The organism is Psychrobacter sp. ASPA161_6 (assembly GCF_051970285.1).
GTDB classification, from domain to species: domain Bacteria; phylum Pseudomonadota; class Gammaproteobacteria; order Pseudomonadales; family Moraxellaceae; genus Psychrobacter; species Psychrobacter glaciei.
Genome location: NZ_JBEFNJ010000005.1, coordinates 1 through 57,671, shown reverse-complemented (window position 1 = coordinate 57,671; position 57,671 = coordinate 1). Strand labels below are relative to the sequence as shown.

The window sequence follows — 57,671 nt, the reverse complement described above, 5'->3', positions numbered from 1 at the left end:
CATTAACCGAGCAGCTAAGTGAGCCAGTACTGTGGTCAAAGACCATGCAAGAGCTGGCTGATAAGCAAATTAATATTTTAATCGAGTGTGGCAGTGGCAATGTATTGAGTAATTTGGCCAAGCGTCAAGCGCAACCAATTGCCAGCTATCCTACTGACAAGCCCACCCGTCTTGATAAATTAATGGAGGTATTATCATGAGCCGTACGATTACCCTAGTGACTGGTGCCAGTCGCGGTATTGGCAAGGCAGTCGCCAAACGTTTTGCAAAGGAAGGACATTTCGTGATTGGGACAGCCACCACAGAAAAAGGTGCTGAACTTGTTGATGGTTATCTACATGATAGTGGTGGTATTGGCCGTGTATTAGACGTACGCGATACGGCACAAATCGATAAGTTATTTGAAGAGATTGAAAGCGTCTATGGCGCGGTGCAAGTGCTGGTTAACAATGCTGGTATTACCCAAGACGGTCTATTGATGCGCATGAAAGATGAAGATTGGGAGAACGTGGTTGATACCAATTTGACATCGGTTTATCGCATGAGCAAACGTGCGGTACGCGGTATGATGAAGGCGCGTCGTGGTCGTATCATTAATATTACCTCTGTCGTTGCTCAAATGGGCAATGCTGGTCAGTCTAATTACGCAGCGACTAAAGCGGGCGTAGAAGGTTTCAGCCGTACACTCGCACGTGAAATCGGCTCACGCCAAGTCACGATCAACTGTGTGGCACCCGGTTTAATTGAGACGGATATGACGGATGAGCTTGACGAGCGCCTACTAAATTCGATGCTAGATGCCGTGCCTATTAGTCGTCTTGGGCAGCCAGAAGACATTGCAGCTGCCGTACATTTCTTAGCTAGTGACGAAGCCAGCTACATCACAGGTGCTGTTATTCCTGTCAATGGTGGCATGTATATGTAAGTGACGCACAAGTGTTACATACTTATAATAAAAAACTGTGTGAACGAGTGTAAACTATAATAAAGGGTGCTATAATGACGAATACTTTTACGTCAAAGCCCTGTATGATAGCAGGGCTTTACTAGACATTAGACAGAACGTATAACGTGTCATAGAGTACTCAGACGGCAATGCTGATCTGGCAAATTCCATTTTATATACTAGGCGATAACGTTTAACTATCGCGCTATCGCAGTTTATTAAAAATAATAGATGATAAAGGAGCAATCTACATGAGTAATGATACCGAGCTAAGAGTAAAGGCGGCAGTAGCTGAGCAATTAGGTATGAACGTTGAAGACATCAACAATGATGCTTCATTTATGGAAGATTTAGGCGCTGATTCATTGGATCTAGTCGAATTGGTTATGTCATTCGAAAGCGATTTTGGCATCACTATTCCTGATGAAGATTCAGCTGAATTGACGACGGTTCAAAAAGCAATCGACTACGTACAAGCCCAGCTATAACTCGCTATTTGCTTAGCAAGTCTTACAATGCCGCTTATCTATACAGCATAGATAAGCGGTTTTTTTATGTTCGTTATTTATTCTAAGAGTCTATCCCAGTCATTTATGCTCATCTAGTCTAGTGATTCATTTCATTAACATAAGCTACGCCAAATCAACATTACTCAACATACTATTACTATTCATCATATATGTCTTTGCCTATACTAATAATGGTAAACAAGAAATAATAGTAATTACTAGATATAATTACCATTAAAAGAATAACGATTAATAATAAATAATAGTATTTCAAGGAGCAGTTATATGGGTATGTTTAGTTTTGCAAAAGACATCGGTGATAAGATTTTTAACCGTGACGACGAAAAGCATGACGCTAAATCAGAAACCAAAGCAGACGCTAGTACGCCTGTCGCCAGCGGTGAGCCTTCAGCACAATCGGTTGCCAACATTTTGCTACGTCGCATCCAGCAGCAGAACCTCAATATCAGTAACCTAAAAATCAAATATAACGGTTCGACGGATACCGCTGAAATCAGTGGTAACGCCAAAACACAGGCTGACCGTGAAAAAGCCATTATCGCTATTGGTAATGTCCAAAACGTCGCTAAAGTCATTGATAACATTGATATCGAAGAAGACGCGCCTGAATCTACGATGTATACCGTAAAATCTGGTGACAGCCTATCTAAGATTGCTAAAGATGTTTATGGTTCATCTGGTGATTATACAAAAATCTTTGAAGCCAACAAGCCTATGCTGTCTGATCCAGACAAAATTTATCCTGGTCAAGTATTGCGCATTCCAAAGCCGTAATTTCTAATCCATAACTTCTAAGCTTAATTAGCATTAGAATGTCTAATAGAATAAAAAATGCCTCTTTAGTAAGAGGCGTTTTTGTGTCTAAAAGGCATAGGTTTATCGATTATTGATATTTAATTTTTCAGTTTGTTCCGTAAGCGCCCAATTAATATGTTCGTCCAGCATGTCGTTATGCAAGCCTAACTTAGATCGTAGATGAGTGACGATTTCTATACTGGGATTAGCGTTGCCAAGTCCAATGGCGATATTGCGCAAAAAGTTCACATAGCCTGTGCGCCTGAGCGGACTGCCTTCAGTTTTTTTCATAAACTCTGCTTCTTGCCATTGCCACAGCTCAAGCAAACTGCTGTTGTCAAGCTGATGCCGTGGCGTGAAATCTTCTACGGTTGTAAGGTTGGCGTAGCGATTCCACGGACAAATAAGTTGACAGTCATCACAACCGAAGACGCGGTTGCCAATCGCCCGTCGATATTTGGTATCAATGATGCCATCATGCTCAATCGTTAAATAAGAAATACAGGCAGAAGCATTGAGCTCGTAGGGTGCGACAATCGCTTGGGTTGGGCAGATATCAATACAGGCACTGCAACTGCCGCAGTGCTCTTTTACTGGTTCATCATCCGGCAACTCAAGGCTCATAAACAACTCACCCAGCACAAAGAATGAGCCCGCTTGTTTGTTTAGCAGTAGCGTATGCTTTCCCGTCCAGCCAAGTCCTGCTGCATCTGCAATAGGACGCTCAAAGATAGGGGCAGAGTCACTAAAAGGTCTAAAAATAAATTCTGCCTCAGCTCCAATATCTAGATGCTGCCATTCAGCAAGCATCGCTTCTATCTTTAAGGCTAATTGTTTTAAGCGGCTGCGCATCGTCTTATGATAATCGCGGCCTCTGGCATAACGCGCAATGATACCTTGATTGGGATGATCATCATCAGTGACCGCACGCGGGGTAGGTGTCTGAGTGAGGTAATCCATACGCACGCTGATGATGGTTTTTGCCCCTTCTACCAGTTGGGCAGGATGCGCACGTAGGTGGTGATTGTTATGCATAAACTGCAATTGGCCTTCATAGCCTTTATCCAGCCACCGTTGCAATTGTTCAATTTGTTGAGTAAATAAAGGATGATGCACGGATAAGAAACCACAGTCGGCAAACCCTAAAGACTGTGCTTGAGCCTTGATCCATTGCTTTACCTCTGCGGTGGTGGCAAACGTTGGGCTATTACTCACAGTAATCTTTTTTTCGTGCCCAGGGTTAGGCTCAGGAGAAATTTTCTGAGCTGATATCTGCTGAGTTGAAGAGTTAGATAAGTTTACTTTAGAAGGATTATTCATTTGTGATAGCAGGCAATAGAGTGAATACCGATATGATAAGCCAGTGAGCTAAGAGCGCAAGTATAAAAGCAAATAATCTCACATTTCATATTGATACATAAGTCAAAGTGAGCTTTTGCTAAGCTTAGACAAGCGAGTAACCAGCAAGTTTTGATATGATAAAAAACCAATAAAAATAATCGAGGAACGGTATGCAAACTCAATCCAATGTATTTTCATCAGACACAACGAAACCGATAGCCCTATATAGCAGCGAGCAAGTCTACGCTATGGAGCAAGCATGGTTTGCAGAAGGTCATGATAGCTTTGGGTTAATGAAGCAAGCTGCTTGGCAAATGGCGCAGCATATAGAACAGCTCTATGAACAAAAGTATCTGAAAGCTCGTGCCTCAGCTGATCATAAAGTTTATCGACGTAATAGTTGTCGGCAACGAGCGAGTATTTGGGTAGGAAAGGGGAACAATGGCGGTGATGGTTGGCTTATTGCCTACTATCTGCAGCAGGCAGGCTGGCAGGTAAAAGTAATCACAGTCGGCTATGCTACCGAGGATCTGGAGACAGACAATCAAGTAAAAATTGCTAACAAAGTAGACAAACACAACGTTGTATCCGATGCTAAGCAAGCGCAACAAATAGCGCTATCTGCTAAGGTAAATTATCAACGCTTTGAGGATAGTAGTGCCAATCAAAGTGAGATAAGAGGAGTAAACTGGCAAGCTGATATTTATATCGATGCATTATTTGGTATAGGATTGGACCGTGCACCTGAAGGGGTTTACGAGCAGGCTATTAGCGTCTTTAACAAGGTAGCGCAATCCAAGAATGCTTTGGCAATTGCTGTTGATATCCCGAGTGGCTTAGTGGCTTCTACTGGTCAAGTATTTGAGCGCATTGCCATACAAGCTGACGTGACGTTGTGTTTGATTGCCCGCAAATTTGGTTTACATACCAAAGATGGCATGGACTATAGCGGGAGCGTGATTGATATACCGTTAATACCGACTCAGTCAAACAACTCAGCCGCCACTCTAGTGACTGTAGCGCACGCTTTAAATGCTCGTCGACAGAACAGCTACAAAGGCAGCTATGGTCACGTCTTGGTCATTGGTGGTAATCGAATTGATGGCTCGCAAGGTATGGGCGGGGCAGCCATACTATCTGCCAGTAGTGTCATGGCGACAGGTGCGGGTAAAATTACTGTGGCTTGTCACGATGCCTTTCATGGGGCTTTATTAACGTCATTACCGGATGCGATGACGATTGATTTGCACGATAAAGAAGGGGTGAAGGCATTAATTAAAGAAGCTAGCGTCGTTACCATTGGCATGGGATTGGGGCGTGATAAAAAGGCGCAAGCATTATTCATCAGTTATGTTCAGGCTGCTATAACAGAGAAGAAGCCACTGGTCATTGATGCAGATGGTCTTTATCATTTGGCATCATTGCAGATGGAGAGTCGTGAGCATCCTCATAAACACGAACTCATCGCTCAGCTGCGACAACACAGTATGGATCATCAGGTTTGTTTGACGCCGCATAGTGGTGAAGCGGCTAGATTGCTTGATAAGAAAATTAGTGTAGTAGAAAATGATCGATTAGCAGCTATAAAACAGTGTGCTAAAACTTATGGCGGTGACTGGGTGCTAAAAGGCGCTGGTTCATTGGTACTGGAGCAAAGGATATTAGAGCAGAAGGGTTCGCAAGCGCATATTTATGTTTGCGGCGTAGGTAATGCTGGCATGGCCACCGCTGGCATGGGCGATGTATTGTCTGGGGTGATTGCTGGGCTGTTGGCACAACAAGATCTAGAAGACGAAGCGCGCTGCTTGCACCAAGCGGTTCTGCTGCATGCGTTAGCAGGAGACGCCTTGATGAATGATACTGACCATTACCAACATAATAGCTCGCTACTGATTGGACAGCGCGGGCTACAAGCGCAAGATATGCCAGTAGCCATTCGTCATGTCATGCAATTGATTACCAATAAAAATTAAGTAGGGTAGTGCACCGTATTAAATAAAAACTAGGTCGTAGAGCCATTACAATACTGAGTGATGGCTTGTTGCACGCGCTCACGCTTAAGCTCGATTTCGCGACCATCTAAGTATTCACGTTTGCCATCACTATCCATCTCATAGATACGCCCGCCAACGTTTAGATTGGTCAGGTTATTACGCAGTGATTGGCAGCGCTGTGCATTAGCCTGCGCTTCTTGATCTTTGATACGTGCTTCTAGCTGGGCAACGCGCTGTTCTTCTGCACTTTGAGTAGGTATGTTTTGGTTAGCCTCTGTTTTACCCGCTAGCTGACCTGCGTTATTCTGTCTACCATCGCTACGAAATTCGATCACTTCAATATTTCTACCCTCTTGCGGCGCATGCTGGCTGTACTTCACTTCACCGTGCGTACCAATCGATTTATACACTTGGATAGCATGACTGGCATTCATTGACAGCATTATCATACACGCAGTACTGATACTGATGAGCAGCTTGGCAGGGGTATGTATGGTAGACGTGTATGCCATAGTAGCGGTCCTCTTAAGGGGGTAAAAAATGAAGGTAGATATTTATTTAAAGGCGGTATTTACATTGATAAATAACAATATGAATACAGTAGCGTTTGATTTTAGCAAATAATGCTTATGAATGTACATTATTTAATAACTAATAGTTAGGGGTGGGTTTTAGAAGTTTTTCTTGACAATAGGACTCAAACCATTGAATATAATAGCAGTTGATTGGTCAGTGAGCGGCTTTTATGATATTGCCGTGGCACTTGAGAATGAGAACTACGGGTTACTTATCGGTAGCTTACGTCGTTTTATTTTCTTTGTGATAATGATATGGCAAAAATGATGATCATAGCGATTATTGTTAATGACTGTATATGTTGTCTCCGGACTTATCTGTCTACAATGACTAAGATAAACTTATTATTTGAAATACGCTAAGTGTGGATTTTTGCGGTTGTATTGCTTGCATTAAATGCAAAACAATATTTGGTTATGATGTTTTTTATTAGCCTATTATAAGATCAGATGATCTTATGACGTAGTATTGGCTATTAGAATTATTTTATGACTTTAGCTATAGCAGCGCCTCTTCTACAAACACTATCGCTCATAAGTAATAAGCCTCTTTTATAGGTGCATTCGCATCTTGTCATGGTATATCGATAAACTCCTGTCACAAAACTGACCCCAAATACATTGCTGTGTTTGAGTATTATCTTGCGTTGTACGACGCGATTGCTTAAATATAGTGGGCACACATTCTTGATATGGACAAGGATTGGCAATCATTTTTATAAGATTTAAAATAACGCCCAAACGTGGTTGTTTTCTTTTATAAAATAACGCAAATTCTCGCCGCAAAAAAAGGTGATGACAGTGACGCAAACCACGCAAAGTCCGAATATGACGGGACATACCCAAACAGGTAATGCCGCCAAAAATTTTGAAGAAAAGCAACAACGTCTTGCTGAAGGTAGCAAGCAGCCTGTGATGCTATCTGGTGCTGAGATGCTGGTGCAATCGCTGACGGATGAGGGTGTCAAATATATCTTTGGCTATCCAGGCGGCGCAGTGCTGCACATTTATGACGCGTTGTTTCAGCAAGAAAACATCGAACATATTTTAGTGCGTCATGAGCAAGCAGCCGGCCATATGGCTGATGCTTATTCGCGAGTAACTGGTAACACAGGTGTCGTGCTGGCCACGTCAGGTCCTGGTGCTACCAATACAGTAACTGCGATTGCCACCGCATTCATGGACTCAGTTCCGATGGTGGTGATTTCAGGTCAGGTGCCAAGCAGCCTAATCGGTGAAGATGCGTTCCAAGAAACCGATATGATCGGGGTCTCTCGTCCTATCGTGAAGCATAGCTTTCAAGTACGCCATGCTAGCGAAATTCCAATGATTGTCAAAAAAGCCTTTTTTATTGCGCAGTCTGGTCGTCCAGGTCCTGTCGTCATTGACGTACCAAAAGATATGACCGCGCCTAGCGAAAAATATGCCTATGAATACCCAGAAGAGGTGTTTATACGCTCGTATCAGCCTTCAGTGAAAGGGCATGGCGGCCAAATTAAAAAAGCGGTTGAAACCTTATTATCAGCGCAGCGTCCTGTTATCTATGCTGGCGGTGGCGTGATTTGGAGTAAAGCCCATAAAGAGCTGACCGAACTTGCACATCGTCTAAACTTGCCAGTGACCAATACGCTAATGGGTTTGGGAACATTCCCTGGTTCTGATCGTCAGTTCTTGGGTATGCTCGGTATGCACGGTACTTATGAAGCCAACATGAGCATGCATCATGCAGATGTTATTTTGGCGGTTGGTGCGCGTTTTGATGACCGTGTCACCAATAATGTCAAAAAATTCTGCCCGAATGCGACTATTATTCATATCGATATCGATCCAGCTTCTATCTCCAAGACTATTCTTGCCCACATTCCTATCGTTGGTGACGTAAAATCGGTTCTTACGGATATGTTAGAGATCATCGGTGAAGATAAAGAATTGGAGCAGCATGCCCTATTAGATTGGTGGTCACAGATTAATGAATGGCGTAAGCGTCATGGTCTGCGTTATGACACCAGTACCGAAAACGGCATCAAGCCACAAAGTGTCGTACAAGCACTAGACAGAGTGACCAACAGCAACGCCATTATCACCAGTGACGTCGGTCAGCATCAGATGTTTGCCGCGCTTTACTATACTTATCTAGAGCCGGGTCAGTGGCTCAATTCGGGTGGTTTAGGTACGATGGGTGTTGGCTTACCGTATGCAATGGCAGCCAAGCTTGCTAATCCAGATCGTGATGTGGTCTGTATTACTGGCGAAGGCTCTATTCAGATGAATATTCAAGAGCTATCGACATGCCTGCAATATAATCTACCGGTCAAAATCTTGAACCTAAATAACGCTCAGTTAGGTATGGTAAAACAGTGGCAAGACATGCTGTATGAAGGTCGTCATGCGTCATCTTATATGAATTCATTACCAGACTTTGTCAAGCTAGCTGAAAGTTATGGTCATGTTGGTATTAAGATTACTGATCCTGCCACCATGGAAGCACAAATTGCAGAAGCCATGGCAATGAAAGACAAGCTGGTATTTATTGACGTTTATGTCGATCGTAATGAGCATGTGTATCCAATGCAAATCGCTGGACAGACGATGCGTGATATGTGGTTAACCAAAGGGGAGCGTACCTAATGCAACAACAACATCTGATTTCGGTATTGATGGAAAACGAAGCGGGTTCGTTGTCGCGGTTAGTCGGCTTGTTCTCACAACGTGGTTATAATATCGAAACCTTAAACGTCGCCCCAACGGAAGATCCGAGTATTTCGCGTCTGACAGTGACGACGATTACTTCTCCTGAAAGAATTGAGCAGATCACCAAGCAATTGCATAAATTGATTGAAGTGGTTAAAGTGCTTAATCTATCAGACACCGTTCACGTTGAGCGCGAGTTAATGCTAGTCAAAGTTCGCGCAACGGGTAGCGTACGTGAAGAGATCAAACGCAGCGCAGATATTTTCCGTGCACAAATTGTTGACGTCAATGCCAACCTCTATACGATTCAGATCGTTGGTGATACGGCTAAGCTAGATGGTTTTATCGATACTATCGGTCGAGAACGTGTCTTAGAAGTGGTACGTTCGGGTGTGATTGGTATTGCACGTGGAGAAAAAACACTGAGTATTTAATACGCTTAGTGGCTGAGCAACTGAATAGTTAATCAAAATCATTTTAGTTATAATCTATCTATTTACCATTAACATAACGCTTATGTTAGTGACCATTTTACGATAATGGCTACTGCATAGGCGTTTACTATCCATGGCACGCCATGATTGAGGAAAAGGACTCTATTTATGAACGTTTATTATGATAAAGATTGCGATCTATCGATTATCCAAGGCAAAAAAGTTGCGATTATTGGTTACGGTTCACAAGGCCATGCACACGCACTTAACCTACAAGATTCAGACGTCGATGTGACTGTTGGTCTACGTGCAAACTCAAGCTCATGGAAAAAAGCGGAAAACGCTGGTCTAAAGGTTGCTGAAGTTGCTGATGCAGTTAAAGCTGCTGACGTGGTTATGATTTTGACCCCTGATGAGTTCCAAAAAGAGCTTTATAACAATGAGATTGAGCCTAACATCAAAGAAGGGGCTACGTTAGCTTTCGCTCATGGTTTCGCGATTCATTATAACCAAGTCGTTCCTCGCAGCGATCTTAATGTCATCATGGTTGCCCCGAAAGCACCTGGTCACACAGTTCGTAACGAATTCACCAAAGGTGGCGGTATTCCAGATTTGATCGCTATCTATCAAGACGCCTCAGGTCAAGCCAAGCAATTAGCTTTGTCTTACGCAGCTGGTGTTGGTGGTGGTCGTTCAGGCATCATCGAAACCACGTTCAAAGATGAAACTGAAACTGATCTATTTGGCGAGCAGGCCGTACTTTGTGGCGGTGCTGTTGAGCTAGTAAAAATGGGTTTTGAAACGCTAACAGAAGCGGGCTATGCGCCAGAAATGGCTTACTTTGAGTGTTTGCATGAGCTTAAGCTTATCGTTGACCTCATGTATGAAGGCGGTATCGCTGACATGAACTACTCAATCAGTAATAACGCTGAATACGGCGAATATGTCACTGGTAATGAAGTTATCAATGAGCAATCACGCGAAGCCATGCGTAACGCGCTAAAACGCATCCAGTCTGGCGAATACGCAAAAATGTTCATCAGTGAAGGTGCTACCAACTATCCATCAATGACGGCTCGTCGTCGTAACAATGCTGAGCATCCAATTGAAATCACTGGTGCTAAGCTACGCGGTATGATGCCATGGATTGGTGGTAATAAAATCATTGATAAAGACAAAAACTAAGTCAATATTTTATGATAATAAGGCTTAAGAAGTCTTAACAAACCCCGTGTTGTCGAGTGATAGCACGGGGTTTTTATTGATATCAATACAAAGATGGTTTTGAAATTGTCTCAATAGTAACGGTTGAAAACTAGCAATAGCACCCAATATAAGCAAGCGTCGTCGGTTCAGTTAGATGACTATGTCGGCGGTTATTTCTCTTCTTATTTTTTCCATAGATTACAGGTTGTATGTTGTGCAAATATCTTTTCCAGACTGGTTAACGCCGCAATTCGTGTATATTACTCTTAGTGCTGTCGTGGCTGTTTTGATTTGGATCGAAGGTGAGATGCTCAAAGGCACCGATGGCAAGCTGCCACAATCTAAATTTTTTCAAATCAGCTCGCTGCTAGACACCTCATGGTTTTTTATCTCTGTGGTGATGTTGTACGTGATCGATCTAACGCCGTTAGCGGTTGCAGTACCTGCGGCATACGGGATTTATACGGTGTTTGGTTGGGTTTACGGCACCAGATTATTAAAGCGTAAAGGTATCCCAGACTCACCCAAAGATTTGGTCATACCAGCTAAGTATATTGCTTATAGCCAATCGTTTTCTTTAATATTTTTTGCCCTTTGCTTACTGGTGTTGACCTCACCATGGCTACCTATAGCACAGTAAATGTATGCAAAAAATGGTGAAATCTAATTTTTATTATTGAATATATATAACAATAATATTGAAATTGACAGTAATAAAAGGTTCTAGAGGAGATAACGAGCCATTAAAGTACGGTGCTAAATGGTGATTAAAGGCTTCTTATATTGTTTACAAAACTCTGTAATTTAATATGTTGCAGTCAAAAAAAACTGTTATAATCAAGCTGTACTCAATGGATTTGAGGCAAAAACCATAAGATATCTCTTTGATATATTATGAGTTTAAGCCGTCGCATTCAGCAAAGAATCTAGGGTATATATCAATTAATCGGTGATGACACACGTCTCGCCAACAGTTAAAGAGTCAGGAAAATTTATGTCAGATAAAGTTGAAGGCACTGTAAAGTGGTTTAATGAAGCTAAAGGTTTTGGTTTTATCGCTCAAGACAATGGCGGACAAGACGTATTCGCTCACTACAGCGCTATCCAAGGTGGCGGTTTCAAAACCCTAGCTGAAGGCCAAAAAGTATCTTTCATCTTAGGTGATGGCAAAAAAGGCCCACAAGCTGAGCAAATCGAAGCCATCTAATTTTAACAAGATGTATAGATTTCTTTGTTTGTTAAAACAATAAAAATACTGTTTAGACTTTAAAGAAAAGCAACCTCTCATCAGGTTGCTTTTTTTATGTTTAAGTTATTGATTTTATTAGTTGTTTATAAATGGTGCTAATATTTGGTAGCCGTTTTGGTAGCCAGTAGCTTTATTTTTTGGTTATCGGTAGCCATAGGGTAGGGTAATTATTTAGCTGTTACCTGTCAGGTTTGCGAGCGTTCTTAACATTAACAATTATTTGTACGGGCTGTGGCTCGTTGTGCTGTTCGCTGTCTGCTTTATCAAGTCCTAGTAGTTTAGCCTTAGCTAGTATTGATGCCACCATAGCAGACGCTTGGCCATTCTCTTTGGCTGTCTGTCTTGCATCGTCTAATTCTTTTATTAAGTCATTAATCGTTACTTTCATAAGTTACCGCCCTTGTAGTTTCATCGTCTGCTAGTTCGTCCATTAAGTCACTCATTGACTGCACAGCATCGGCATTGACATCTCTAATCACTGGCTTATCTAATCCTAGTAGCTTTGCTTGGCTAATGGTTGCCATGATTAATGCGTTGGGGTTTCTATCCTCAATCGCTATCTGCTTTGCGAGCTGTAAATCTTGGATCAAGTCGTTCATGTCAGGCAGACGCATTTGTAACCTCATCTTGTGCAATTTAATTTATCAAGCGTTGATTGCCATACCTTAGCTGTTAGCTGCTCATGCTCATTCACCAGCTTGTCATACGTGCTGCGGTGCATTCCTTTAGGACGTTCACCAATACCGTGGGCAATCCCTGCTTGCCAGCCTAAACGCTGTCTAATCGTATGTAAGCGACTGAACAATCTATCAATGGGTTGCTGTAGCTGTGAATGATAATTAGCACCTATGCAATGTCTGCAAACGTAAGTAGCAGCAAAATATAAAACGCTTGTACGCTTTGAGCATGACGGGCATATAAACCAATGACGATAGCCGCCATAGTTGCATGGGGTCTTTGATACTTGAATAGAGTAGTCATAAGCCTTGCCACGGTATGAGTAATTAAGGTCTAAAAAGGGTTCGGCTGCTTGTTTTAGCTGATTGCGATATGTTGAAATATTAATCTTTGAGTAGTCGCTAAGACTGCGAGTAGTGGCAATGGCTGGCATGATGATCTCTAATTGTTATCCAAATCATTAGGTAAATTCATCTTTATCATAACATAGTGAGTATTTTTAACCTTATGTTTTCTATACTTAGATAATAGTTATATCTGCAATATCACTTTATACCCTATAAAAAGCTGCTTAAGTTGCTTAAATTGGCTGTAACGTATGAATGGTAAGCAATTGGCTTAAGATAGTCGTTTGCTTAAGTCTGCTTAAGTTGATCTTAAGTAAGGCTGTTTTAAGTTCAGTTTAAGCAAGCTTAAGATTTGGCTGTCTTAACAAAAAGCCCCTAACCATAAAGGATAGAGGCTAGTTAAGCAGTTTAAGCAAGGTTTCTTAGGTATCAAACATTACTTATAGAGTTTAGGATTAACATAGATCACTTTCATGCGGCCCTCTAATTCTTGTTTGATATGTCCAGCGGCTTCTAACTTATCAAGCTCATTTTGCAATAACTTAGTATTCTTACGCATCGGACTAGGTGCGTTATTTGATATGTAAGTCCTACCTAGTTTATGCGGTGTTTTACCCCTTGCTTTATCCACTAGCCAGCTGCTTAACTTCTCGCTGTCGTTCTGTTCACCTGTAGGCATTGCATCAAGATAGCGTAAGCGTTCGGTTGTTGAGTATTCCACCAACATAAAGGCGCGTTTTATATCATCAGTGGTAACGGTCTTACGGCCATCAAAGAATGCCATTAGTGAGGCTATGCGCGTGGCATTTTCTGCCATACGTGAGGCGTAAGCTTTGAGATACTCTAAAACCTGTCCGTTTGCTTGGCGGTTCTCTATCGCTTGCATACCGTCCTCAAAGGCTTGTAATGCTTCATTGCCTGCCCATTGCATTTTAATGCGCTTCGGTGTGCCTGTGCTGTCACTAGGTAGATTTGCTGGTAGTGGGTCAAGTAAGCTTTGACAGCGTGACCAGTAGTCTATTAAGTAAGGATTATCATGTGGCCTGTCATTCCTACGCTTTGGATCATTCCATACTCTTTTGCCTCGTAAGTCCTCAGGGCAAGCAATCATTGCTCTTGCTAAAAATCCTTGTCCGCTCATTAATGGGTCGGTTAATGCTTTCTCTAAGACTACGCGCTGTCCTTGTAGTAAGAAAGTCATACGCACATCATAAGCTTTGGTTCTTGGATTAGCGTAAGCGTTCTTTTGCGAGCGTGTGCGCCCTGCTATGCCACTGCTATAAAGCTTGGTTATCGCGCCTAACGCACTGCCTGCGGTGTCACTTTTCATGGTGTGACCATTAAAAAATTGGCCTGCTTCATCAGTGGATAAACTGGCGTTATACATCTCACCATCAACAAAACGATCAATAAGCGGCTCAATCGTTGCATCATCAAACATAGTAACGGGATTAGGCGGCTTTGGGTTTTCATCTAAAAAAGCGGCTCTGTCTTTACCTTTTAGGCTTAATAAATTATTTTCCCATGATGATACGTCACTTAAATAATTAGAATATAGCTGCTTCTCATGCTGCTCTATCTTAAAGTGACTTAGGCCCATTACTTGTGTTTTGCCTGTACCGCTTTCGCCCTCTGTAATAATAATAAGGCTCGTTGGCTTGTGTTCGCTGCCCATCGGTGCATCAATATGCGCTTGCCCTATATGCGCTATTGCACCTAAGACGGCTTGCCCTGACATCGCTAACGGTACTTGAGTATAGTAAGCAATGGCTTCTATTGGCTTTCGTAGTATCGGCGGCCATGCTTCGATTGGATAGCGTGTCGGTTTGCTTGGGTCGCTTGATAATGGTTCAGGTGTGGGCCATGCCACGGCTTTAAGGTCGATTATCTTTGTATCATCAAGGGCTAATATATCGGCATAACTTAAGCCGCCATATTCTAAGTGCTCTAATACTGTTCTGTCACTGGTCACTACTACCTTTACGTTATGACCTGCCAGCGGCTTGCTTACTTCGTCTGCCTTGTCTAATGTCGTAAAGACAGTAACGGGCCTATCTTGTGATAAGTGCTTAACGGTGTCATTAAAAAGCCACTCATTAGGACTGATAGCCATTGTTACATGGTCAACTTTTAAGCATTCAGCTAACGCCATACCATCATCAAGGTTGCTTACTGCGATAAGCTCGCTATCATTGCTTGATGGGCCAATAAAGTAAGCAGACGGCTGGCTAGTATCGGTTATGATCGGTTTGGTATGGTCATCAGCATATAAGCATAATAGGCTTACCGCCTCATAATCTTTGTTATGCAAAACTAGCCCTATAGTGCCTACTGTGTCTAGCTTTTCGCCTGCATATTCGCCTTTGACTGGTGTTACTTTGTCATCAATAACTATTAAGCTTTTAGGGTTCAATAACGGGTAGTTTTGGGCTAAAATATTAAAGCCTGATAGTGCTTCAATATTTACTATTGGATAGTCACCTAAAATGCCAGATAAGCCCACCTTGCCGTGGGTTTTTTCTTGGCTGTCTGTTTGTAGTGTGATGGTCATCTATTACCCCCTGCTTTTGACTGGTTAGGCTTGCGCTGCTCTCTATACTTCTTGTAGTAGCTTTTGCGCTTGGCATATTTACGGCTTTGCTTTGGTGGGTAGGTTTTCACTGGCTGCCCTCCTTGCCGTAACGAGTCATTGCTAGGGTTTTCTTGATTGAACCTAACTGGCTTTGTAGCAGTTCGTGCCATGTTTCAGTGGTGTCATGCGTTAATCGCGCCATTGATATAGCAACATGAGGTTCTATTTTTTCATAGTGAATGAGTGCTAATAGCTTGCCAATGTCACTTATCACAACGGCCGCGCTCTCTATATCACAAGCAATATCTGATAACTCAAAAGACGACATGATAATAACTTCGTTATCGTCTGCCTCTGTTACGTCTATTACTGTGCGTTGGTTGGTTTGGTTGCCACTGTATAACGTGGCTATCGCTTGGCGGTTGGCTGGCGTGTCAAAGAATAGTGACGGGGCTTGGTCATCACGACTTACCTTTCCATCATCACGATAGTGGTATGTCTTGCCGTTGAGGGTAAAGCCCAAACAACCGTATTCTTTATCATTGAATAGCCTGTAAGCAGCATTACTCACAGATGGGCACAGAACGCTATCACCTGCTTTGAATGTGGCTGGTGTGCTGTTTGAGTTACGCATGATTATCTACCTTTGATTTTGTGATTGTTTGGACGTTGACGGGCTGGCATGAGGCGATCAATAGCAGTATTAACAAGCAAGCCATGATTGATAAAAAACCGATAGGGTTACGCTTATTTCGTTTGGGTTGCTGGTTGCCACTGTGCTGCCCATGGTCGGCTTTTAGATTGGTTCTGTTATCGTTGCTCATTTCTTACGTCCTCCACGTTAAAGGCGATTTCTGCTATGCGTTTGGATAGCTCTTTTAGTGACTCCACTTGTCGGCTGCCTGTTGGTATTGCACAGCGTAAAGCTAGCATCTGATTTTCTACTTCTACTATTTCTATCAGGCTATTAATGGCGGTCACATTGGCGTGTAAGGTAATGATTAACTGGTCGATAAATTCATCAGTTATCATTAGCATGCCTTTGTCTTTTAACCTGCCCATTACCTCATTTATGAAAGCGTCATCACTCATAGTCATTCGCCTTGATTTCAGGTAATAAGATAAGCCCGTCCATCTGTTCGCTTAAGATGGTTGCTAGTTCACTGTTAGCGAGTAAGGCAGACCTTACAGCGACTATTACGCCACGGCTGGTGTCATCATCGGTATGGATAGCACTAAGTGCCATTGCTAGGCTCTCAGCATCGTTTGATAGGTCGTGTATGCGGTCATTAATGACAGACAAGTAATAACTATCTACTGGTACTAGGCGCGGTTCTAATATGTCGTTTGATTGGCTCATGGGTTCACCTCACTGTTAGATAACTCACTTTCAAGTAATGTCTGCTCATCGAGCCAATAGACCGAAAAACGCTTGTCATTGTGTATGACTATCTCGCTTTGAATGGTTAGCCCTGCGGTTCTTAGGTCATGTATGCGCTGTGCTAGGCATGTGATTTGATAAAGGCGGTATGCGTCCCATGTGGTGATCGTTGCCCCTGTCATCAGGTGCGCTCTAACAGTGTCAATCTGTGTCTTAGGTGCTGGCTGGTCGGTCACTGGGGCTGTGCTGGTGGCTGTGGTCATCATAATTAAACCCCCTCGCTAACTGATTGCTGATTTTCAATAAAGCGCAAAATATCGCTATTCCTAAACATAGGAATACCGTTTATATTAATTGGCTTAGGGAATTTATCCGCTTTCCACCAGCGTCTTAGTGTTTGGTGGTGAAGTCCGATTAGTTCGGCTGTAGGCTGAATGCGTGAATAGCCTTGAGGGTTTAGCGGTGTCGACTGTTCAGTAGTGGTAGGTTGGCTGTTATTGATGGTTGGATTAGTATGGGTCATAAGATCACCTGTTAGTTAATGATTAGTAACAGGTGTCATATTAGGATTATGATAGATAAGGCGGTAGATGGGCATTCTAGCAATCAGGGGGTAATTCTAGAATTTAAGGGATATTAATTACAAACTTTCACAAGTAAAGGGGCTTAACTCGCTACGTATTCTTAATAATAGTTGTTTACGTAATTTATTTTCAGGTGTTGAGTTGCCATAATCTATATTTTTGTACCTTTCTAAAATAGCTGGCGGTACTTTATCGGATTTTTTAAGCCAGTTATCTACTTGATTAACTGTTAAGTTTAGATCAGGTAGGAATTCAACTATTAACCCAGCTACTTGCTTACGCAATAATAAATTATCTTGCTTATCGTAACTCCATATCTTTTCTGCTAGAGGTAATACTATTTTTTTCTTCTCGTTAGTATGCTTTTGTATAGGTGCAGATGTCCGTTCTTCTAGCTCCTCATAAGATACATAACTATGATTTGCTAAAACCACTCCTAGTGCGTTGCTAGATGATAAGAGATATTTCATGAAAATATCTTGCTGGTCAAAGCTTAAGTATATTTCAGTAAACGCTAATAAAATTGTTGTAAATGTTAATTGTTTTGAGCCTAATCCTAAATTTTTGAAATGCTCATTTATAAGCTTGCTTTTAATTTCTGCAAGCAATTCTGTATCACTATCAATACTAGGGTACAGCTTCGAAAATAATATAAATATATTTGTCCGCAATTCTATTAGTTCATTAGATGTCGCTTTTACACATAGTTTTTTATCTTTTGCCATATCGTATAAGTGCCAGCCAAAAGTATCTGATACACCATCAAAGTATTTAACTTGCTCGTTATCGCTATAAGGTCTATGGATTAAATTCTTAAACTGTCCGCTACACTCTATAACTTCATGCAATATTTTTATATTTTCTCTTTTACTACCCACTTTGCACCCCAGCACACCCTTAAATAAAATAAGAAGCAAGGCAGTGATAGCTTAAGGGTGCAGTTGCTATCGTTCGGGTAATTAGTCCTAGCCTTGCAATTCGGTCTAATGGTTATTAACCATGTTTTTGTTGATCGGCTTTCTTAAAATCTGCATGGATAACATTATCAAGCTTGCCAGCCTTTATATCGTCTAGGTGGTTAGCCCATTTGGTCATCATGCGCGTTCTATCATCTATTGCTGTCATGCGGTTATATGCTTTGCCGTACTTATTCAGCATTGCGTGGCCTAGTGCTAGTTCGGTTATCAATTCATCATAGCCTAGTCGTTCCATTAGCATAGTCTTGGCACTGGCTCTAAAACCATGTGGGCTGTGAATATGCTTGTAGCCTTTACCGTCATTCATTAGATCACTGTTTAATACTTTGTTTACTTCCTGCATGTGGTGGTAGGGTGCTGCCTTGCGTCTAGGGTTATGAAATACATAGTCACTATCACCTGTCAGTGGCTGCATACGCTCTAATATGGCAATAGATTGCGGTGCTAGTGGTATAACGATACTAGCCACCATGTCGCCCCGTCCTTTGCCTTTTTGCGGTTCTAAATGCCATTGCTTGGCGTTTAGGTCAATGTCTGCCCACTGCATAGCACAAGCATCACCAATGCGAACAAACGTAAGGGCTAATAGCTGTAATATACTTTTGTTATATAGCTGGCTTGCATCGTCTAGCTGGTCAATATCTTTTAGCAGTTTGGCAAAAGCGGTAACGTCATTACTTAATGCTGGGCGGTGTTTGACCTTATGGTTTTTAAGCGTTCCTTGTAGGTCACTTGCTGGGTTGTACTCAATAATCATATGAGCCTTAGCAATCTGTAAGATGCTTTTTAGTAGTGTTCTTACTCTTAACCCTTTGTAAGTGTGCTTTTTTTGAATACCATTAACAAACTTAATAACGGTACTAGGGGTTATATCTGTAACTCTCATATGCCCTAGCTGGGTTTCAATCGGTTTTAGCAGCTCTTTATTTTTGCTAATAGTACCTGCAGATAGATTTTTGCTGGCTTGAATATCACGCCATTCATTAATGAAGTGCTGTAAGGTGTTTTGGCGGTCTGTTATGTCTTTTTGCTTGGTATCGGTTCTATGCTCTATTGGGTCTATGTCTTTAGCTAATAGCTGCATGTTGTCGTTGTGATATTGACGGGCATCGGCAAGGCTTAACGCTGGGTACTGTCCTAGCGTCATGTAAGGGCGTTTGCCAGTGATGGGGTGGGTGTAACGGTGTCTAAAGTCTGTGGTAGCGTCTTGGCTGTCTTTGTGCGGTCTTATGCGTACTTCTAAGCCTTTATAGCCAGCTATAGCATAACTAGCTGCTTTGCCACTGCTAATAGTATCTTTGATTGTTCGTTTGATTTGGGTATCGGTTGTTAAGTCTGTTTTGATCGTCATCATATCACCTGCAAACTGGTAGCCATTTTGGTAGCCATTTAATTGGCTTTTTCACACTTGTACTAACGTTATCACAAGTGACATATTAGCACTAAAGGCATGTGAAATAAAGGCTTTGAGCTTATCAGGTTTTATCAGGCTTTATCAAAAGATGACCTATCATCAGGTTGCTTTTTTTGTGCCATTTATTTCACATTGAAAATAACTGTCGTTAAATACTAGTGGTTTGAACGGTCGATGATTCCAGATAATGTAACGTATTTACGTAATAAAAATGTAGGAAAGAGGGTGTTTTATGAAGTGGCAGACATGGTTTTCAATTGAATGGCAGCAAGTATTGGGTATTTCATTATCAGCGCTTGGGTTTTATTTAGGACTCATGTTATTTACGCGATTGATGGGGCTACGAAGTTTTTCTAAGCTCTCGAGCCATGATTTTGCCATGACAGTTGGTATTGGTAGCATACTGGCATCAACAGTGTTGTCCGATAGCCCGTCTTTGTTACAAGGCTTATTCGCCGTTGCTGTGCTATTTATGATTCAAGGTGTTATCTCAGTTATCAGACGTAAAGTCAAACCCTTGAAATCCTTGATTGATAATCAGGCCATCATACTAATGGCGCATGGTGAATATTTTTTGGATAACCTAAAAGAAGCGAATTTGAGTACCAGTGATGTGCAAGAAGTACTACGCAAAAATGGGCTCAAATCCAAGAGCGAAGTTTTTGCAGTTATTATGGAAACCACAGGGGACATGAGTGTCATTAAAAATGATAACACCACTCCCGACTGGTCATTGTTTGATGATATTCGTGATAGCGATTTATTGATTAAGCCTGATAAAAGCACTTTATAAAGTGTTTTAAGCGCATAAAAAGCTTTGAGGTGATAAATAATAACAAAACGTTAAGTAAGTAAGGCGATGATAATGCTATAAAGGGCAAAAGGTTAAGCCCCTTATTAGAACGAAACCGTAAATAATAGGTCTATAAACTATTTTTTTAATAATAGTGACAAATTTATGACGCATTATTCACGGCACTGCCTTGACCTTAAGGCGCTGCTCGCGCAAGATAGATAGGTCTGATAATAACGGTTGGCTTAGCTTTAACAGATTTGATGAGTAGGGAATAGTAGACCGATACCCTTTGGTATTGTTTTGGCATTTCTGACTATTAATTTGCTGTTGAGGCAGTAACGACCTTAAGTAGCACTTTGAACGACAGTTTAAAAGATGAACCTTTGGTTCTTAACTGACAATTTTTTAATTCATAACATTAATAAACGAGGAACGTATGAAAGCATTAGTAGCGGTCAAGCGTGTCATTGATTATAACGTAAAAGTTCGTGTAAAAGCTGATAACTCTGGCGTAGATCTATCTAACACTAAGATGTCAATCAACCCTTTTGATGAAATTGCAGTAGAAGAAGCCGTTCGTCTAAAAGAAGCGGGTGTGATTGACGAAATCATTGTGGCATCAATTGGTCCAAAAGAGTCACAAGAGCAAATCCGTGCAGCGCTAGCATTGGGTGCCGATCGTGGTGTTTTAGTATTGACTGATGCCAAGCCTTATCCACTGCAAATCGCTAAGATTCTGAAAAGCATTGCTGAGTCTGAATCTACAGATATCATCCTATTGGGTAAGCAAGCGATTGATGATGACAATAACCAAACTGGTCAGATGCTAGCCGCATTGATGGGCATTGGTCAGGGTACGTTTGCTTCAGAAGTGAAAGTTGAAGGTGATAAAGTTAACGTTACACGTGAAATCGATGGTGGTTTACAAACGCTTGCGCTTGACTTGCCAGCGGTGATTACGACTGATTTGCGCTTGAATGAGCCACGTTATGCCAAACTGCCTAACATCATGAAAGCGAAGAAAAAGCCACTTGATGAAAAAACGCCAGCTGATTTTGGTGTTGATATGGCTTCTAAGCAAGAGATTATTAAAGTTGTGCCACCTGCTGAACGTAAAGCTGGTATTACAGTGAAGTCAGTTGATGAATTGGTCGATAAGCTAAGAAACGAAGCAAAAGTAATCTAGTACTTTGTTATAGCGTATTCTGTGTAAAATTATCATAACGCTGCTCGTGTATTTTAAAGCTAAGCGTACGAATAATTTTATGAACAGATGACCACATGAATAGATGATACGAACAAATAAAGGATAAAAACAATGGCAATTTTGGTATATGCAGAACATGACAATGCCAGTCTAAAAAAGGCAACTTTAAACACTATCGCTGCTGCTAAACAAATGGGTAGTGATGTCCATGTATTGGTCGCCGGTAGTGGCGCGCAAGCAGTGGCTGATGAAGCAGCAAAAGCTGAAGGCGTGGCTAAAGTATTATTGGCTGATAATGCAGCTTATGAGCATCAATTGGCTGGCAACATAGCGCTATTGGTGGCTGATATTGCTGGTGATTACAGCCATATCATTGCACCTGCTACAACGACTGGCAAAAACTTTATGCCACGTGTTGCGGCATTACTTGATGTGAGCATGTTGTCAGAAATCTCTGCTGTCGTAGATGCGCAAACTTTTGAGCGTCCTATCTATGCAGGCAACGCAACAGCGACTGTTAAAACATCAGAAGATAAAGTGGTATTGACTGTACGTACGACCGCATTTGATCCAGTCGCGAGCGAAGGTAGTTCAGCCACAGTTGAAGCAATCGATAACGTACAAGAAACAGGTAAATCAAGCTTTGTTAACGAAGAGATGGCGAAATCTGACCGTCCTGAATTGACCTCAGCTGGTATTGTTGTCTCTGGTGGTCGTGCATTGGCCAATGGTGAGAACTTCACTAAGTACATCGAGCCATTAGCCGACAAATTAGGCGCAGCGGTTGGTGCATCACGTGCTGCTGTTGATGCAGGCTATGTACCAAACGATATGCAGGTCGGTCAAACGGGTAAAATCGTTGCACCGGACTTATATATCGCTGCTGGTATCTCAGGTGCTATTCAGCATCTAGCTGGTATGAAAGATTCTAAAGTCATCGTTGCTATCAACAATGACCCAGAAGCGCCTATCGCTAGCGTTGCGGATTACTTCTTAGAAGCTGATTTGTTTGAAGCATTGCCTGAGCTAACCAGCAAGGTGTAAGCTTGAACGATTAAGTGTCTGATATCGCTTCAATCTATGATAAATCGTAAAGCCTCTGATTCAATGAATCGGGGGCTTTTTTATGGGATATTTTAGATGCTGATATTTTCTATGCCACTTTTTATATCGCTGTAATTTTGCTTATTTTTATTACTATTCTCAAAGTGATAATACGCCTTAGAATTTATCTCGATTTTATAAGACCTATCAAAATGAGTGCACACGCTAGTCAAATCGATAAATGTCAGCTACTATATTGATACTATCATTTGATTTGTATGTTTTTTGGATTGATCTGACTATAGATGACTAATGATAGACCAATTAATTAGTACGTTAAGGGATTAGGAGATACTAATGGAGGCAGGATTAAACATGTCAGAACGCTTACCTCAGGAATGGAATGATTGGGTAGCAACGAATATGATGCGCGGTGTTCAAACAGAGACAATCGTTCAAACACTAAAGGATAATCGCTTTTCAGACGCTCAAATAAAAGTCGCACTGAGTGATGATTTTAAGGTAGCAGCAAACGACAGTAAACAACCGATTCGTAGGCTACCAAATAACTGGAAAGAATGGGTCGCTACCAATTTTCTTGAAGGCACGAGTAAAAACAGTATTGCGAACGTATTGACGCAGCAAGGGTTTAGTCATGCGGAGATATTACTAGAAATAGAGACGGCTTCTAAAAGTCCTTACCTACAAGCAGGTATTAAAGCCGCTAAGCTCCTAAAAAAACGAGAATGGCTGCTTAGCACCTGCGATGACTTGGCCAAGTTAGATCCTGGTTATAATCAGAAAATTGATGTGATCGATACGCCACCGTTTGAGGTGTTTATTAAAGATTACTATAGTAAACATAAGCCTGTGGTACTGAAAAAAGGTATTGACCATTGGCCAGCACTAAAAAAATGGAGCCCACAGTATTTTGCAGATACGTTGGGAGATGCAGAAATTCAGGTGCAGTTCAACCGTGAGAATGATGCGCTTTTTGAACGTCATTCTGATAAGTATCGTAAATCAATGCTGATGTCTGAATTTGTCAATATGATAGAAAATGACGGTGAAAGTAACAACTATTATATGACTGCTAATAACACGCAACAAAACGTTGAAACCATTAAACCGGCACTTGATGACATCGGTGATTTTGGTAAAGGTTATCGACAGCTTTTAGACAATGATGCGGCCTTTAGTACGTATTTTTGGATGGGACCTAAAGGAACCTTTACACCGCTACACCACGATTTGACCAATAATATGCTGGTTCAAGTATATGGTGCTAAGAAAGTAACATTGATTCCAGCATGGCAAGTACCTTGGTTATACAATGATTTGCACGTATACAGTGAAGTGGATTTTCCTACTTTCGATCTGAAGAACCATCCTTTGATGCGGCATGTGACCCCAGTTGAAATCACTATTGAAGCTGGCGATGCGTTATTCATTCCTATCGGGTGGTGGCATTGTGTGAATGGACTGGAAAAATCTATTAGTATTAGTTTTACTAACTTTAATGCACCGAACAACTATTCTGCAAGCTTTATGGAAGCACAAAACTGATGTGTATGTAGAGTTGAGTGAATCAGATCTAAATAAAAAAAAGACTGAATAAATATATTTATTCAGTCTTTTTTTATCAATCTTTTATCTGTACTACATAAATGACAGTGCGCTTTAAGAGTAGCTTCTTTGACGTAGCGTTTCATATAAGCATAATGAGCCTGCAATGGCGACATTGAGGCTTTCTTGACCATTGGGCTGTGGTAGAGCGATAGGGGTGGCGCACTGCATCAGTTCATCGCAAACGCCTTGACCTTCATGTCCCATAATCCAAGCGATTGGCTCTTTTAAGTCATGTTGATAAATAATCGTATCGGTATGTGAACTGGTCGCTAAAAGTGGTACTTGGACATAATTTAAGATGTCTTGCACACTTAGACCTTCATAGATAGTTAGGGCAAACTGCGCACCCATACCTGCTCTTAGCGTCTTAGGAGACCATGCTTGTGCTGTGGCATCGGTACAGAGTATGTTCTTGATGCCAACTGCTGCTGCGGTGCGTAGTAATGTACCAACATTACCACTGTCTTGAACATCATTCAGAATCAGGCAGTCATCATTAATTATCGCTAAGCTAGGCGTCGGTATATTGATAAGCGCCATAATATCGATACCTGTACCCAAGCTACGAATACTCTCATATAGCGAGTCTGATAGCGTTAGAATAGGCGTATAGGTTGGCAGACGAGTTAAAACCTGCTGTACCTCAGAATGGTTATGGGCGGATTCTGCTAGCAATATTTGGGTAAATGGGTAGTCGCTACGCAGAGCTGCATCGATGAGATGAATCCCTTCGATGACAGTTTGACCTTGTTTTTTGCGCTGTCGAGCTTGCGCCAATAGTGCCTTGACCAGTTTGACCGTCGTATTTTTATCTGAGGTAATCAGCTCGGTGGGATTTGCTACCATAATGGATCGCTTAGAAAAAAAGATAGAGAATTTGGACACTCATTATAAATCAACATCAGTGATGGACATTATAATGAGTGTTACCGGACTGGTTTGGCTGACTTATTGACCAGCATGCTTCACATGTAAGTCTTTAATATAATTGACTTCATTCTTGCTACCGAGTACCACTGGGACGCGTTGATGAATATCCGTCGGTTCGATATCTAGGATACGATGGACAGCATCAGTAGCACCGCCACCAGCACGCTCGATTAATAAGCTCATTGGGTTGGCTTCATACATCAAGCGCAATTTTCCTGCTTTGTGAGCGTACTTGGTATCAAACGGATAAGTGAAGAGACCACCGCGGCATAAGATACGGTGCACATCACCAACCATGGCGGCAACCCAGCGGGTGTTAAAATCGCGACCACGCACACCAGCTTCGCCAGCAATCAATTCATCGATATACTGTTGCATGGGCGCGCGCCAGTAGCGATAATTTGAGCTATTGATCGCATACTCGCTTGTATCAGCATCGATTTGGACATGGTCTTCAATGAGTACATAGTCATTGGTGTCTGGATCTAAGCTAAACATGACAACGCTATCTGCTATGGTCAATGCTAGGACGGTAGAAGTGCCGTATAACAAATAGCCAGCTGCTAGCTGCTTATTACCCGCTTGCAAATAATCGCTATTTTCACTTGTTTGACCTTGACGCTCATACGGTAAAATAGAGAAAATAGTGCCCACTGCCATATTGATGTCGATATTTGATGAGCCATCAAGGGGGTCGAACAATACCAAAAGACTGCCATCAGCATTGGCAGCGGTAGCATCATCGAGCTCTTCTGAGGCAACACCTGCGCAATGGGTGTTTTTTGCCAACGCATCAAGCAATAAATCATTTGCCAGTACGTCTAGCTTTTTTTGCTCTTCGCCTTGGACATTTTGATTGCCGGCTTCACCCAAGATATCTGCCAATGCCCCTTTTCTAAGCAACTGCGAAATAGTTTTGCCAACGTCTGTGACCGTCATAATGACGTCATTCAGTGCAGGGCTGGTCGCATTGGCGTTTAAATAGTGTGCTAAGGTCGTCATGAGGCTTCCTAATAAATGGCCTAGAAATTTGAAAAAAGATAAGCGCTAAAGCAGTTTGCAGGTAGCATTAACTACTCTTGGAGCAGGTAAATATTTAAATAGGTGGTACGGCGTCTTTGTCCCACACACAAAATCAGCTACACTATCTCTGATATTATTCATTGATAGTTTTAGAGTACTGGTTTTTTATTGTGGTGGGTATAGGTCTATGACTATTATCTAATAGCGCTGCCGAACTTGTTTTACATCGCTTATACTATTAGGGTAAATTGTAGCAAATAAGCGCCTAAATGTCCCTGTATCTGTGCGTATCCGCTATAAATGAACAAACAAAGATGAATAATCCGTTATTATTGACTCATATAAACCAACGATAAAGACTTGTCATTATGTCAAATTCTATTGATAGTAGCGCAACACACACCATCTCACCGACAGATTATGCCAAATTCGACCCCGATACTATTCATCAAAAACTAAATACCTCGTTGAGTCGTCCACAGCTTAATATAGATGGCGGCATCCGGCATTTTTTGGGCGTAGAAGGGTTAAATAAAGCCCAATTGCAGGCGATTATTGCCAAAGCTGAGACATTTTTTGATGATAATGGACAATTAATCAATCGTCCTGAGCTCGAAGGCTACACGGTGATGAACCTATTTTTTGAGCCATCAACGCGCACGCGTACGACCTTTGAAGTGGCAGAAAAACGTCTGGGTGCCAATGTGCTCAATATCGATATTGAACGCTCTAGCACCAAAAAAGGGGAAAGCCTGCGAGATACCTTGTGGAACTTACAAGCCATGACGGCGGATATTTTTGTCGTACGCCATTCTGCTTCAGGCGCTGCCCACTTTATGGCGACCGAAGTCACACCAGACATTGCTATCATCAATGGCGGTGATGGCTGGCATGCCCATCCGACCCAAGGGATGCTGGATATGCTCACCATTCACCGTGAAGCGCCGCGTCCTTTTGAAGAATTGTCGGTGGCGATCGTTGGGGATATAAAGCATTCACGCGTCGCGCGCTCGGACATCAGCGCCTTGCAAACGCTAGGGGTTACAGATATTCGAGTCTGCGCACCACGTACATTGCTGCCCAAAGGCATTGAGCGTTTTGGTGTACAAGTTTATGAAAATATGGATGAGTGCGTGACGGACTGCGATGTGATTATGGGCTTGAGAATTCAAAACGAGCGTATTGGCTCGCCATTACTGGCGTCATCAAATGAATACTATAAGCACTATGGCATCACTCCAGAGCGGGTCGCACTTGCTAAACCTGATGCGTTGGTGATGCACCCAGGACCTATGAATCGTGGGGTGGAGATTGCCTCTAGCGTTGCCGATGGGGCACAATCTGTGATTTTAAAGCAGGTGAATAACGGTATTGCTATTCGTATGGCGGTATTGTCGCTTGCGATGGAAGGTCAACGCGCTCATCAAGCAGCTGGTAAGTAATCGCTGCCGCGCTGTTTTATTCTCACTTATTTTATTGATACGGTAATAACGCTCATGTCTACTATGCTCAATACTGATGCACCGCTCATTGACCATCTCCCTGATACTTTTAAAGCATCACTTTCAGATACTGCGAGAACTAAGTTGGCCAGCCTAGAAGCTGGACGCGAGATGTGGTTACTGCCACCGTTGGTTGATTTGTGTGCCCGTCTACGTGAACCAGGCCAACAACAACACGGTACGCTAAAGTCAGAAGGTTGCGCTGCTCGAGCCAATGGTTTTTTGCATGTAGTGACGCCACCCGATACCAATCCTATCTTAGAAAACGGCTCGCTGTTAAAGGGTTTGCGTGAGCGCGCGCTTGAAGATGGCGGTATTTATTTGCATATCTTGGGTGCACTAACGGCAGGTTTGGAAGGTGAGCGTCCGTCTAATATCGCAGGACTCAAAAAAGGGGGCTGTATTGCGGTCTCTAATGCGCGTAGACCTTTTGCCAATGATTTGGTATTGCTGCGTACTTTAGAATATGCCGCAACCTTTGGGATGAAAGTATTCTTTTATCCTGACGAGTCCAGTCTGTCAGGAGATGGGGTGGCGCATGAGGGTTATATTGCCTCATATCATGGACTAAAAGGTATTCCATGGATTGCAGAGACTGTGGCCTTGTCTACTCAGCTATTAATGGTCGAGGAGACTGGAATTGCTGCTCATTTTAGCCAATTGTCATGTAAGTCTTCCATCGAGCTAATGCGCTGGGCGAAGGATAAAGGGTTGCCGGTTACTTGTGATGTGGCTATGCATCAGTTGTATTTAACCGATGACAATTTAGAGGGTTTTAACGCCCAAGCTTACGTGTTACCGCCACTGCGCAGTAATACAGATCAGCAAGCCATTCGTCGTGGATTAAAAGATGGCACCATTGATGCGATTTGTAGTCATCATGAGCCATTGAACAGCACTGCCAAAAAAGCGCCCTTTGCCGATTGTACGCCCGGTATTTCAAACTTTGATACCTTTATGGCGCTGGCATGTCAACTGGTCAATGATGACGTACTAACGCTAGAGCAGTTGGTCGATAAAATCTGTCTGAATCCTGCAAAAATCGCTGGCATTAGCACGCAATATGAACACATTGGCGGTGCCGTATTGGTCGATCCGAATATCGAGTGGCAAGTCACTGCGCAATCGATGCTGTCAAATGGTAAAAACACGCCGTTCTTTAATCAGAAATTGCAAGGGCGCGTCGTGGAGACGTTCTTTGGCTAATTTTCCCCAACGGGACGAGGATTTACAGACATCTTCGAGGACTAATCGCCATGACCGGTCAAGTCATGACGATAGGTTGCGCGGTGAATCTAGTGAGTCGATTAAAGCGGTAGCCGTCTATGAAGTGGCTAAAGGGGTCAGCGCGCTACTCGTGGCAGTCGCGTTATGGTTATGGCATACTGACCTTGAGCGTTGGCTCGCCACTGCCACAGAAACTTGGCAGCAGAACTTTGGTCATTTCCTTGCACCGCAAATCGACAGCACTGTGCGGATTGCCCAGCAGGCAAGTAAAAATTGGCCTTTATTTCTATTATTTATATTTGTCTATGCAGCGATACGTTTCATTGAAGCTTATGGCTTGTGGCAAGATAAGACATGGGCCTATTGGTTCAGCGTCATCGGCTACGGAATATTTATTCCTATAGAACTGTATTATTTGATCGCCCGTCCCTTTGACTGGTTTAAGCTGGCTATTTTTATTTTAAACATTGTCATCGTTATTGTGGTGTATCGTAATATGAAGCAAAAAGGTCTAATATAAAGTTTTATAGTCAGAGCACTTTTAAACCGCTATGGTGTTACCTGCCCTAGATGGACTCAGTGTACTATAGTCAATCCACTATAAAAGCGTTACAGCGTTAACCTCGCTTGAGGTATTAAATATACATCTATACTCGGTTGCCTTGTAGCGATTCTAACATTCCTTGACTATAGATACTGATTAAAAAACCCAGCATAAAGTTAAGGGCTTTATACTGGGTTTTTATTATCTGCAAGCTTTTATAATTGATATTTTTATTGTTTATATATTCAGTGGAAATTAATATCAGCAGTATCGTAGCGTTTTAGAGTTCTTTGACTATAGCTAAACGGTTTTCTCATTCGTACGAATGCTTTTGGCGACTTTGCCGACGCTCAAGCCTTGCACCAAGATGGAGAAAATGACGACTGCATAAGTAAGTGCCAATAAGATATCGCGCTCTGTGCCCATAGGCAATTGCAGTACTAGGGCAACCGAGATACCACCGCGCAATCCGCCCCATGTCAGCACTTTCCATGCACCAGCTGGCAAGTTAAGTTGACGGCTAAAGGTCTTAGTAGTCATGCCAACCACGATCAGCCTTGCTAATAGAGCGATGATAATGGTCAGACCACCTGCGATAAATAAGTTACCCGAATAGGCGATTATCACAACTTCAAGACCAATCAAAACAAACAAAATAGCGTTGAGAATCTCGTCTATTAACTCCCAAAACAAATCAATATAGTGGCGAGTCTTATCACTCATTGCCAGCTCGCGACCGCGGTTGCCGACCATTAATCCCATCATTACCATGGCCAGTGGCCCTGATAAATGCCAATGACTGGCCAGCGCGTAGCCGCCTATGACACCTGCTAACGTTAATAGCACCTCTTCTTGATAACTATCAATGCTCTTTAGTAAATAATACAAAATCGCACCGAGCACTAAGCCAAAGACAACACCGCCACCAGCCTCGACAGCCAAGGTATGTGCCACGTAATTGGCGGTTGGAATATCACCGCTAGACAAAATACCAAGCAGTAAGACAAAAATAACGACGCCGATGCCATCGTTGAATAAGGACTCGCCAGCGATGACCGTTTCGATGCTTTTTGGCGCACCAGCTGATGCAAGGATGCCCATGACCGCAATCGGATCAGTCGGTGATATTAAAGCACCAAACAATAAGCACCACAGAAAGGGTAGGCCAAAGTCAAATAGGGGCAGCATAAAATACAGGGCAGTGGCAATGAGTAACGATGACACTATGGTGCCGATACCTGCAAGAATACCAATGGGTAATTTATAACGTTTTAAATCACTAATATTGACGTGCAACGCTGCTGCAAATAACAGCATAGAAAGCATGCCATCGAGCAGTACTTCAGTAAAATCAAGCTGCTCTAATAAGCTGACTTCATAATCAATGAGCTGGTCAAAGCCTAAAAAGCCCAAAAAAATCGCGCCGATAGATAAGAGAATGGAGATGACCATGACACCAATGGTGGTGGGCAAACCAATAAAACGATGATTAACATAGGTCAATAAAGCGGTAATAGATAAAAAAATCGCGCTGATTTCAAGGATGGTCAGACTGGTGGTAGATGCCATGAAAGAAGTCTCAGGGTGAATGTAAAGATATCTCTAAGCCAAAAGCTTATGAGTGTTGCGTAAATAGAGTGTTTGTTCTTATCTGCTGGCATTCGATGTGCCAATAACTCAGATCATTAGCTTGATTCTGTCTGTAACGCCTTATCAATGTGGGCAGCAAACTCACCAACATATGCAAAATATTGATGGGCAGCGTCGTCGTCAAGGATAAATTGCTTTGCCTGTTGGCACATGGCTTTTAGATCATCGATTAATTCGATATAGCTCAGATTTTCCTCACCTGCGCGCGCAACCAATTTCAGTTCGTGCAGCAGGGTTTGCTGTTGTGCTGTATTTACTCGAGCGTAGTTCAGATCGACCATTGCCTGACAGAGGGCTTTTAGTACCATCAAGTCGGCAGTCGCGTAACGGCGTATCTCACCAAGTGAAGTATCAATAAAGTCTGATATTCTTGGTGTATGAGTGACGACAGCTAGCATTGTAAATCGTTGCTCACTGCTAGTATCAGCATCGTCGTTTTGCGTTGGTGGCGTATAAAAGTGATAAGGACTTGGTGGTTGACGACGCATGATAATACTCAAGCAAGTAGTCAGTGACTGTACACAATTGACCGCCGTTTTGGGGTCATTGATACCAGGAGACAGAGCACGCACGGCTATCTCGGTCATTTGTCCTAGACTATAAGCGATATCATTAGAGTGTGTTACGCGCTGCTCAATACGTATGCAGGTAGCAAAGCGCTGCCAAAACATGCCATCGGGTGTACGCGGGATAACAGTCAAGTGTGCTGTCTTCGTCCTTTTTAGGTTGTTTGGATGATCAGCTGGGCGTTGATAAAAATAGCCAATGACGTTTTTGTCAGTGACAAAATCGCCCAAATTGGCATGGAGTTGCACCACGCCACCGTAGTCTTGTGTCAATGTGATCAACGACTCTAGATAAATTTGTTGTAAGTAACCACAGCTTGGCGAATAGATAGTCGTCTTCGGCCAAGCGTAAAACTGCTCAACGTCATTGTCTTCAACATCACGCTGATGTGTGATATCACACTGGTCACTATACCAATGGTAAATACTTTTAATCGCATCGTTGCTGGCATTTTGAATGACATGCGATGCTTGAATGGCATGTACCATGTGTTGGACAAAATATACTAATAACAAGGCACAGATAATCGCCATGATAATGGCAAAGGTTACTGCTAACTGCGGCACACCAAATGCAACGTCATACTTATGAATCGACTTTAAGACCAATAAACTATAACTAAAGGTACCGATAAACGCACCTAGGACAAATTGGTTTGGCGTATCTGTCAAAAAATTACGTAACAATCGCGGCCCAAATTGCGAGGAAGCCATCGACAATACGGCAATAGTTATCGAAAACGTGGTGCCCGCGACGCCAAGTACCGCTCCTGCAATCGCGGTCATAATTGCGCGTGCCGCATCATCATCGCCCGTAAAGGCAAAACTTAGCTCCCTGACGGTTTCACGGTCAAAGTGCTCATCAATCGTGACTAAGATAGGCGCGAGTATTATACCCACGAGTACACAAGCAGTCGGGATAAACCAATAAGAGCCAATCAAATGCTCCCAAAGGTTTCTAAAGCGATCAGGCAAGTCGGTTAGCGTCTTTAGCGACCATAACTGTGCGAGATTTTTTAGTCCGTTTTGTCCTGTATTGACAGCGCGGGTAAAGAGGCTGTTTTTAGCATGGTCATTGGCTGCCATAGGTATTGAGGTATCCAAAATAATAGTTATTTGACAGTTATATGGCTTGGTTGGTTAAAATTCATCATCAGTTCAATATAATAAAATACGGCAAGCATGACATCCAGCGGGGGTGGGTTCCCTCGCTAACCGTACTCTTACCACTTAATTACTGATGTTACTCATATTGCTTTTGGATTGTCTGCTTCAGTAATGATAGTGTTTTTACCTTCGCGTCTACCAGCATCGGTTTTTACTGGTTGTTCGCCAGTGTCTTTAGGAATAACAATTTCATGGTCATGATTGTCGCAATCTACATCGCTGTCTTTATCGTATGCCACAGGGTCAAAATGCGGGACATCATTATGAACATCTGAAGTATCTTTGGCTAATTGCTGAGTTGGGGTAGTCATCGTTTTTCTAAACAGTTTGTCCCTCTTATGCGGATGAGAGTCAGCGTCGTCATTTGCTGATTTTTTGCGAGGCTCGCTGTTTGTGAAGATAGTGCCCAATGGTAAGTTTAGCTGTGCTTTGGCAAACGCCTCAGTATTCTCAAATCGAGCGACCAACAGGCTTAACCAAGGTTTCTGATCTTCCTGATTCATCTCGTCCAGCTCATCCTTGATAGGTAGCGGATAAGGCAATGTACGATAAAAGTCCCATAACGTCATGTTGCGCAAGTCTTTTTTAAGCACATAGTCATCGTCTTCGGTCATAGTAATGAGATTGCTATCTTGCAGATAGTTAATATAGGTATACCACTTCGGTAGCTCTTTGCGGCCCAGCACATTACGCAGTGCTTGCTCGCTAACCGCTTCACCCTCTAAGTGATGGGTATACACGAGATTTAGCATGTCTAACAAGCTAAGCAGCGGATGGCGCGGGTAGACTTCCTCAGTTTCAAAAATCGTCAAGGTATAACTAATCTCAACCCCTAATAAAATTAAATTCCAAGACAAATATATCCATAATAAAAAGATAGGTAGCGCGGCAAAAGCACCATAAATCGCCTCGTAACTGGTAAAGTTTGCCATCACAGTACCAAAAAGATGCTTCATCAGCTCAAAGACAATGGCAACAAAGATACCGGCAATCGCTGCATTTTTTGCTGGCACGCGAGCTTTTGGGATAAACCAATACATCCCGATAAAACCAGCGATGGTGATGCCAATTGAGACGGCTTGTACCCAAAAAGACCAATCAATACCATAACCCGCAATTTGACGGTTTAAAAAACTCAGGCTTTGCACAGTACTTGAGGCGATAAATGCCGTACCCAACACCAGCGGCCCTAGGGTAACGATGGTCCAATAGCGCAGCATGCTTTTAATGCCACCTGAACGATTTTCTACGCGCCAGATTTGGTTAAAAGCACGCTCAATGGTTGTCAAAGTCATGATGGTCGTAAAAAACAACACCATCGCACCGATGATGGTGAGGTTTGATGATTTTTCCGCAAAGCTATTGATATACTCGCTGACCTGCATGCTTGATTGTGGCAGCAAGTTGCTATAAATCACCTCATAAATCTGTGCTCTGACCGAAGCCAATGCTGGTACTGAGGATAAAATCATCAGTAGCACCGTTAATATCGGTACGATAGATAGCATGGTCGTATAGGTAAGTGACGCCGCTTTTTGTTGGCAGTTGTCTTCAAAAAAATGCCGAATCAAAAATCGTAAGAACTGAAACCAGCGTTGGTGTAAAAATGGGATTTTTTTTAATAAGTTTTCCATGTCGACCATTTAGCAGCGATAAGAGTGACAATAGTGTAACAAAAATGTACTATCCGCATCTGCCAAATAATTGTGTCAAAATGCACAGCGGCAACCGTTAACGGGTTTGGCTCGCTACAATGTCAAGCAGCGTTTGTTTGCATGTCAGTCAATGACTGGGGCATAATGTGCACATATATTCTGGTGTTTAATCCTGCACGGTACATGGGCATAGAAGTGGCTGTGCGAAAATTGACAGCCTAATGGCAGCGTAAAACGCTGGTACACTGCGAATACTGCTAAAGACAATAACGTCGATGATTTTATGAGGAAGTTTTGCTAATGAGTCAGACCACCCCTTATGTTTTGGTGCTTTATTATTCGAGTTATGGTACGACTAAGACATTAGCATATGCGATTGCACAAGGGATTGAGGATGCTGGCATGACCGCACGTATCCGTACTGTGCCTACCGTTGCACCCGAAACCACGGCAAGCAAGCCTGCGATACCGGACGACGGTGATTTGTATTGCACGATGGATGATCTCAAAGGTTGCAGCGGTCTGGCGCTTGGTAGTCCGACGCACTTTGGCAATATGGCCGCGCCCATGAAATACTTTTGGGACAATACGGTCACCCTTTGGCTAGCAGGCAATCTACAAAACAAGCCAGCTTCGGTATTTACAGCGACCGGCTCGATGCACGGTGGTCAGGAGACGACACTGCTGACCATGATGTTACCGTTGATGCATCATGGCATGATGATCGTGGGTATACCGTATGCAGAACCCGCCCTCAATCGTACCAATCGTGGTGGTACGCCTTATGGTGTGAGTCATGTTAGCGGCGCGTTGCATGATCAACCGGTATCTGCTGATGAGCGTGAACTGGCAATTGCGCAAGGTCGTAGACTTGCCATTACGGCGACGGCTTTAGCACAGGCTAACTTTGGTCGCTAAGTCGCACTGATGCTAAGCCGCACTGATATATTGCTTATAAGGAAAAGATACTTCTAATGGCTATTAACCGTTCTGATAACAAGGCTAATGCCCCAATAGAAAAAGCTACTGACGCTGGCAAGCCTATTGCACCGATGCGTCAACGCTTGCTGCTCACGTGGTTGGTTTGGATGGCATACCGGTTACTGGCCTTGCCGATTATGATCAGTGTTTTTAATCCGACTAGCCCTGATATCATTGGTGGCATCGCTTGGCAAACGCTGTGGTTGATTCCGGCTTTTATCTTGACACCAGTGATATTACGCGGCCGCTCGCCCTATATGCTATTGATTGGCAGTATGCTGACCTTGGTGTATTTAGGGGCTAGTGGGGTCGTGCTGTTTACTCGTTTTTATGGCAGCAGCGTGATTGAAATTCTGGTCTATTTGCTTGATTTTGTCTTACTATTTGCAATCAATGTTTGGTTATTTATTTTACTAAAGCGTCTGCCATCGATGAATAATGTCGTTAAGCAGCCTCGTTCTCGCTAGTCGTTTATTCTTGATTTATCAGCATAAAAAAGCGGCGCTTCATTTAGAGCGCCGCTTTTTTTCGTATTTTTACTGGTGTGATAAAAGCCTTAATTGACTTTGGTTAATTCTAAGTCCATCTTTTTGCCATCGTTAATCTGACTTACTTTTACCGGTAAATAATCTAAGCTTGGCGCTAACCAAAAACTGGTAGAGCGGCTATTGTCATCATGGATACGATCGACACGCACGGTATCAAAGGTACCAGCTGGCACAGTGATTTTGGTATTGCCAGATTTTTTAAAGGGTGTTTTCTCAATTTTATCTTTCTTCGCCATATAGTAATTACCTGAGAATTTACCGTTCAGTAAATCTTGGCGAATTTGCACCTCAAGGCTCAAATCATCAAAGGCTTGCTGCGCCATACTCATGGTTGAGGTTTTGCCTCTATAGTTACTGGTAACCTTTTTGCTACTTGGGTTAAAGTCTAATTTATGTGTACGTCCAATACCTAGGAGCTTATAGGTGGTACTGGCCTGAGTTGGGATCACATTGTTACCATTGATGGTAAACGTACTATTTTGTGCCGCACTTGCTACGCCAGCCACCCGTGCATTGACATTGTACTTCCATGTATTGCCCGATTTGTTGAGCGTACGGGTAGCCGTGCCTTTATATTTGTCTTCAACGGTAAAGCTATAATTGGCGTTCGATGGTTGAATGGTTTTTGCGCTGGCAAGGGTAGGTGCGGTCATACTTAAAGCTCCGATAGCAGCAATACTGGTGCCCGTGGTCAAGGCAGTTAAGAGTTTGGACTTGCTGCGTGTGGTGTTACTAGAATCGGCTATTGATGACTTTTTATTTTTTGATAAAAAACTCATGGATGTTCCTTAGTTAATATGATGCTGATATAGCAGCTTTTATCGATAGTTCTTATTATGTTGATAGCTTATATTTCTAGCCCCTATAATGGTCATACTCTGTTACATTTTCAAGAGCAACAGCAGACTGGCACGTGTAGTGCTTGTAGCAAATGTTGCTATAAAGCTTGATCCAACGATTAGAGGTAACTTGCTGTAAAGTCAGAAATAAGAGACAAATAAAACATAGGTTCTATATTAAGTGCCGCATTAAGTACCGCGATTTAGTAGCCTTTCATTCAGCCAACACTCTTCAATATATTCATTTCTCATTTTTCCAAAGTTAGTACATGGTATTTGCCAAATAATATTAAATGATAGAAAACACTGAATACTAAATTATCATTAGAATAATCTTGTAAATTTTTGGCGTTTACACTTGAAGCTAGCCCATCTTGCCCCCACTTTTTGATACAAGCTCAAAGCTTATCTTTAGATTGCTGCTTTTAAGCGGTAATGCTTATAGATATTGGTATTGAGACCATTAATTCAAATAAACCCTTATTATTAATAACCAATTATTGGAGACATATTGATGAATATTCGTCCTTTACATGATCGTATTGTTGTCCGCCGCATAGAAGAAGAAACAAAAACGGCTGGTGGTATCTTGCTTCCTGGTTCTGCTCAAGAAAAGCCTTCACAAGGTGAAGTGCTAGCAACTGGTAACGGTCAGATTCGTGACAACGGTGAAACTCGCGCGTTAGATGTAAAAGCTGGCGACAAAGTCTTGTTCGGTCAATATGCTGGTCAAACTGTCAAGGTTGACGGCGAAGAACTACTTATCATGAAAGAATCTGATGTATTGGGTGTGCTAGAAGGCTAGTCCTTTTTGAGTATTGTTATACTTAGCGCATTTTTGACAATATCATTGAAACATTTAATTGCATTCTCATACTTATAATAGTGGAGTAATTTAACATGGCAAAAGACGTAAAATTCGGCATAGATGCCCGTAAACAAATGATGGACGGCGTAAACGTTCTAGCAAACGCAGTACGAGTCACACTAGGCCCTAAAGGTCGTAACGTGGTAATCGATAAGTCGTTTGGCGCACCTACCATTACTAAAGATGGTGTTTCGGTTGCCAAAGAAATCGAGCTTGAAAACAAATTTGAAAACATGGGCGCTCAATTGGTTCGTGAAGTCGCTAGCCGTACCAACGATGTCGCTGGTGATGGTACAACGACTGCAACGGTATTGGCTCAGTCAATCTTGCAAGAAGGCATGAAATCAGTTGCCGCTGGCATGAATCCAATGGATCTAAAACGCGGTATCGATAAAGCGGTACGTGCTGCTGTTGAGCAAATCCATTTGCTATCTACCCCAGCTGACGATTCAAAAGCGATTGCCCAAGTTGGTTCTATCTCTGCCAACTCAGACACCAAAATCGGTGAATTGATTGCTCAAGCGATGGAAAAAGTCGGTAAGCAAGGCGTTATCACTGTTGAAGAAGGTTCAAGCTTTGAAGATACCTTAGAAGTTGTCGAAGGTATGCAGTTTGACCGTGGTTATATCAGCCCGTACTTTGCGAATAAGCAAGACAGCCTGACTGCTGAATTTGAAAACCCATATATTCTATTGGTTGACAAAAAAATCAGCAACATTCGTGAGATCGTACCATTACTTGAGCAAGTCATGCAGCAGAGCAAGCCATTGCTAATCATCGCTGAAGACGTAGAAAATGAAGCATTGGCAACTCTAGTTGTGAACAACATGCGTGGCGGCTTAAAAACTTGTGCCGTTAAAGCACCAGGTTTTGGCGATCGTCGTAAAGCGATGCTAGAAGATATCGCAACGCTAACTGGCGGTACGGTTATCTCTGAAGAGATTGGTCTGAGCCTTGAGACTGCGACTCTAGAGCAACTTGGTACCGCTAAGAAAGTCACTGTCGGTAAAGAAAACACCGTTATCGTCGATGGCGCTGGTAACAAAGCAGATATCGAAAACCGTGTTGAGTCTATTAAACGTCAAGTTGAAGAATCAACGTCTGACTATGACAAAGAAAAGCTTCAAGAGCGTATGGCTAAACTGGCTGGCGGCGTTGCCGTTATCAAAGTTGGCGCTGCGACTGAAACTGAAATGAAAGAGAAGAAAGATCGCGTTGATGATGCGCTACATGCCACTCGTGCAGCGGTTGAAGAAGGCGTTGTACCTGGTGGCGGTGTTGCTCTAGTTCGTGCGATGAATGCATTGTCTGAGCTACGTGGTGATAACGACGACCAAAACGCTGGTATCAATATCTTACGTCGCGCGATGGAAGCACCATTACGTCAAATCGTGACCAACTCTGGCGAAGAAGCCTCAGTGGTAGTCAACGAAGTGAAGAGCGGTAGCGGTAACTACGGTTACAACGCAGCTTCTGGCGAATACGGCGATATGCTAGAGATGGGTATCCTTGATCCAGCTAAAGTAGCTCGTTCAGCGCTAGAGAACGCAGCATCTGTTGCCGGTCTAATGCTAACCACTGAAGTCATGATTACTGATTTGCCACAAGGCGATGACGGTATGGCTGGCATGGGTGCTGGCGGTGGAATGGGCGGTATGGGTGGAATGGGCGGCATGATGTAATTTTACTTTTGCTGCAAAGCGATTTTTCTTCGTCAGATGCGCTTAATGTACAATAGGTACTATTTTCGCTAGTCTTCCTCGATAAATCGCTTTTCGCTAGAAGTATTACCAACGTCACAAAGTCTGTTTAATCATAAAAGCCCTGTTATCGAAAGATAGCAGGGCTTTTTTGCGTTTAATACAATAGTTAGCGTACACAGAAAAACCCCAGCGAGCTGAGCTTACTGAGGTTTTTTATATCAAATTTGATTAATATTTCTAATATAAATTTAAATTTTCAATTAACTGATTATTAAGATATAGTTGTTATAGCGAATATATTCGCTATGAGTCACAAGCAATCAATCAAACCATAAGGAATTAACAGATGAAAATACTATCGATTGTGATGGCAGTATCAGCGTTAGCTCTATTTTCTGTTCCTAGTTCAGCTGAATATAAATTTCAGAATAGTATGCAAACGTCTCAAAAAGCGATGAGCATGTCTCGGGTTGAACGGCCACAAGTGATGCAGCTGTCGTTTGATAACAAAGAACGCAATACCAATGAAAAGGAGATTTACGAAAAGGTTATGAAAAATGCCAAAGCGAGCGGCTTTGAGCTCAAAGATATAGAAGCGATGAAAATAGCACATATCGTCAATGGCGCTTTAGATAATGAGCCGCCAGAAGCAGCGTCTATTAATATTAAAGTGACTATTCATCTAAAAAGACCAATTAAGATAGAGGTTGAGATTTCTCTATAATTTATTCGTTCTCTCATCAACAATTTTAAAAGCCATACTTTATGAGTCACTTACTCTATATACATAAAATAAGACCCTAATAGACTTTATATTTATTAGGGTCTTACAATTAGAGATTAATCACAGGCAGAGGTTGATTGAAGGTATTACTGCTACTGACTCGCCTCATCCCGTCTAAACGTCCACGTTTTATCATCAGAAGCATCTTCACAATAGTAGTATCCAGCCAAATCAAATTGCTTTAGCTGTTCAGCATTGGTCAGCTTATTATCTGCCGCATATTTCACCATTAGTCCACGCGCTTTTTTGGCATAGAAGCTAATGACTTTATATTGGCCATTCTTCTCATCTTCAAATCTTGGCGTGATAATCTCCGCATTCAAGGCTTTCTTCTTTACCGCTTTAAAGTATTCATTAGAAGCAAGGTTAACCAAAACTTTGTCATCGCTATCAGCCATGCGCTTATTAATAATCTCAGTGATTTCTTCGCCCCAAAACTCGTATAAATTATCGCCACGCTCATTTTTAAGCTTAGTACCCATCTCAAGTCGATACGGCTGAATAAAATCCAGTGGCTTTAGCACGCCATAAAGACCGGACAAAATACCCAGATGTTCATTGACGTAGATAGCGGTGTCTTTGTCCATGTGATACATATCAAGACCCGTATAAACATCTCCATCAAACAAATAGCCTGCGGGTTTAGCATTACTGTCCGTAAAGTGAGTATTAGCACTCCAAGACCAGTCCTGATTGCGCTGTGCATTCAGCTGTGCCAAGTCATCAGAGATACTCATCAGCTCTTGCAAATCAATCGGCTCTTTCGACTTCAGGATTTTCATCAGTGCCTGTGAGTGCTCAATCAGCTCAGGCTGACTATAGTAGTTGCCTAAATTGACTGGCACAGTGTCTTTCTCATTCAAAGATTTGGCAGGGGAGAGTACAAAATACATCGTTATTCCTTATTATAGTGAATCAATGACCGACCTGTTGAGGTGTCAAGCTTTCTCATTATACGATATACACAGGTTTAACTTGACTTACTCGTCGTGGTTTTGTATTTTTTAACAGTATACTGGTAGTTTATAATTATGTCACAGGTCGTTACTGGTTCTCTTAGCCTACGTACCATAAGGGCTGACAAGTTAGTTGAAAAATAAAAATTTTTAATATAACAATAAAAGTTATGCAGATGGTGTAAATGCCTAACTTTTTATTTTACTTGTGGGTCATCATTAGTCAATGAAAGTTAGCCGATGATATCTCTATAATAAAAAGGCATGATGGCAAACCAGCTATCATTTATTAAATTGATAATCTTTGGTCGTTAATGTTAAACCAGTAGTGACCAAAGGTTTTTTTGTCCCCTGTGCTTTTTCAATGTGCGTTGAGGGTATTAAAAGTAGTCATTAAGACGTAAGTAAGGAGACGGTATGAAAATCGGTGTAATCAGTGCAGATATCGCGAGCGAAAGTCGCGTAGCGATAACCCCAGACGCAGTCAAAAAATTGCGTAAGCTTGGGTTTGAAGTCGTCATACAGTCAGGTGCAGGTCAAGCAGCATATTATGCTGATGAGATGTATCAAGCTGCCGGTGCCGAGATTGCCAGTAGTAGCGCCGAGGTCATTACACAGTCTCGAATTATTACCACGGTCAATGACTTACCTGCTGCGGCGATAGAACATTTGACCACGGGTCAAATCGTCGTTGGTATGCTCGATCCGTATCGTAATAGCCAGCTAGATGCTTATGCTGCCAAAGGTGCTACTGCTTTTGCGATGGAGTTATTGCCGCGCACATTGTCACGTGCACAGAATATGGATGTCTTGTCATCACAAGCCAACCTTGCCGGCTATAAAGCGGTATTACTGGCAGCCAATGAATACTCGCGTCCTTTTCCAATGTTCATGACCTCAGCGGGTACAGTTAAGCCTGCCAAAGTGGTCATCTTAGGGGTTGGGGTTGCAGGTTTGCAAGCCATTGCGACGGCAAAGCGTTTGGGCGCTGTCGTTGAAGCCAGTGATCTACGTCCTGCTGCTAAAGAGCAAGTTGAATCCCTAGGCGGTAAATGGCTTGATGTACCGATGAGTGAAGAAGAAGCGCAGAAAGCCAAAGCGACAGGCGGCTATGCGTGGACACCATCAGAGCAATATATCAAAGACCAAGCCGCTGTGGTAGACAAAGCGTTAAGCAATGCCGATATCGTGATTACGACGGCGCAGATTCCTGGTCGTAATGCACCGCGCTTGGTACACGGGGCAACACTTGCCAAGATGAAGGCAGGCTCAGTGCTGATCGATATGGCTGCTGGAACGGGCGGCAACGTAGAAGGCAGTGTGCCTAACGAAACCATCACTACGGATAATGGCGTGCGTATCGTTGGTGCTGCCAATATTCCATCGATGCTAGCGGCGCAGTCTTCAGATTTGTATGCCAACAACTTGGTTAACTTTATCACGACCTTAATTGCGCCTGCTGGCGATGACGCTTCAGCAAGTGACACATCAGCTAACTTGGCACTTAACTTAGACATGGAAGACGAGATTCAGGGCGCACTGGCGGTGACACATGACAGTCAGGTACGACTGGCCAAACGCTAGTTTGACTGGCTAAGTTTTGACAGCCTGTCATCACAACATTGTCACTACTAACGTTGTCACCATACATTTGCCAGTAACGAATAAATTTTTAGGAGGATAAGATGATTGCCACTATTTTAGCTGCCGCGCCAGCCGGTGCCGCCATGAGTAGTACACCATTTGTAGCGATTTTCACTGTATTTGTGCTCGCTATTTTTGTCGGATACTACGTGGTTTGGGGCGTTACGCCTGCACTACACACACCATTGATGGCCGTCACCAACGCATTATCAAGTATTGTCATCGTTGGTGCGATGCTACAGACCGTCACGATTGATGGCTCTATATTTACACCAACCAGCTTGCTGGGTGCCTTTGCGGTATTTCTAGCCAGTGTCAACATCTTTGGTGGTTTTGCCGTGACTGAGCGTATGCTTGCGATGTTTAAACCCAAAGTGAAAAAAGCACCCGCTCTTGAAACTGGGACGACTGAAAATGGAGGCAACGCATGAATGATTTTTCAACAATGATTGCGGCAAATGCGGATTGGTTTTACCTAGTCGGCGCTATTCTTTTCGTTTTAACCCTACGTGGTTTATCTAGTCCAAAAACGGCTATTCGCGGCAACCGCTTTGGTATGGCGGCGATGGCGATTGCTGTTGTGACCACTTTCTTCTTAGCAGAAGGCCCTGTTCTTTGGTTGATTATTGGTGCCATGGTATTGGGTGCGGTCGTCGGTATGTGGAAGGCAAAAACGGTCGCGATGACCCAAATGCCAGAAACCGTTGCCTTGATGCATTCTTTCGTCGGTTTGGCAGCAGTTGCGATTGCCTTGGCAACCGTATTGCATACTGAGCAGCAGCATGGCGCGGTTGCTCGTGTCGAATTGTTCATCGGTTGCTTTATCGGTGCGATTACTTTCTCAGCGTCAGTATTTGCTTTCGGTAAATTGGCGGCGAAGAGCTGGGCCAAAACATTGGTCGGAGGATGGGTCAAACCTGTCCAAGCGCTACTGTTTATTGCGATGATCGGGTTTGGCGGCATGTATTTCGTCACTGATTCATTACCTGCCTTTTATGCGATGGCAGTGATTGCAGTTATCTTCGGTTGGATGTGGATTGCACCAATCGGTGGCGGTGATATGCCAGTGGTTGTATCACTATTGAACTCATTCTCAGGTTGGGCGGCAGCGGGTATTGGTTTTACCCTCGGCAACTCAATGCTTATTATCGCAGGTTCACTGGTCGGTTCATCAGGTGCAATTCTTTCTCATATCATGTGTAAAGCCATGAACCGCTCATTACTCAACGTACTGTTCGGTGGTATGGGTACGTCAGCTGTGGCAGCAGGCGGCGATGATGGTGCACCAAAGAATTATAAAGCTGGTTCAGCAGAAGATGCAGGCTTCTTGATGGCCAATGCCAGCAACGTTGTGATCGTACCGGGTTATGGTATGGCGCAAGGTCGCGCGCAGAATGCAGTAAAAGAGCTGTATGAGCTGTTAAAAGAAGAAGGCGTTAACGTTCGTTTTGCCATTCATCCAGTTGCTGGTCGTATGCCTGGACACATGAACGTCCTATTGGCTGAAGCGGATGTGCCTTACGATGACATTCTTGAGATGGATGAGATTAACTCAGACTTCGCTAGTACGGATGTGGTCTTGGTCATCGGTGCCAACGATGTGGTCAACCCATCTGCAAAAGATGATCCGACTTCTCCAATCTTTGGTATGCCAATCTTAGAAGTCAGTAAAGCGCAAACGGTGATGGTTATTAAGCGTTCGATGAGTACGGGTTATGCAGGACTTGATAATAGCTTGTTCTACATGGACAAAACCATGATGATTTTTGGCGATGCGAAAAAGATGGTAGAAGAGATGGTACGTAGTATCAATGGCGCTCATTAATCTTTAGAGTAAGCGGTTAAATATTTACTTCTAAATATAAGCTTTTAAATAAAAAAGTCACTGAGGTGGCTTTTTTTGCGTTAAGGTACGACTCGCTTATATTCAATCATTGTTTACATCAAATAAGTTTATACAAAATAAGAGTTAAGAAGGTTATTTATGAATATGTTGATACGTTTTTTTATTATGGTTAGTTTGCTAAAACAACAACTTAAGCAGCAATCAGTGAGTGAAACGCTCAGTATAGAGACATTGACCGCACCGACGGTTCGCCATTATCGAATCTTGCCACATGATATGGGGTTTCGCGACCATCTACCTAACTATCGCTACCTATCTTTTATTGAGCTAAACATTACGCGATGGGTAATGAAGCACTGTCACCAAAAAGGCATTAAGCCCCTAAACTGGGTCATCGCCATGCAAGAGATGATTTATCTTAAGCAAATTAAGTTTTTGGACAAAATGACGCTCAGTAGTGCGGTCGCAGGATGGGATCACAAATATGTATATTTTGAGCATCGCTTCTTTGTAAAAAACCAGCTAATGGGCGTCGGCATGACTAAGTTTGTTTTTACAGACGATAAGGGTATGCGCACACCAAAGGTATTGGATATGACAGGCGAGCAGATGACGAATACGATTACCACGTGGAATGAACACCAAGTAGCAGTTAAATCTACCAAATCTGCTGAGCCAGCTGAAGCAACAGAGACAGCTTAACGAACTTGCCTATAATCATAAGACGAATTTTGGTAGGATGGGGGCTATTAAAGCGATAACATTTTTTCTTAAAATTAAAAAAGAAGGTACCATTATGATCCCACAAAAACTAAAATGGACAGACAGCTTAGATATCGCTATCGAGCTTTATGAAAAATTCCCAGAGACCGATCCACAGTACATTCGCTTTACAGATTTGCATCGTTGGGTGACCGAGCTTGAAGGCTTTGATGATGATCCACAAAAATCTAATGAAGGCATCTTAGAAGCCATTCAGATGAACTGGATTGATGAAGCGGATTAGAGTAACTTTGCTACTAACTATAAGTTACGTACTCTATAAGCTACGTACTACTTCAAATAAAAAATCGACTAAATATACAGGACAGGCGCTATCATGACTTCACAAATTAAAGAGCTATCCGAAGCGATAGTTTGCAAAGGCCTCAGTGCTCGTACCACTAATAACGCTGAAATCAGCCATGACACTGCTAAATTGGGTCGTTTATGGCAAAAATTCTACCAAAATCACGTGAAGAGTCTTCCTGAAGGCGAGGATATTTATGGCGTTTTTCATAACTATGAAAGTGATGATTTAGTAGGCGCTTTTGATGTCGTGGCAAGTTGGAAAGTAGACAGTGAGCAAGATCAACAAAGCGCTGGCAATTTAGTAACGGTCAGCATTCCTGCAGGGAAATACTTGGTATTCTCTGAACAAGGTCGAATGCCTAATACAGTGATGAACGCTTGGGAGAATGCTTGGACTTACTTTAACGATCCAAGCTGTGAGCATACTAGAACGTATCAGGTCGATTTTGAGCAGTATATCGGTGGTAATCTAGAGTTTGGGCAAATAGATCTTTATATTGGTATTGAGTAGAACCATCGTTAGACTATAGGATAACTATGAATAAAGATTGGCCATATTGCGGAAGAATCGCATATTTGTCAGGTGGAGTTCTTGCTACTAATGAACCACTAAGTGACGTGATCACATTATGGCCTAAAACTATAGATGGAAAAGTATGTGAAATCTCAATAGAGACTTTTGGTAAACTATATTATGCTCTTAAAAAATATAATTTATTGATTGTGGGAGTTGATTTTATAACTAACCCTCTTGAGGCTACTGGTGAAGCACCAATGCAATTCAGAGGTTATGTCGAACAGGACATTATATGGCCTAATTGGGATGCTATGGATAAATGGGCTAGTTTGTCTTTATCAGCATTCCACAATAAGAACGGTCTCGCATATGATATTTCTAATAGAATTAACTTTCAGTTAAATTCAATCAATAACCGTTTGAGAAGCCTTTGCTTGGCTTATCATAATCAGTTAAATGCGCTAGCTTTGAAAAATATTTTTAAAAATGGACAACGTTTTCAGGATGGTTTCACTGATTTAGTTTATCAGGAATTTCACTCTTTTTTGTTTGATGCTGGAATACTGCGCGACTACTTATGTGAGTATGTATATAACTATTCTGGCAAAGGCTCTCTAAAAGAAAAAATCAGAGAGATTCGTAAAAATCATAAGTATGAAATAACTTCAGCCAGTGGATTGTTCAAATGTTTAAAAGAAATTGAAAAACGATCTGAATTAGAGTCTTATTTTGAAATTGAGATGAGTGAAGGTGGTTGGTTATATGAGTTAGGCCAATATCGTGATTTAGTAATGCATTCTGCTCCTATCAATTTGGCTAACTTTCCCTTATATGCTATTCAAGAATATTTATTTTTACCAGATTCTAAAGAGATGATTTCAGTCCGTTTCCCTTTACCTGATAATCCCTCAGAATTATATAGTGAGCGTAGTAAGAGAAAAAATTTCAACAAATACATTGAACAGTTTAAAGAGCTTCGACAAAGCTCTTTAAACTGTCGTGGGAAATATGATTGCTTAGAATATGCACATCTTGTATTTGGGTTACTGTCTAATCTTTCGTTGGATGTAGCAAAAGAGTCACCATTTAAACCAATGCGTCAAACTTACTTTCTTACGGACAGCGGAACTATATCTGTACCTGAATATATAGATGAGAGCTAATACTAACTAAATAGAAGGTATCTTATTGTATATTCATCAAGTAGTGATTATCATGTAAGACTTAGTTCTATTAAGTATGAGAATGCATAAGCAAAAATAGTAAATTAATAACAAACTCAAAAGTAAAGAAAAGCGCCAATCTAAAGCAGATGGCGCTTTTTTTACCTCTAAATAACTACAATTAGTCCAGTAGTAAATTTTCTAAAATCCCTTCATAAATCTGCGCAAGCTTTCCTAAATCGTCAACTTCGACTTTTTCATCAACTTGGTGAATCGTGGCATTACGCACGCCAAGCTCAACCACTTGCGCACCCGTTGGCGCAATGAAGCGTCCATCTGATGTGCCGCCAGACGTGGATAACGTAGTATCAACATCGGTCACTGCTTTAATCGCACGCTGGCAAGCAGACACTAGCTTACCTTCTGGGGTCAAAAATGGCTGACCAGACAATTTCCAATGGATATCATAACTGGCATGATTCTCTAAAATCTGGCTATCTTTAAAGTACTTATCAAAAATGGCATGTGTTTTCGCCTTTAGCTCATCTTCGCTCGTTTCCGTTGAAAAGCGAAAGTTGAACACGACTTTAAGTGTCTCAGGAATGACGTTAGTCGCGCCTGTGCCACTATTTATATTAGAAATTTGTAGAGACGTCGCAGGGAAATAGTCATTGCCGTTATCCCAAGTGGCGTTTGTCAGTTCTGCTAATGCTGACATAGCGGCATGGATGGGATTGGACGCGAGATGCGGATAAGCGACATGACCCTGTTTACCAGTGACAGTTAGCACCGCACCCAATGAGCCACGACGACCATTTTTGATAATATCGCCCAACGTATCGGTGCTTGATGGCTCGCCAACCAAGCAATAGGTGATTTTTTCTTGACGTGCTTCTAAGGTTTCAATGACTTTGACGGTGCCGTTAATTGACGGGCCTTCTTCATCTGAGGTGATTAAAAAAGCAATAGAGCCGTTATGCTTAGGATGATTAGCAACGAAACGCTCGGCTGCGACAGTAAAGGCGGCAATCCCTGTTTTCATGTCAGCAGCACCGCGAGCCCATAGATAACCGTCAGCGATAGTTGGCGTAAATGGTGGATAAGTCCAATTGTTTTCATCGCCTGTTGGTACGACATCGGTATGCCCAGCAAAACAAATAACTGGATCGGCTGTGCCACGGCGCGCCCATAAGTTTTTGACTTCAGCATGCTCGCCAGTCTTATCTCTATCGCCAAAATACATAAACTCGCAGTCAAAGCCCGCTTGCGCTAATCGTTCTGACAACATATCTTGGCAGCCATCATCATCTGGGGTGACGGAAGGTCGTTCCAATAACGCAATACTTAAATCTAGAGTTTCTTGCTGATGGGTAGGGTTTTCTTTATTGGAGTCAGACATGAATAAACCTTTTTTATTATAAATTAAGATGATAAATATTTGATATTAAACGCTAAGATAGAGCCAGTCGCTGCTTCGTATTTTCTAAGGGCTTTACATTCTAAGGGCTTTACATATTGTCTTCAACGAACGGCACCAAGCCATCACGGCGCATCCAAGTCGCAATAGAGTAGCGTTGGCGATGAGCGATTTGTACTTGATGCTGTAGATCGCTGGCAAATATGATTAATCTGTTGGCGACAGGCATGACGTTATGATGAATGCCATGTGTATCGACGATTTCTAGTGCGCCGCCGTCAGTTGATGCCCATTCATCATTGAGATAAAATACTGCCGAAATAACACGTTCATCACGACCAGCCGGATTGTCACTGTGCCATTGATAGCCAAAACCAACTGGATAGCAAGCATAATGCGCTTCACTATGACGAATACCAGCAAACAAACTGCGATTGAACAAAGCGGCAAGTGTATTGATACTTTGCAAATAATAATAACCAGCAAAGAAATTTTCCGTGATCCAGCGGATTTTATCACCACGGATATCACTGAGGCGAATGCCAGCAGTCAACTCTGCATCACGATAGTCAATAAAACCACTTTCCGCTTGTAGCGCCAATAATGCAGTGCTGTCAAAGACATCATCAATGATTAGCCAGCCATCCTCTACAAACTTATCAAACTGCGTATCTGTTAGCTTGTTTTCCCAATCAACGTCAAAGTCAGATGTTTGCAGGACGTGTTGAGTTGGCGGCTCATGGCTATAGTCTTCACTTGGGACAAACAGCAGAGGCGGATTATCCTGACCGATTGGCTGATCGACAACCAATTGTGTCACCTCAAGATTGCTAGTAATCTTCGTCATTTCGTCTCGCCGTTATCAATAAACACTCAATTAGCTGACAATACACAGCCAATCGATGCCTTTTTACCAAAACCATCGTTATCTTTTACTCTGCCTATGCTACCATAGATGCAATTTTTCTTATTTAAACTTTTGAACTTATGAATTATAAACACGCCTACCACGCTGGTAACTTTGCTGATGTGGTCAAACACATTTTATTGGTACAATTACTCAACCAGCTGGGGCAAAAAAACAAACCTTTTTATGTGCTTGATGCTTATGGCGGTCGTGGATTGTATTCACTTGCCAGTGAAGAGGCGCGCAAGACAGGAGAAGCTAAAGGTGGTATCCAATCTTTAGTAAAGGCCGATGTCGAAAAAGCACCGCCTGCTGTCAAAGACTATATAGAAGGTATCAAGCAAGCCCGTTTCACTTATGACAAAAAAGTCTATCCGGGTTCGCCTTGGTGGATTGCGCATCATATCGAAAAAAATCCAGATGCAGGCGTGCGCGGCGAAGCGTTTGAAGCCAAAGCCAGTGAGTACGACGCGCTTAACTATCAGCTACATAAATTGCCAATCGGCATTCATCATCGTGATGCGTTTGAAGGTATTCGTGCCGTTATTCCACCACAAGAACGTCGTGGTCTCATATTTTTGGACCCTCCTTACGAGCAAGAACACAAAGACTTTACTCGCCTGATCGACCTATTGGTGCACTCTTATAATAAGTGGCCACAAGGCACATATGCATTATGGTTCCCGATCAAAAACATTGAAGCGGTAGAGCTGTTCTATAAAAAGCTAAAACGTACTGAAATGAGACGTCAGTTGGTTTGTGAGCTAAATATTTATCCGAACGATATCGCCGTGGGTCTTAACGGCACAGGAATGCTGATTATCAATCCGCCATGGCAGTTTGATAACCATGCGCGTGAAATTCTACGTTTCTTGCAGCCAGTACTAAAAGTTGCCAATGCCCCAGACTTAACGCCTGATAGTGCGACCAATGTGCGCTGGCTCGTCGGCGAATAATAGCGACAGTAAATAAGGGTGTCAGTAAATAACGGGGTCAATGAATAGCAATGTCGGCCAATAAGGATATTAAGATGACAAACGTGCAACCACCTACCGGCCAACCAAACAATGCGCCTCAAAACGATGGTTTGCTGCAAGATAATGCAGCCACCCAGCCACCTTTTGTTGATGAGCATGAGTTTAATATCCGCTTAGCGGATAATGACAGCTACGACGGCTTGACCTTTGAGGTGATTGAGGCAGAAGTTGCTGAAGGGAAACGTGTGGTCAGTCGCGGTGTGTATTTAGCGCCCAATTTGATCACTACGTTGTCATTACTGTCAGGCTTTTACTCGATTTTGGCGAGTACGCAAGGTGAGTTTTACAAAGCCTCTTTAGCCATCTTTTTATCTGCCATTCTTGATGGGGCAGATGGTCGCGTCGCCCGCATGCTCAATGCCCAAAGCCCGTTTGGGGAGCAGTATGATTCTTTGGCCGATATGCTAGCATTTGGCGTTGCACCGGCTATTTTAATTTATAGTTTTGCGCTACAGCCCTTGGGTCGTATTGGTCTTGGCTGCGCCTTTGTATTCACGGCTTGTGGTGCTTTCCGCTTGGCACGGTTCAATGTGCAGGTTGGTACTGTCGACAAAAAATACTTTGTTGGTTTAGCAAGTCCACTTGCGGCTATATTGGTCACCTCAGCTGTTATGGTAGCAATAGACCATAATCAGTGGATAGGACAGTACGATACACTTGTCATGTTCTTATTCGCGGCTTGGGTCGTTATTTGCGGTTTACTGATGGTTAGTAATGTTAAGTATTACAGCTTTAAGGAATTTGACAAAAAGAAAGTACCGTTTGTGGTTCTTATCATTGGTGTGCTGGTCATGAGTATTGTGCTTTATGACATCCCTGTTGGTATTTTAGCGATCGGTATTATTTATGCTTTATCAGGTATCGTGACTACGATAAAAGCAAATTTTAAACACTAAATTTGATGTCTTCCATATCTTATTTTAGACTGCTATTAATTATTTTCAAACTTTAATCATTTAAGTTAGTTAATGCTAAAACAACTCTAAGTATATCTTGTAAGAGCCGCTTATTTATTAATAAGCGGCTTTTTTGTGTCTTATAAAAAATCATTATTCTCTTTATAACTTGTATGCCGTCATACATAGGTCATTGAAGTTATCTATATTCAACAGATAACTTCAATAAATAAAAACTCTGTACGCATACATGTCATAGCCAGTATTTTTTTCTAGCATCACGATATATTCTTCAAAGGATATATTTATATGTTACACATTAAAAACAATGACTTTACAATCAGCATATAATATTACAATATGTATCCATAACGTTTCTTTTTATATCCAAATAGAATATAAATATTTCTAGAGATGAGAGGTTCACCTCTTAAAGTTTTAAAAAGAATGTCTCAACCTTCTATTGGACATGCCGTTCATGGAATGCCCCAATCAATAGCTTCTTTGTTTAACTGTTTATCAACACTAACGTCTATGCCTAATAGTGCTAGCCCAACGATCAGTCTATTTGTATAGTCATCATACAGTTGCTTCGATAGTGGCTTTACATATACAGGATACTCTAATGCTAAACCATGTCTACCGCGTTATCTTCAATCGTTCAACAGGCTGCTATGTTGCAGTGAGTGAAATCACCAAATCTGGTGGCAAATCTAGTAAGTCATCTACGGTGGGTACTGTGACAGCTAGCACGACAGGAACAACGTTACGTCGTCAAGCGATCGCTGTAGCGATAGGAAGTGCATTGGGACTGATATCGGTGAGTAGTCAGGCAGATGTGTGCAGAACCTCGTCGATATCTGGATTTCCATCATCAGATCCTACATCTTCTTTATCAAATTCTTCTATAGCTTGTGGCTTTAACAACAGTACAGCATCAAATAATTTTAGCACAGCAATAGGGTCTGTAAACACTGCTTCAGGTTATGCGAGCACAGCTATAGGACATAGCAATAAAGCTTCAGGCGCCTTTAGCTCAGCCATAGGGTCAAATGCGACCGCTAACATTGATAATAGTATTGCCTTAGGAGAGGGAAGCGTTACTACAGCCAATGCAGGTGTGACAGGTTTTAACGCAGGTACGAATACCGATGCCACATGGCGATCTACTCGCGCTGCTCTCAGTATCGGAAATACTAATGCTGGTTTGACTCGTCAGATTACAGGCGTTGCCGCAGGTACGACAGATACCGATGCGGTCAATGTGGCGCAGCTTAAGCAAGTCGCAGAATCAAGCGGTGATACTACACGCTATGTCAGTATTAACTCAACTGAGACGGGCGCAGGCTCTAATCGTGATAATGATGGCGCAACAGGTGCGAATGCAGTAGCAATTGGGGTAGGTAGTGAAGCCTCAGGTAGAGATAGCGTAGCGGTGGGTCGTAGCAATGAAGCCTTAGGTTCTCAAAGCTCAGCGATGGGTTTTGGCAACACAGCCTTAAGTATCAACAGCTCAGCGATGGGTCTTAGTAACACCGCCTCAGCTACCAACAGCTCAGCACTAGGTAGTAATAACAAAGCCTCAAGCAGTGGTAGCTCAGCGTTGGGTAGTTCCAATGAAGCTTCAGGATTCTTTAGCTCAGCGGTGGGTTATGCTAACGAAGCCTCAGGCGATCGTAGCTCAGCGGTAGGTAGTGATAACGAAGCCTCAGGACGTTCCAGCTCAGCGATGGGTCGTTTGAACACAGCCTTAGGAGACTTTAGCTCAGCAGTAGGTTTTAGTAACACAGCCTCAGGTAATGACAGCTCAGCGCTAGGGAATCGTAATACAGCCTCAGGTTTTAATAGCTCAGCGTTAGGTAGTTCTAACACAGTATCAGAAGCAGGTGCGACTGCCATTGGTAGTGGTAGTCCTTTTACACGAGTTCCAGTAGCAGGCGCCGTCGCACAAGCTGACTTTACCGCTGCGACCACGCCTATACAGACAGATAGTCAGAATCGACGCTTTAAAGACGATGGTAATGGTGGTCGAATTTTTGAGTTTGCAATGAGTGACTATGAAGACTTAGGCATAGGCGCAACCGCGAGTGGTATCCGCGCAACAGCGGTTGGTAATACCTCAGTCGCTAGTGCTCGTGATAGCTTAGCGATGGGTACAGGATCGACGGCTAACATTCGTAATAGTATTGCACTAGGATCACAAAGCGTTACCACAGTTGACGCAGGCGTACAGGGGTTCGGTGCGGACACCAGAACTACGCCAGTATGGCAATCAACGCTAGCGGCAGTCAGTGTCGGTGATACTAGCGATGCTGATCCTGCTAACTGGCAAACCCGTCAAATCACAGGCGTGGCTGCGGGTACGACTGATACCGACGCGGTCAATGTGGCGCAGCTGAAGCAAGTCGCAGAGTCAAGCGGTGATACCACGCGTTACGTGAGTATTAATTCAAATGAGACGGGCTTAAGGTCTAACGCTGACAATGATGGGGCCACAGGTTTAGATGCAGTAGCAATTGGGGTCTATAGTAGAGCCTCAGGTACTGAGAGCTCAGCAGTTGGTTATAGCAATGCAGGATCAGGAGACTTTAGTTTAGCAATAGGTGTTTTTAACACAGCCTCAGCAGATTTCAGCTCAGCAGTTGGTTATAACAACACAGCTTCAGGAAGTTCCAGTTCAGCAATGGGGATGGGTAATACCGCCTCTGGAAGTTCTGGCTCAGCAGTAGGTAGTTCGAACACAGCCTCAGGAAGTTCCAGCGCAGCAATGGGGATTGGTAACAGGGCCTTAGGAAACGCCAGCTCAGCAGTAGGTCTTCGTAACGTGGCCTTAGAAAGTTCTAGCTCAGCAATGGGCGTTGGTAACACAGCCTCAGGTAGTTCTGGCTCAGCACTAGGTAATAATAACACAGCCTCAGGTTTTGTAAGCTCAGCATTGGGTAGTAGTAATACAGCTTTAGCCAATAGTAGCTCAGCAGTTGGTTATGACAATGAAGCTTCAGGAGGTTTCAGCTCAGCAATGGGTAGTAGCAACATAGCTTCAGCCAGTGGTAGCTCAGCGATGGGTTATGTCAATAAAGCCTCAGGTAATGATAGCTCAGCATTGGGTCGTGCAAATGAAGCCTCAGGCAACAATAGCTCAGCGCTGGGTCGTAGTAACACAGCTTCAGGTAGCTCTAGCTCAGCTATGGGTCGCGATAATAGAGCCTTAGGTAGTGATAGTGCAGCGATGGGTTATGAAAACGTAGCCTCAGGTACTGCTAGCTCAGCAGTAGGTATTTTCAGTGAAGCCTCAGAAGCAGGCGCTACTGCCGTTGGTAGTGGTAGTGCAAATCCGATTATAAGAGTGCCAGTAGCAGGCGCTGTCGTACAAGCTGACTTTACCGCTGCGACCACGCCTATACAAACAGACGATTTCAATCGCCGTTTTAAAGATAATGGTAATGGCGCTCAAATCTTTGAGTTCGCAGATGCAGACTATGAAGCTCTCGGCATAGGCGCAACCGCGAGTGGTATTCGCGCAACAGCGATTGGTAACTCATCAATCGCCAGTGGTCGCGATAGTATCGCGATGGGTACAGGATCAACGGCTAACATTCGTAACAGTATCGCTTTAGGTAGCCAAAGCGTCACCACAGTTGATGCGGGCGTAAAGGGATTCGGTGCGGACACTAGAACCACACCAGTATGGCAATCAACGCTAGCCGCAGTCAGTGTCGGTGATACTAGCGATGCTGATCCTGCCAACTGGCAGACCCGCCAAATTACAGGCGTGGCAGCAGGTACGACAGATACCGATGCAGTCAATGTGGCGCAGCTGAAGCGTACAGAGACCAACTACAGCACAGCGTTGGGAGGTGGTGCGTCTTTTGGTGCTAATGGCGCTTTTCAAGCACCAACTTATCGTATCAATAAGACTGACTACAGTGATGTCGGTTCAGCATTTACCGCAGTGGATGGCAGGTTGACAGATTTGCAAGGACAAATAACCAACATCGCATTAACCCCTGGACCTAAAGGGGACAAAGGCGATCAAGGTGAAACTGGCCCTCAAGGTCTAGTAGGGTCTGACGGCATCAATGGAACAAATGGTATTGACGGTCAGAATGGTACTAATGGCGTAGACGGCATTAATGGTCAAGATGGTGCACAAGGTCCAGCAGGGTCTGACGGCATCAATGGAACAAACGGTATTGACGGTCAGGATGGTGCTAGTGGCGTAGACGGCATTAATGGCCAAAATGGTGCTGATGGTGCTGATGGTGCACAAGGTCCAGCAGGTCAAAACGGAACAGATGGTTTAAATGGCACTAATGGTGTTGATGGGATCAACGGTCAGAATGGTACTAATGGCGTAGACGGCATTAGTGGTCAAGATGGTGCTGATGGCACTAACGGTAAAGACGGTGTTGATGGTGCTCAAGGACTTACAGGTCAGGATGGTATCGACGGCGCTAAAGGAGACAAAGGTGATTCAGGTATTAGCGAAGAAGCTAAAATTGAATTAGAAAGTAAAATCGAAGACAGCCAAGCTCGATTCTTTAGCGTTAATGGCGCTAGTGGCAGTGAAGATGCAGGTAATTATAACGGTAATGGCGCTACTGCTGACGGTGCGATAGCAATCGGAGTTAACGCTCAATCTAAAGGTAAGGATAGCATCGCCATAGGCACTAATAATACAGTGACTGGCGATCAATCTACCAGCGTGGGTAATGGCAACATCGTTTCAGGTGATCGCTCAGGTGCATTTGGAGATCCTAATATTGTTGGTGGTAACGCCAATTATGCAGTTGGTAACGACAACATCATTGGTGATACTACCAGTAACTCAGTAGTACTAGGTAGCAACGCAACAGTGGGTGCTACAGCGGCAACAATTGATACCAATAGTTCACCAACTTTTGCGAACGAGACTAATGCCTCAAACTCCGTTGCTATCGGTGAGTCGGTGAACGTCCAAGCAGCCAATGCAGTGGCTATCGGTGCTAATAGCAGTGTGACTAATGATAACTCTGTCGCGTTAGGCGCAGGATCACAGACCAGTGCTGATAACACCGTATCGGTGGGTAGCGCGGCTAACCAGCGCCGAATTACCAATGTTGCCGCTGGTGTTGACTCCCATGACGCAGTCAATCTGGCACAGAGCCAAGCAGGCGATAGTCAAACTTTAGATACTGCTAATGACTATACCAATCAGCGTTTTGCAACAATCGATCAGAACTTAAACTCATTTAGGGGCGATGTGGATTCACGCTTCAAAGAGCAAGATCAGCGTATCGATAAAGTCGGAGCGATGAGCGCTGCTATTCAAAACATGGGTACTAGTGTGAGTGGAATGAATCAGCGCAATCGCATAGGTCTAGGTATGGGCTTCCAAGGAGGCGAGCAAGCAGTAGCTATCGGTTATCAGCGTGTAGTTTCTGATAATACATCATTGACCTTTAGTGGTGCCTTTAGTGACGATGAATCATCTGCAGGGGTAGGTGTAGGTTTTGGCTGGTAAATAAACGACTAAATCAATCAATACCTCTCTAATCTACATATTAAGAAAAGCCAGTTCTGAACTGGCTTTTCTTAATTCCTATAAGGCTTATATCGTCCTACTAGCCATTTGATAGCAATGTTTTGTACATACAATACTCTCAGTGCGCTGGTTCAAATGTTTAAAATAATAGTCTAAAATATATAAACTGATGCTATCTAGCTAAGATAAGTCTATCAAACCCCTTGACCCAGTCTTAAAACCCCGTATAATGCGCCCTAGTCGAAAGGGAAGGCTGTTTAGAATGAGTGATGAGACATTTACTTCAAACTAAATAGAAATTACCTCTTGACACAGG

55 protein-coding genes (1 of these 55 running past the window's edge) are annotated in these 57,671 nt (G+C 42.8%); 32 read left to right on the top strand and 23 right to left on the bottom strand.

The window, feature by feature from the left end; genetic code table 11:
• From fabD to lysM, 4 genes are all read left to right on the top strand, one after another.
• Positions 1 to 200: the 3' end of an ACP S-malonyltransferase gene (gene fabD, locus ACTQ9T_RS12985; protein ID WP_210541393.1), read on the top strand. 769 nt of this gene lie to the left of the window's left edge; 200 of the gene's 969 nt are visible here — the last part of the coding sequence; the start codon falls outside the window, past its left edge; its stop codon occupies positions 198 to 200.
• A complete protein-coding gene (fabG, locus tag ACTQ9T_RS12980) occupies positions 191 to 925 on the top strand; it encodes a 3-oxoacyl-ACP reductase FabG (protein ID WP_240216692.1) in 735 nt (244 codons plus the stop codon). The genes fabD and fabG overlap by 10 nt, the downstream gene beginning before the upstream one ends.
• A gap of 272 nt (positions 926 to 1,197) precedes the next feature.
• Positions 1,198 to 1,434 (top strand): acyl carrier protein, encoded by a 237-nt coding sequence (gene acpP / locus ACTQ9T_RS12975; protein WP_025652201.1) that lies wholly within the window; start codon positions 1,198 to 1,200, stop codon positions 1,432 to 1,434.
• A gap of 306 nt (positions 1,435 to 1,740) precedes the next feature.
• Positions 1,741 to 2,250, top strand: coding sequence for a peptidoglycan-binding protein LysM (gene lysM / locus ACTQ9T_RS12970; RefSeq protein ID WP_010196747.1), 510 nt, complete (start codon positions 1,741 to 1,743; stop codon positions 2,248 to 2,250).
• A gap of 102 nt (positions 2,251 to 2,352) precedes the next feature.
• Here the strand turns inward: lysM and queG are convergent, their stop codons facing one another.
• The gene (queG, locus tag ACTQ9T_RS12965; RefSeq protein WP_439292839.1) at positions 2,353 to 3,591 is read right to left on the bottom strand and encodes a tRNA epoxyqueuosine(34) reductase QueG; all 1,239 of its coding nucleotides are present in this window, start codon (positions 3,589 to 3,591) and stop codon (positions 2,353 to 2,355) included.
• Positions 3,592 to 3,782: 191 nt separating this feature from the next.
• Here queG and ACTQ9T_RS12960 point away from each other — a divergent pair, with 191 nt between their 5' ends.
• The gene (locus tag ACTQ9T_RS12960; protein ID WP_440465350.1) at positions 3,783 to 5,585 is read left to right on the top strand and encodes an NAD(P)H-hydrate dehydratase; all 1,803 of its coding nucleotides are present in this window, start codon (positions 3,783 to 3,785) and stop codon (positions 5,583 to 5,585) included.
• Positions 5,586 to 5,614: 29 nt separating this feature from the next.
• On the opposite strand, the gene ACTQ9T_RS12955 is transcribed toward ACTQ9T_RS12960, so the two are convergent.
• Positions 5,615 to 6,118, bottom strand: coding sequence for a DUF4124 domain-containing protein (locus tag ACTQ9T_RS12955; RefSeq protein ID WP_440465349.1), 504 nt, complete (start codon positions 6,116 to 6,118; stop codon positions 5,615 to 5,617).
• Between the two features lie 858 nt (positions 6,119 to 6,976).
• Here ACTQ9T_RS12955 and ACTQ9T_RS12950 point away from each other — a divergent pair.
• The 5 genes from ACTQ9T_RS12950 (at position 6,977) to ACTQ9T_RS12930 (ending at position 11,719) form a co-directional block, all read left to right on the top strand.
• On the top strand, positions 6,977 to 8,809 hold the full coding sequence (locus ACTQ9T_RS12950) for an acetolactate synthase 3 large subunit (RefSeq protein ID WP_189586296.1): 1,833 nt from the start codon (positions 6,977 to 6,979) through the stop codon (positions 8,807 to 8,809).
• The gene (gene ilvN / locus ACTQ9T_RS12945) at positions 8,809 to 9,306 is read left to right on the top strand and encodes an acetolactate synthase small subunit (RefSeq protein WP_010196775.1); all 498 of its coding nucleotides are present in this window, start codon (positions 8,809 to 8,811) and stop codon (positions 9,304 to 9,306) included. Before ACTQ9T_RS12950 ends, ilvN begins: the two co-directional genes overlap by 1 nt.
• 168 nt (positions 9,307 to 9,474) lie before the next feature.
• Positions 9,475 to 10,491 carry a ketol-acid reductoisomerase gene (ilvC, locus tag ACTQ9T_RS12940; RefSeq protein WP_189586298.1) on the top strand — a complete coding sequence of 339 codons (1,017 nt, stop codon included), beginning with the start codon at positions 9,475 to 9,477 and terminating at the stop codon, positions 10,489 to 10,491.
• Positions 10,492 to 10,726: 235 nt separating this feature from the next.
• Positions 10,727 to 11,152 carry a hypothetical protein gene (locus ACTQ9T_RS12935; RefSeq protein ID WP_010196781.1) on the top strand — a complete coding sequence of 142 codons (426 nt, stop codon included), beginning with the start codon at positions 10,727 to 10,729 and terminating at the stop codon, positions 11,150 to 11,152.
• Positions 11,153 to 11,506: 354 nt separating this feature from the next.
• The gene (locus ACTQ9T_RS12930) at positions 11,507 to 11,719 is read left to right on the top strand and encodes a cold-shock protein (RefSeq protein WP_010196799.1); all 213 of its coding nucleotides are present in this window, start codon (positions 11,507 to 11,509) and stop codon (positions 11,717 to 11,719) included.
• 220 nt (positions 11,720 to 11,939) lie between these two features.
• On the opposite strand, the gene ACTQ9T_RS12925 is transcribed toward ACTQ9T_RS12930, so the two are convergent.
• From ACTQ9T_RS12925 to ACTQ9T_RS12870, 12 genes are all read right to left on the bottom strand, one after another.
• Positions 11,940 to 12,149, bottom strand: coding sequence for a hypothetical protein (locus ACTQ9T_RS12925; RefSeq protein WP_238035249.1), 210 nt, complete (start codon positions 12,147 to 12,149; stop codon positions 11,940 to 11,942).
• Positions 12,133 to 12,360, bottom strand: a complete 228-nt coding sequence (locus ACTQ9T_RS12920) for a hypothetical protein (RefSeq protein ID WP_440465348.1) — start codon at positions 12,358 to 12,360, stop codon at positions 12,133 to 12,135. The genes ACTQ9T_RS12925 and ACTQ9T_RS12920 overlap by 17 nt, the downstream gene beginning before the upstream one ends.
• A 23-nt stretch (positions 12,361 to 12,383) precedes the next feature.
• Positions 12,384 to 12,872: a hypothetical protein gene (locus ACTQ9T_RS12915; protein ID WP_440465347.1), complete on the bottom strand. Its 489-nt coding sequence runs from the start codon at positions 12,870 to 12,872 to the stop codon at positions 12,384 to 12,386.
• 350 nt (positions 12,873 to 13,222) lie between these two features.
• On the bottom strand, positions 13,223 to 15,337 hold the full coding sequence (locus tag ACTQ9T_RS12910; RefSeq protein WP_440465346.1) for a DUF3987 domain-containing protein: 2,115 nt from the start codon (positions 15,335 to 15,337) through the stop codon (positions 13,223 to 13,225).
• A gap of 106 nt (positions 15,338 to 15,443) precedes the next feature.
• The gene (locus tag ACTQ9T_RS12905) at positions 15,444 to 15,992 is read right to left on the bottom strand and encodes a hypothetical protein (protein ID WP_440465345.1); all 549 of its coding nucleotides are present in this window, start codon (positions 15,990 to 15,992) and stop codon (positions 15,444 to 15,446) included.
• A complete protein-coding gene (locus ACTQ9T_RS12900) occupies positions 15,985 to 16,182 on the bottom strand; it encodes a hypothetical protein (RefSeq protein WP_440465344.1) in 198 nt (65 codons plus the stop codon). Before ACTQ9T_RS12900 ends, ACTQ9T_RS12905 begins: the two co-directional genes overlap by 8 nt.
• Positions 16,169 to 16,450, bottom strand: a complete 282-nt coding sequence (locus ACTQ9T_RS12895; RefSeq protein WP_440465343.1) for a hypothetical protein — start codon at positions 16,448 to 16,450, stop codon at positions 16,169 to 16,171. The genes ACTQ9T_RS12900 and ACTQ9T_RS12895 overlap by 14 nt, the downstream gene beginning before the upstream one ends.
• Positions 16,443 to 16,718, bottom strand: a complete 276-nt coding sequence (locus ACTQ9T_RS12890) for a hypothetical protein (RefSeq protein ID WP_440465342.1) — start codon at positions 16,716 to 16,718, stop codon at positions 16,443 to 16,445. Before ACTQ9T_RS12890 ends, ACTQ9T_RS12895 begins: the two co-directional genes overlap by 8 nt.
• On the bottom strand, positions 16,715 to 17,005 hold the full coding sequence (locus ACTQ9T_RS12885) for a helix-turn-helix domain-containing protein (RefSeq protein WP_440465341.1): 291 nt from the start codon (positions 17,003 to 17,005) through the stop codon (positions 16,715 to 16,717). The genes ACTQ9T_RS12890 and ACTQ9T_RS12885 overlap by 4 nt, the downstream gene beginning before the upstream one ends.
• Before the next feature lie 2 nt (positions 17,006 to 17,007).
• The gene (locus tag ACTQ9T_RS12880) at positions 17,008 to 17,262 is read right to left on the bottom strand and encodes a helix-turn-helix transcriptional regulator (RefSeq protein ID WP_440465340.1); all 255 of its coding nucleotides are present in this window, start codon (positions 17,260 to 17,262) and stop codon (positions 17,008 to 17,010) included.
• A 117-nt stretch (positions 17,263 to 17,379) separates the two neighbouring features.
• Positions 17,380 to 18,201, bottom strand: a complete 822-nt coding sequence (locus ACTQ9T_RS12875; protein ID WP_440465339.1) for a hypothetical protein — start codon at positions 18,199 to 18,201, stop codon at positions 17,380 to 17,382.
• 115 nt (positions 18,202 to 18,316) lie between these two features.
• Positions 18,317 to 19,651: a tyrosine-type recombinase/integrase gene (locus ACTQ9T_RS12870; RefSeq protein WP_440465338.1), complete on the bottom strand. Its 1,335-nt coding sequence runs from the start codon at positions 19,649 to 19,651 to the stop codon at positions 18,317 to 18,319.
• A gap of 295 nt (positions 19,652 to 19,946) precedes the next feature.
• Between ACTQ9T_RS12870 and ACTQ9T_RS12865 the strand changes: the two genes are divergently transcribed.
• The 4 genes from ACTQ9T_RS12865 to ACTQ9T_RS12850 all read left to right on the top strand — a co-directional run bounded on the left by ACTQ9T_RS12865 (position 19,947) and on the right by ACTQ9T_RS12850 (position 24,327).
• Entirely contained in the window at positions 19,947 to 20,507 is a 561-nt protein-coding gene (locus ACTQ9T_RS12865) for a DUF421 domain-containing protein (RefSeq protein ID WP_240216613.1), read from the top strand.
• A gap of 439 nt (positions 20,508 to 20,946) precedes the next feature.
• Positions 20,947 to 21,696 carry an electron transfer flavoprotein subunit beta/FixA family protein gene (locus ACTQ9T_RS12860; RefSeq protein ID WP_010196801.1) on the top strand — a complete coding sequence of 250 codons (750 nt, stop codon included), beginning with the start codon at positions 20,947 to 20,949 and terminating at the stop codon, positions 21,694 to 21,696.
• A gap of 132 nt (positions 21,697 to 21,828) precedes the next feature.
• Positions 21,829 to 22,761, top strand: a complete 933-nt coding sequence (locus tag ACTQ9T_RS12855) for an electron transfer flavoprotein subunit alpha/FixB family protein (RefSeq protein WP_440465337.1) — start codon at positions 21,829 to 21,831, stop codon at positions 22,759 to 22,761.
• Between the two features lie 375 nt (positions 22,762 to 23,136).
• Entirely contained in the window at positions 23,137 to 24,327 is a 1,191-nt protein-coding gene (locus ACTQ9T_RS12850) for a cupin-like domain-containing protein (RefSeq protein ID WP_440465336.1), read from the top strand.
• A gap of 114 nt (positions 24,328 to 24,441) precedes the next feature.
• Here the strand turns inward: ACTQ9T_RS12850 and ACTQ9T_RS12845 are convergent, their stop codons facing one another.
• Together ACTQ9T_RS12845 and ACTQ9T_RS12840 are read right to left on the bottom strand one after the other, a co-directional pair.
• Positions 24,442 to 25,236 carry a TrmH family RNA methyltransferase gene (locus ACTQ9T_RS12845; RefSeq protein WP_440465335.1) on the bottom strand — a complete coding sequence of 265 codons (795 nt, stop codon included), beginning with the start codon at positions 25,234 to 25,236 and terminating at the stop codon, positions 24,442 to 24,444.
• A gap of 102 nt (positions 25,237 to 25,338) precedes the next feature.
• Entirely contained in the window at positions 25,339 to 26,322 is a 984-nt protein-coding gene (locus tag ACTQ9T_RS12840) for a class 1 fructose-bisphosphatase (protein ID WP_440465334.1), read from the bottom strand.
• Between the two features lie 389 nt (positions 26,323 to 26,711).
• Here ACTQ9T_RS12840 and ACTQ9T_RS12835 point away from each other — a divergent pair, with 389 nt between their 5' ends.
• Genes ACTQ9T_RS12835 through ACTQ9T_RS12825 form a run of 3 tightly spaced genes read left to right on the top strand, consistent with a single transcriptional unit; the run spans position 26,712 to position 29,592 of the window.
• Complete coding sequence (locus ACTQ9T_RS12835; protein ID WP_415196085.1) at positions 26,712 to 27,785, top strand: aspartate carbamoyltransferase catalytic subunit; 1,074 nt, start codon at positions 26,712 to 26,714, stop codon at positions 27,783 to 27,785.
• Between the two features lie 54 nt (positions 27,786 to 27,839).
• Positions 27,840 to 29,051 carry a dihydroorotase gene (locus ACTQ9T_RS12830; RefSeq protein ID WP_010196814.1) on the top strand — a complete coding sequence of 404 codons (1,212 nt, stop codon included), beginning with the start codon at positions 27,840 to 27,842 and terminating at the stop codon, positions 29,049 to 29,051.
• Complete coding sequence (locus ACTQ9T_RS12825) at positions 29,044 to 29,592, top strand: DUF2127 domain-containing protein (RefSeq protein ID WP_440465333.1); 549 nt, start codon at positions 29,044 to 29,046, stop codon at positions 29,590 to 29,592. The genes ACTQ9T_RS12830 and ACTQ9T_RS12825 overlap by 8 nt, the downstream gene beginning before the upstream one ends.
• Before the next feature lie 324 nt (positions 29,593 to 29,916).
• Here ACTQ9T_RS12825 and ACTQ9T_RS12820 read toward each other — a convergent pair whose 3' ends face one another.
• The 3 genes from ACTQ9T_RS12820 to ACTQ9T_RS12810 form a co-directional block, all read right to left on the bottom strand.
• Positions 29,917 to 31,185: a cation:proton antiporter gene (locus ACTQ9T_RS12820; protein WP_440465332.1), complete on the bottom strand. Its 1,269-nt coding sequence runs from the start codon at positions 31,183 to 31,185 to the stop codon at positions 29,917 to 29,919.
• Positions 31,186 to 31,301: 116 nt separating this feature from the next.
• Positions 31,302 to 32,918 (bottom strand): DUF2254 domain-containing protein, encoded by a 1,617-nt coding sequence (locus ACTQ9T_RS12815; protein ID WP_440465331.1) that lies wholly within the window; start codon positions 32,916 to 32,918, stop codon positions 31,302 to 31,304.
• 161 nt (positions 32,919 to 33,079) lie between these two features.
• Positions 33,080 to 34,633 (bottom strand): YihY/virulence factor BrkB family protein, encoded by a 1,554-nt coding sequence (locus ACTQ9T_RS12810; protein WP_440465330.1) that lies wholly within the window; start codon positions 34,631 to 34,633, stop codon positions 33,080 to 33,082.
• Between the two features lie 321 nt (positions 34,634 to 34,954).
• Between ACTQ9T_RS12810 and wrbA the strand changes: the two genes are divergently transcribed.
• Together wrbA and ACTQ9T_RS12800 are read left to right on the top strand one after the other, a co-directional pair.
• Positions 34,955 to 35,572: an NAD(P)H:quinone oxidoreductase gene (gene wrbA, locus ACTQ9T_RS12805; RefSeq protein WP_415196091.1), complete on the top strand. Its 618-nt coding sequence runs from the start codon at positions 34,955 to 34,957 to the stop codon at positions 35,570 to 35,572.
• A gap of 56 nt (positions 35,573 to 35,628) precedes the next feature.
• Positions 35,629 to 36,102, top strand: coding sequence for a hypothetical protein (locus tag ACTQ9T_RS12800; RefSeq protein WP_210541401.1), 474 nt, complete (start codon positions 35,629 to 35,631; stop codon positions 36,100 to 36,102).
• An 89-nt stretch (positions 36,103 to 36,191) separates the two neighbouring features.
• On the opposite strand, the gene ACTQ9T_RS12795 is transcribed toward ACTQ9T_RS12800, so the two are convergent.
• Entirely contained in the window at positions 36,192 to 36,962 is a 771-nt protein-coding gene (locus ACTQ9T_RS12795) for a DUF3108 domain-containing protein (protein ID WP_440465329.1), read from the bottom strand.
• A gap of 571 nt (positions 36,963 to 37,533) precedes the next feature.
• Between ACTQ9T_RS12795 and ACTQ9T_RS12790 the strand changes: the two genes are divergently transcribed.
• The 3 genes from ACTQ9T_RS12790 (at position 37,534) to ACTQ9T_RS12780 (ending at position 40,317) form a co-directional block, all read left to right on the top strand.
• Positions 37,534 to 37,827 carry a co-chaperone GroES gene (locus tag ACTQ9T_RS12790; protein ID WP_025652227.1) on the top strand — a complete coding sequence of 98 codons (294 nt, stop codon included), beginning with the start codon at positions 37,534 to 37,536 and terminating at the stop codon, positions 37,825 to 37,827.
• A 95-nt stretch (positions 37,828 to 37,922) separates the two neighbouring features.
• Positions 37,923 to 39,572 carry a chaperonin GroEL gene (gene groL, locus ACTQ9T_RS12785; RefSeq protein ID WP_189586337.1) on the top strand — a complete coding sequence of 550 codons (1,650 nt, stop codon included), beginning with the start codon at positions 37,923 to 37,925 and terminating at the stop codon, positions 39,570 to 39,572.
• A 367-nt stretch (positions 39,573 to 39,939) separates the two neighbouring features.
• The gene (locus ACTQ9T_RS12780; RefSeq protein WP_440465328.1) at positions 39,940 to 40,317 is read left to right on the top strand and encodes a hypothetical protein; all 378 of its coding nucleotides are present in this window, start codon (positions 39,940 to 39,942) and stop codon (positions 40,315 to 40,317) included.
• Between the two features lie 152 nt (positions 40,318 to 40,469).
• On the opposite strand, the gene yaaA is transcribed toward ACTQ9T_RS12780, so the two are convergent.
• Complete coding sequence (gene yaaA / locus ACTQ9T_RS12775; protein WP_440465327.1) at positions 40,470 to 41,270, bottom strand: peroxide stress protein YaaA; 801 nt, start codon at positions 41,268 to 41,270, stop codon at positions 40,470 to 40,472.
• 480 nt (positions 41,271 to 41,750) lie between these two features.
• Here yaaA and ACTQ9T_RS12770 point away from each other — a divergent pair, with 480 nt between their 5' ends.
• The 7 genes from ACTQ9T_RS12770 (at position 41,751) to ACTQ9T_RS12740 (ending at position 47,574) form a co-directional block, all read left to right on the top strand.
• Positions 41,751 to 42,917, top strand: coding sequence for a Re/Si-specific NAD(P)(+) transhydrogenase subunit alpha (locus ACTQ9T_RS12770; RefSeq protein WP_440465326.1), 1,167 nt, complete (start codon positions 41,751 to 41,753; stop codon positions 42,915 to 42,917).
• A 143-nt stretch (positions 42,918 to 43,060) separates the two neighbouring features.
• The gene (locus tag ACTQ9T_RS12765; RefSeq protein WP_201574529.1) at positions 43,061 to 43,408 is read left to right on the top strand and encodes a proton-translocating transhydrogenase family protein; all 348 of its coding nucleotides are present in this window, start codon (positions 43,061 to 43,063) and stop codon (positions 43,406 to 43,408) included.
• Positions 43,409 to 43,422: 14 nt separating this feature from the next.
• Positions 43,423 to 44,802, top strand: a complete 1,380-nt coding sequence (locus tag ACTQ9T_RS12760) for an NAD(P)(+) transhydrogenase (Re/Si-specific) subunit beta (RefSeq protein WP_440465376.1) — start codon at positions 43,423 to 43,425, stop codon at positions 44,800 to 44,802.
• A gap of 159 nt (positions 44,803 to 44,961) precedes the next feature.
• Positions 44,962 to 45,525, top strand: a complete 564-nt coding sequence (locus ACTQ9T_RS12755; protein WP_440465325.1) for an acyl-CoA thioesterase — start codon at positions 44,962 to 44,964, stop codon at positions 45,523 to 45,525.
• A 94-nt stretch (positions 45,526 to 45,619) separates the two neighbouring features.
• Entirely contained in the window at positions 45,620 to 45,829 is a 210-nt protein-coding gene (gene iscX / locus ACTQ9T_RS12750) for a Fe-S cluster assembly protein IscX (RefSeq protein ID WP_010196865.1), read from the top strand.
• A gap of 93 nt (positions 45,830 to 45,922) precedes the next feature.
• Positions 45,923 to 46,405 carry a GyrI-like domain-containing protein gene (locus ACTQ9T_RS12745; RefSeq protein ID WP_440465324.1) on the top strand — a complete coding sequence of 161 codons (483 nt, stop codon included), beginning with the start codon at positions 45,923 to 45,925 and terminating at the stop codon, positions 46,403 to 46,405.
• A 26-nt stretch (positions 46,406 to 46,431) separates the two neighbouring features.
• Positions 46,432 to 47,574, top strand: a complete 1,143-nt coding sequence (locus ACTQ9T_RS12740; protein WP_440465323.1) for a hypothetical protein — start codon at positions 46,432 to 46,434, stop codon at positions 47,572 to 47,574.
• Positions 47,575 to 47,755: 181 nt separating this feature from the next.
• Here the strand turns inward: ACTQ9T_RS12740 and dapE are convergent, their stop codons facing one another.
• Both dapE and ACTQ9T_RS12730 read right to left on the bottom strand, forming a co-directional pair.
• Positions 47,756 to 48,973 carry a succinyl-diaminopimelate desuccinylase gene (gene dapE, locus ACTQ9T_RS12735; protein ID WP_440465322.1) on the bottom strand — a complete coding sequence of 406 codons (1,218 nt, stop codon included), beginning with the start codon at positions 48,971 to 48,973 and terminating at the stop codon, positions 47,756 to 47,758.
• A gap of 109 nt (positions 48,974 to 49,082) precedes the next feature.
• Entirely contained in the window at positions 49,083 to 49,838 is a 756-nt protein-coding gene (locus ACTQ9T_RS12730) for a 2OG-Fe(II) oxygenase (protein ID WP_440465321.1), read from the bottom strand.
• A gap of 140 nt (positions 49,839 to 49,978) precedes the next feature.
• Here ACTQ9T_RS12730 and ACTQ9T_RS12725 point away from each other — a divergent pair, with 140 nt between their 5' ends.
• The 3 genes from ACTQ9T_RS12725 to ACTQ9T_RS12715 all read left to right on the top strand — a co-directional run bounded on the left by ACTQ9T_RS12725 (position 49,979) and on the right by ACTQ9T_RS12715 (position 57,334).
• Positions 49,979 to 50,854, top strand: a complete 876-nt coding sequence (locus ACTQ9T_RS12725; protein WP_010196880.1) for a 23S rRNA (adenine(2030)-N(6))-methyltransferase RlmJ — start codon at positions 49,979 to 49,981, stop codon at positions 50,852 to 50,854.
• 74 nt (positions 50,855 to 50,928) lie between these two features.
• The gene (gene pssA / locus ACTQ9T_RS12720; RefSeq protein WP_227676214.1) at positions 50,929 to 51,831 is read left to right on the top strand and encodes a CDP-diacylglycerol--serine O-phosphatidyltransferase; all 903 of its coding nucleotides are present in this window, start codon (positions 50,929 to 50,931) and stop codon (positions 51,829 to 51,831) included.
• A 625-nt stretch (positions 51,832 to 52,456) separates the two neighbouring features.
• Positions 52,457 to 57,334 carry an ESPR-type extended signal peptide-containing protein gene (locus ACTQ9T_RS12715; protein WP_440465320.1) on the top strand — a complete coding sequence of 1,626 codons (4,878 nt, stop codon included), beginning with the start codon at positions 52,457 to 52,459 and terminating at the stop codon, positions 57,332 to 57,334.
• Positions 57,335 to 57,671: the final 337 nt, after the last annotated feature.

Bases quoted from the DNA above. Each gene is read 5' to 3' on its own strand.
- acpP (WP_025652201.1), top strand. From the start codon at position 1,198: ATGAGTAATGATACCGAGCTAAGAGTAAAGGCGGCAGTAGCTGAGCAA.
- lysM (WP_010196747.1), top strand. From the start codon at position 1,741: ATGGGTATGTTTAGTTTTGCAAAAGACATCGGTGATAAGATTTTTAAC.
- queG (WP_439292839.1), bottom strand. From the start codon at position 3,591: ATGAATAATCCTTCTAAAGTAAACTTATCTAACTCTTCAACTCAGCAG.
- ACTQ9T_RS12960 (WP_440465350.1), top strand. From the start codon at position 3,783: ATGCAAACTCAATCCAATGTATTTTCATCAGACACAACGAAACCGATA.
- ACTQ9T_RS12955 (WP_440465349.1), bottom strand. From the start codon at position 6,118: ATGGCATACACGTCTACCATACATACCCCTGCCAAGCTGCTCATCAGT.
- ACTQ9T_RS12950 (WP_189586296.1), top strand. From the start codon at position 6,977: ATGACAGTGACGCAAACCACGCAAAGTCCGAATATGACGGGACATACC.
- ilvN (WP_010196775.1), top strand. From the start codon at position 8,809: ATGCAACAACAACATCTGATTTCGGTATTGATGGAAAACGAAGCGGGT.
- ilvC (WP_189586298.1), top strand. From the start codon at position 9,475: ATGAACGTTTATTATGATAAAGATTGCGATCTATCGATTATCCAAGGC.
- ACTQ9T_RS12930 (WP_010196799.1), top strand. From the start codon at position 11,507: ATGTCAGATAAAGTTGAAGGCACTGTAAAGTGGTTTAATGAAGCTAAA.
- ACTQ9T_RS12925 (WP_238035249.1), bottom strand. From the start codon at position 12,149: ATGAAAGTAACGATTAATGACTTAATAAAAGAATTAGACGATGCAAGA.
- ACTQ9T_RS12920 (WP_440465348.1), bottom strand. From the start codon at position 12,360: ATGAACGACTTGATCCAAGATTTACAGCTCGCAAAGCAGATAGCGATT.
- ACTQ9T_RS12915 (WP_440465347.1), bottom strand. From the start codon at position 12,872: ATGCCAGCCATTGCCACTACTCGCAGTCTTAGCGACTACTCAAAGATT.
- ACTQ9T_RS12910 (WP_440465346.1), bottom strand. From the start codon at position 15,337: ATGACCATCACACTACAAACAGACAGCCAAGAAAAAACCCACGGCAAG.
- ACTQ9T_RS12905 (WP_440465345.1), bottom strand. From the start codon at position 15,992: ATGCGTAACTCAAACAGCACACCAGCCACATTCAAAGCAGGTGATAGC.
- ACTQ9T_RS12900 (WP_440465344.1), bottom strand. From the start codon at position 16,182: ATGAGCAACGATAACAGAACCAATCTAAAAGCCGACCATGGGCAGCAC.
- ACTQ9T_RS12895 (WP_440465343.1), bottom strand. From the start codon at position 16,450: ATGAGTGATGACGCTTTCATAAATGAGGTAATGGGCAGGTTAAAAGAC.
- ACTQ9T_RS12890 (WP_440465342.1), bottom strand. From the start codon at position 16,718: ATGAGCCAATCAAACGACATATTAGAACCGCGCCTAGTACCAGTAGAT.
- ACTQ9T_RS12885 (WP_440465341.1), bottom strand. From the start codon at position 17,005: ATGATGACCACAGCCACCAGCACAGCCCCAGTGACCGACCAGCCAGCA.
- ACTQ9T_RS12880 (WP_440465340.1), bottom strand. From the start codon at position 17,262: ATGACCCATACTAATCCAACCATCAATAACAGCCAACCTACCACTACT.
- ACTQ9T_RS12870 (WP_440465338.1), bottom strand. From the start codon at position 19,651: ATGACGATCAAAACAGACTTAACAACCGATACCCAAATCAAACGAACA.
- ACTQ9T_RS12865 (WP_240216613.1), top strand. From the start codon at position 19,947: ATGAAGTGGCAGACATGGTTTTCAATTGAATGGCAGCAAGTATTGGGT.
- ACTQ9T_RS12860 (WP_010196801.1), top strand. From the start codon at position 20,947: ATGAAAGCATTAGTAGCGGTCAAGCGTGTCATTGATTATAACGTAAAA.
- ACTQ9T_RS12855 (WP_440465337.1), top strand. From the start codon at position 21,829: ATGGCAATTTTGGTATATGCAGAACATGACAATGCCAGTCTAAAAAAG.
- ACTQ9T_RS12850 (WP_440465336.1), top strand. From the start codon at position 23,137: ATGTCAGAACGCTTACCTCAGGAATGGAATGATTGGGTAGCAACGAAT.
- ACTQ9T_RS12845 (WP_440465335.1), bottom strand. From the start codon at position 25,236: ATGGTAGCAAATCCCACCGAGCTGATTACCTCAGATAAAAATACGACG.
- ACTQ9T_RS12840 (WP_440465334.1), bottom strand. From the start codon at position 26,322: ATGACGACCTTAGCACACTATTTAAACGCCAATGCGACCAGCCCTGCA.
- ACTQ9T_RS12835 (WP_415196085.1), top strand. From the start codon at position 26,712: ATGTCAAATTCTATTGATAGTAGCGCAACACACACCATCTCACCGACA.
- ACTQ9T_RS12830 (WP_010196814.1), top strand. From the start codon at position 27,840: ATGTCTACTATGCTCAATACTGATGCACCGCTCATTGACCATCTCCCT.
- ACTQ9T_RS12820 (WP_440465332.1), bottom strand. From the start codon at position 31,185: ATGGCATCTACCACCAGTCTGACCATCCTTGAAATCAGCGCGATTTTT.
- ACTQ9T_RS12815 (WP_440465331.1), bottom strand. From the start codon at position 32,918: ATGGCAGCCAATGACCATGCTAAAAACAGCCTCTTTACCCGCGCTGTC.
- ACTQ9T_RS12810 (WP_440465330.1), bottom strand. From the start codon at position 34,633: ATGGAAAACTTATTAAAAAAAATCCCATTTTTACACCAACGCTGGTTT.
- wrbA (WP_415196091.1), top strand. From the start codon at position 34,955: ATGAGTCAGACCACCCCTTATGTTTTGGTGCTTTATTATTCGAGTTAT.
- ACTQ9T_RS12800 (WP_210541401.1), top strand. From the start codon at position 35,629: ATGGCTATTAACCGTTCTGATAACAAGGCTAATGCCCCAATAGAAAAA.
- ACTQ9T_RS12795 (WP_440465329.1), bottom strand. From the start codon at position 36,962: ATGAGTTTTTTATCAAAAAATAAAAAGTCATCAATAGCCGATTCTAGT.
- groL (WP_189586337.1), top strand. From the start codon at position 37,923: ATGGCAAAAGACGTAAAATTCGGCATAGATGCCCGTAAACAAATGATG.
- ACTQ9T_RS12780 (WP_440465328.1), top strand. From the start codon at position 39,940: ATGAAAATACTATCGATTGTGATGGCAGTATCAGCGTTAGCTCTATTT.
- yaaA (WP_440465327.1), bottom strand. From the start codon at position 41,270: ATGTATTTTGTACTCTCCCCTGCCAAATCTTTGAATGAGAAAGACACT.
- ACTQ9T_RS12770 (WP_440465326.1), top strand. From the start codon at position 41,751: ATGAAAATCGGTGTAATCAGTGCAGATATCGCGAGCGAAAGTCGCGTA.
- ACTQ9T_RS12765 (WP_201574529.1), top strand. From the start codon at position 43,061: ATGAGTAGTACACCATTTGTAGCGATTTTCACTGTATTTGTGCTCGCT.
- ACTQ9T_RS12760 (WP_440465376.1), top strand. From the start codon at position 43,423: ATGATTGCGGCAAATGCGGATTGGTTTTACCTAGTCGGCGCTATTCTT.
- ACTQ9T_RS12755 (WP_440465325.1), top strand. From the start codon at position 44,962: ATGAATATGTTGATACGTTTTTTTATTATGGTTAGTTTGCTAAAACAA.
- iscX (WP_010196865.1), top strand. From the start codon at position 45,620: ATGATCCCACAAAAACTAAAATGGACAGACAGCTTAGATATCGCTATC.
- ACTQ9T_RS12745 (WP_440465324.1), top strand. From the start codon at position 45,923: ATGACTTCACAAATTAAAGAGCTATCCGAAGCGATAGTTTGCAAAGGC.
- ACTQ9T_RS12740 (WP_440465323.1), top strand. From the start codon at position 46,432: ATGAATAAAGATTGGCCATATTGCGGAAGAATCGCATATTTGTCAGGT.
- dapE (WP_440465322.1), bottom strand. From the start codon at position 48,973: ATGTCTGACTCCAATAAAGAAAACCCTACCCATCAGCAAGAAACTCTA.
- ACTQ9T_RS12730 (WP_440465321.1), bottom strand. From the start codon at position 49,838: ATGACGAAGATTACTAGCAATCTTGAGGTGACACAATTGGTTGTCGAT.
- ACTQ9T_RS12725 (WP_010196880.1), top strand. From the start codon at position 49,979: ATGAATTATAAACACGCCTACCACGCTGGTAACTTTGCTGATGTGGTC.
- pssA (WP_227676214.1), top strand. From the start codon at position 50,929: ATGACAAACGTGCAACCACCTACCGGCCAACCAAACAATGCGCCTCAA.
- ACTQ9T_RS12715 (WP_440465320.1), top strand. From the start codon at position 52,457: ATGCTAAACCATGTCTACCGCGTTATCTTCAATCGTTCAACAGGCTGC.